Below are 57,671 nucleotides of genomic sequence, written 5' to 3' on the forward strand. Positions count from 1 at the left end.
CGTCCCGGTGGTGGGCGTCCTCCCTTCAATCGTGATGATCGTCCGGGTGGGGGCTACCGCGACAATCGCGGTGGTGACCGTCCGTCGTTCAACCGCGATGACCGCCCCAGCGGTGGCCGCCCTCCCCATGCCCGTGATGACCGAGGCGGACGTCCTTTCGGTGACCGTGACGGTGGGTTCCGCGGGGAAGGCGAGGGTTCCCGTACCCGTTACAGCCGGCACGATCGTGACGAGGCCCCGAGCCGTGAGCGCGAGGAGCTGCCTCCGCTCGCTCCCGACATCACCCCGGAGGAACTTGACAAGGAGATCCGGGAAGAGCTGCGCTCCCTTCCGCTGGACCTCGCGGACCTGATCTCCTGCCACCTTGTGGCGGCCACGCGGGCACTCGGGGAGGACGATGCCGAGCGGGCTTACGAGCACACCAAGGTCGCACGCCGTTTCGCGGCCAGGATCGGTGTGATCCGTGAGGCCGTCGGCATCGCGGCCTACCGGGCCGGGCACTTCGCCGAGGCGCTCAGTGACCTGCGTGCCGCCCGTCGTATGACGGGCTCCGACGCGTTCCTGCCGATCATGGCGGACTGTGAGCGTGGTCTTGGCCGCCCCGAGCGAGCCCTGGATCTGGTCCGTTCGAAGGAGGCCGAGCGTCTTGACCGGGCAGGCAAGATCGAGCTCGCCATCGTGGAGTCGGGTGCCCGCCGGGATCTCGACCAGAAGGACGCCGCGGTCATCACCCTCCAGCGTCTGCCCGAACTGCGTGACACGCGTCCGCACCCCTGGTCGGCCAGGCTCGCCTTCGCCTATGCCGACGCCCTGGCCGACGCCGGCCATGAGGACCCCGCCACCGAGTGGTTCGGCCGGGCGATGGCCTTCGACGAGGACGGCGAGACCGACGCGGCCGAGCGCTATGCGGAGTTGACCGGTTCGGTTATCGAGGACCTTGAGGAGGACCTCGACGACGAGGCCGGTGATGAGGCAGCCGAAGCGGAGAACGGCGAGGCCCTCGAAGGGGAGGTGGCGGAGTTCAACGGTTTCGACGCCGACAACGAGTCGGACGTCAGCATTGACGATGCCGCCGACCTGGACGCGCAGATTGAGGCCGAGGACGACCTCGAAGAGTACGAGTCCCTCATCGATCACGTTTCGGAGGAGGAGGCTCCCGTCTCGGAGAAGGCCGTTGGGGAGGCCGAGGAGAGTGCCCAGGGCAAGGTGGAGGAGAAGGTCGAAACCGGTGTCGGTCCGGCCTTCATCGAGCCCGACTTCGGTGATGTCCTGGACGACCCCATCGACGCGGATGAGGACGAGGACGAGGACATGACCAAGAGTAAGAAGTAGTTCCATGCCCGCCTCGGAAGAACGGAACCGCTCTTCCGAGGCGGGCCGTCCGTTCTACGGCTGGACCCGGTCCAGCCAGTGAAGGATGCCCGCGACGTTGGACGGGGCGCCGCTGAGGAGTTCGAACTGCTCGGCGGTCGCGTCGTCGGCCCTCAGTGCGGAGTACCGCTCCCGGGTGCGCTCCCTGACCATTGCCACCGCGTGATCCAGATCCATGCCCTCGGAGCGTGCCTGGCAGGTCAGGTCGACCCAGACGCGGAGCTCCTCCGCTGACCGTTCCAGGGTCTCCGCCACGTCCGTGACCGGCCCGTAGTGGCTGAACAGCAGCCGCTGCGGCCCCAGCGCCTCGAACAGGGCTATCGAATCCAACGCGGTCCGCAGGTCGAAGTCCGGCGGTGGTGTGGCGGGGCGCAGGTCACCTGTCTGCGGGAGGTAGACCCCGGCGGCGTCACCGACGTAGAGGTCACCGGTGCCCGAGTCGATCAGTCCCACGTGGTGCTTGGCGTGACCGGGGGAGTAGTGGCTGCTCAGCGTGCGCCCGTTGCCGAGGTCGATGGCTCCTGTGTCGCCGAGCGCGCGGATGCGCGAGGCGTCGGTGGGCGCCAGCTCGCCGAACAGGCTGTCCAGCCGATCACCCCAGACCATCCGGGCGCTGGCCATCAGCCGGGAGGGGTCGGCCAGATGCCGGGCACCCTTCTCATGAACCACGATCTCCGCCTCCGGGAAGAACCCGGCGATGTCGCCGACCCCGCCCGCGTGATCCAGATGGATGTGCGTGACGACGACGGTGGCGAGGTCACCCGGACCGACGCCGAGAGACGTCAGAGCGTCGCGCACCACCGGTGCGGAGGTGGAGGTGCCCGTCTCCACCAGGCACGGGCGGTCTCCGAGGATCAGATATCCCGCCGTGATGCCCGAATATCCCGCCATCCTTGTGTCGATCTCATAGACCTCTCCGCCGAGGGCGGTGATGTTGTCCACAGGCCACCTCAGAACTGGAAGCGATATCCCCAGAACGGCGTTCTGGCCATTCAGGTGTAGTCCACATCGTAAAGAGTGGTCCTCGATCGGCAGAGATCGGAGGAGGATTCGATGGATCGAAACGAGGTCGTCCTGGTGGGCCGTCTCCCCGAAGCGGTGCGCGTCAGGCCGCTGCAGGGCGGGAGCGCGCTCGGCACCTGGAGGTTGATCGTCCGGAGACGGCAAGGTGGTCGCAGGATCCGGGTGGACACCATCCTGTGCGCGTCGTTCCGACCCGAGGTCACCGTGGCCGTGGCCGAATGGCTTCCTGACGACATGGTCGAGGTGGTGGGCTCGCTCCGCCGCCGCTGGTGGGGAAGTGACGGGGCGAAGTCGTCCGGCTATGAGGTCGAGGTCCATTCGGCCAGACGTCTCGGACGGCGGATCGTCACGACTCTGAGCGGTGGTGACGAGGGGGTGCCGACTTCGATCGCGCCCAGACCTGTGCGTTCACTACTGTCCGTGGAGGGGGCCACGGTGGAGAAGGAGAGACTGCGGGCCTCCGGTTCCGAGCCGGTTCCCCGCTTCGGAAAGGGCGGGCTGGTGCCCGCTCCACGATGCGCGGAGACGCTCTCCCCGAGTTGACTTCCCCTTCCCGGCCAGAGCGGAGGACTCTCACCCCCACGGGTTGGGTTTCCCGCTTCACCGGGTGGCGTCTCCGCTGTTCTCGCGGGTCAGGGCTTACGGTCCCCCGCCGGCCGTCCAGGGGCGTTTCACCTCGCCCCCGGCCGTTTGGCCCCGGTCTGTTCAGCGGCTCCGCACTATTTATGTTTTCTGCACTATTTATGTCATTTATTCGGTTTGCGTGGCTTGCGTTGTTTATGTGGTCAGCCGAGGGCCAGCGTGCGCAGCACCAGCCCGGTGCGGGGCTTGGGGCCGAAGGAGGTGGACTTGCGCGGCACCCGCTCCTCCTGGGCCGCTACCGCGAGCACGTCGTCGACGCTCAGCGGGTTGAGCAGCACCGCCGTTCCCCCCGACTCCCGAGCGAGTCGTATCGCCGTCTCCGGATCATGGTGCACGATGCGCACCGACCGTTCGTCGTCCTGCGTTCCCCAGACCTTGGGCAGCAGAAACTCCGCCAGGACGGCGGTGTTCAGCGCGCACCACCGGGCGGACCGATCGGCGGGCATGGCGTGTGCGAGCTGATCCGGATCCGGTTCGGCGAGCAGATACGCCGCCTCTCCGTCGGAGAGCAGGTAGGCCGGTTCCGCGGCGTCCGCCAGCGCGGCCAGCCCCTCGGAGAGGTCGGCGTACTCCTGCACTTGCCAGGCCCCCTTGGCCTTGGCCAGGGCGTCTTCCAGTGGAAGCTCCGGAACGACCCGGTGGATGGCCTTCAGGTCCGGCGGGTAGGAGGTGGAGTCCACCAGGAGTGCCAGACCGAAGTCCCAGGGCCCCGGCTTCGCGGGCCCGCCTGGGACGCTCGTGCCGGAAGGGTTTGCGCCCGGCGAGGCGTGGTGCTCGCGCTGAAGCGCGAGATAGGTGGCGTACCGGTGGTGACCGTCGGCGATGAGGGCCTGGCGGGTGCGGAGATCGGTGTTGAGGGAGACGAGTTCGCCGGGATCGGTGATGGCCCACAGCCGATGCCGGAAACCGTCACGGGTCTCCAGGTCGACCAGGGGAACCCGGGAGGCGGCGATCCGGTCGACGAGACGGGTGGCGGCGCCTTCCCCGCCCTCGTAAAGCAGGAAGATGGGCTCCAGGTTGGCCTCGGTGGTGCGCATCAGGGCCAGGCGGTCGGCCACCGGGCCGGGCATCACGTCCTCGTGTGGCAGGATGACACGCCGCTCCGGAACCGTCAGGCCCACGTCGCCGATGAGCCCGCGCTGGAGGACCCCCGGCCCGGTCTGCTCGTAGACGTAGACGGCGGGTGTCTCGTCGGCAACCAGCACGCCGGAGGAGAGCCAGGTGTCCAGGGTCTCCCGAGCCTCGGCGTACCGGTGACGGTCGGCGCCGGGAAGGATCAGCCGCACCACGTTGTTGGGATGCGCGTCGAGCAGGTCCTGAACACCGGCCTCCTCGATGAGGTCGTACGGGGGGGAGGTCACCTCGGCCAGATCGTCGACCGCGAACCGTAGGCCGTGAAACGGGCGTAGCACCAGCCCGTCAGGTATCGGCAGTTCAGGATTCGCCATATAGGGCATGCTGCCATAAAGGCCTGAAACGTCCAGGGGTCGCCTCGACGGCGCGGCGGCACCCGGTCCGTCAGGGAATCGGTCAGATCTGTCGTCTGTCGATGAAGGAGGCCTCACGTATGGTCCAAGGACGTAGCGGTCCGTCTGATTCCCCCAACCCCGAGACGGGCGCTCCGGTCGGGGACGTCTACGAATGGTTTCAACGAGGGATGAAACTCCTGGGCGAGGGCAGCCCGGCGGCGGCGGCCGCCCTGCTGGAGCGCGCCGCCGGTGCCGAGCCGGAGTCGCGGAGCATCCGGGAGGCGCTCGCCCGAGCCCAGTTCAACTCCAGGCAGTACGCCGACGCCGCCGACAGCTTTCGGTGGATCATCGACGCCAACCCGACTGAGGACTACGCCTACTTCGGTCTCGGCCTCGCCCTGTGGCGGAGTGGAGACATGGAAGGAGCTCAGGAACCTCTGGCCATCGCCGCGGCCATGCGACCCGACCAGCGGCACTACGTATCGGCCCTGAAAAGTGTCCGGGCGACGTTACGCGCCCGCCGGACGTGAACTCGGATGATGAAATGGGCGAGTGAACACACAGCCGCTGATCGACCCTTATGACACCCTCTTGCTTGATCTGGATGGGGTGGTGTATCTCGGGCGTGACGCCGTACCGGGGGCTCCGGAGGCGTTGCGCCAGGCGGTGGAGCGCGGTGTGCGGCTCGCCTACGTCACCAACAACGCCTCGCGCACCCCCGGTGCGATCGCCCAGCACCTGAGCGCGCTCGGCGCGCCGGCGTCCGCCGCCGACGTGGTCACCTCGGCCCAGGCCGCCGCGCGACTGGTGGCCGAGAGGGTCGAGCCGGGGGCCGCCGTGCTTGTGGTTGGGGGGATGGGGTTGCGCAGCGCTCTGCGCGCCCACGGGCTGCGCCCGGTCAGCACCGCCATGGACACCCCGGCCGCGGTGGTGCAGGGCATCGCTTCTCACCTCTCCTACGGTCTGCTGGCGGAGGGGGCGCTGGCCGTACGGCAGGGGGCACTCTTCGTGGCCGCGAACGCGGACTCGACCATGCCGACCGGCCGAGGCGAGATGCCGGGCAACGGCGCGATGGTCCGGGTGATCGCCACGGCGACCGGGGTGGAGCCGATCGTCGCGGGCAAGCCCGAGCCACCGTTGCATCGCGAGGCGATGTTGCGGACCGGGGCCAGGAGGCCGCTGGTGGTCGGTGACCGGCTCGACACCGACATCGAGGGGGCGACCAACGCCGGAGTGGACAGCCTGCTCGTGCTGACCGGTGTGGCGAGCCCACTGGACCTGCTGACCGCCGCCCCCCGGCACCGGCCCACCTATGTCGCCGCCGACCTGTCGGCCCTGCACCGGCCCTACCCTCGCGTACAGCGAAACGGGGACCGCTGGGTCTGCCGGGGATGGATCGCCCGCTGGGACGGGGGATGCCTCCGTCTCGACGGCCAAGGGGAGGCGATCGACGGGCTCCGGGCGGCCTCCGCCGCGACCTGGGAGGCGGTGGGCGGCGGCCGGGCCGACGAGGACGCGGTGAAGGCCGTCCTCGGCTCCTCTCTCCCCGGACGTGTACCGTCCACGCGAAACGGTTGATGACCGTTTGACGAGCGCCCTTCACCCCCGCGCCCGGCACCGTCCGCCCGGCACCGTCGACGCCCCCTTCTCTGGCGCGGCGCCACCGCCCCGCCCCCTGACAGACGTCCTCCCCCACCGGGACAGGTCACCCCGCCTTCCACCCGGGTGACCCCGGAGGTGGGCATCCGGCGGGGGGCTGGTTCTCCTGGAACGTGTGAATCGGCGAACTACCGGGGGTGTCTCGCTCGTTGTCATGTCAGCAAGGCCGACAGCCGCCTCGCCTCGGGTGGGACGGTTCGGGCGGTCAGTGGGTTCCGTGACGGGGAGTTGCCGTCCGAGTCGCGCGTATGGAGCGGTTCACAGGAGTTTGCGCAGGCGCAGCAGGTCACTGAAGCTGGCATCGATCTTGACCCGGCCACCGAACACCGCGCGTCCCATGTCGAGCTCGCCGTTGACCAGGGAGATCAGATCGTCGCTGCCGATGGTCAGCTTCACGTCGGCGCGTCCGCCACCGGCTGGGGGCAGGTCCTCGAAGGGGCCGAGCCCACCGTGGTGGATCCGGCCGTAGAAGGTGACGTGGAGGTCGCTGATGTGACAGCTGATGCTGCGCTCGACCACGTGCCTGGCACGGCTCTCCTGGTCAAGCTCGTCGAACTGCTCGCCGAGTTTAAGCAGTGCCGCCCGGCACTCGTCGACGCTCGCCATTGTTTGGCGTTCCCTTCTGTTAGGACCGGTCCGAAACCCTCGCACCTACGGACGGTAGCGTTCCACACCAACCCGGTATGTGATCCGGTCCGGTGACGTTGGTGAGGGGGCTTCTGTCATGGTCTCCGGGGCATTGCGGGGATATGGATGCAGGCTGTCGGCCTTGCTGACATGACAACGAGCGAGACACCCCCGGTAGTTCGCCGATTCACACGTTCCAGGAGAACCAGCCCCCCGCCGGATGCCCATGCCCGGGGTCACCCGGGTGGAAAGGCGGGGTGACCTGTCCCGGGGGTGACCTGTCCCGGTGGAGGAAGAGCCTGTCCCGCCGGGGGGCGACGGGCTCTTCGCCGGGGCCGCGCCCGGGCGGACGCCGGTCGCCCGGAGGTTGGGCGCCGGCCCAGGGAGCGGGGAAGAGCCACAGGGGGCACAGCACGACGACTGGGGGCCGCGCCGGGTACCAGCCCGCAGACGGGCGTCGGCAGCCCGGGGCCGGACGGTGGTCAGGGGCGCTCTGGGGGGACGGGGACCGGACGGCGGCCGGAAGAGGTGCGGGGGGCCGGGCTGTGGTCCACAGGGTGGCGTGGGGGCCGGGCGGCGGTCCGGGGGGTGGCGGGGGGATGCCGGGGCGACGACCGCCACGGCTTCCGATACCGTCGACACGTCAACGGGGTCAACGGGAGGGACGGCTCGCGTGGCGTGCACCCGGATGATCATCGAATCGGCCCAGAGCACCTCCGGAGGGGGCGCATGACGGACCTGCCGGAAGACGTCGGCGAGGAGCGGGTGGACACCGCGCTGGGAGGGCTCACCCGTCTTGGCATGGTGCCCGTCTCGGCTCACGTGCACGTGTTCGAGGAGGTGTTCACCGGGCTGGAGCAGGCGCTCGCCTCGGTGGACGGCACCCCGGACCGGCACCGGTGAGCCGGCGGACGCGCCTCGACAGCGAGCTGGTGCGGCGCGGGCTGGCCCGCTCCCGGGAGCAGGCGGCCCAGCTCATCGAGGCCGGCCGGGTCACCGTCGGCGGCCAGACGGCGGCCAAGCCCGCGACCCAGGTGGAAACCGCCTCGGCGATCGTGGTCGCCGAGGTGGCCGAGGGGCCCGACTACGTCTCGCGTGGGGCGCACAAGCTGCTCGGCGCGCTGGAGGCCTTCGGGCCCCGGGGGCTGACCGTCGCCGGGCGCCGCTGCCTGGACGCCGGGGCCTCGACCGGGGGTTTCACCGACGTGCTGCTGCGCAACGGCGCGGCGCACGTGCTGGCCGTGGACGTCGGGTACGGCCAGCTCGCCTGGTCCCTGCGGACCGACGAGCGGGTCACCGTCATGGAGCGGGTCAACGTCAGGGATCTGACACCCGACGCGGTGGGGCAGGCCCCCACGCTGGTGGTCGGCGACCTGTCGTTCATCTCGCTCCGTCTGGTGCTGCCCGCCCTGGTCGCCTGCGCCGCCGAGCGGGCGGACTTCGCGATGCTGGTCAAGCCCCAGTTCGAGGTCGGCAGGGAGCGGGTCGGCGCGGGCGGGGTCGTCAGGGACCCCGAGCTGCGGGCTCGGGCCGTACAGGACGTCGCCGAGGCCGCGCTGAGGCTCGGCCTGACCGTGCGGGGCGTCACCGCGAGTCCGCTGCCGGGCCCGGCGGGCAACGTCGAGTACGTCATCTGGCTGGGCAAGGGCGAGGGTCCCCCGGCGGTCGAGGATCTCACCGCCGAGATCGGGCGCGCGGTGGCGGAAGGTCCCCGGTAGTGCCCACCCCGCGAAAGAGTGGAAATTGACCTCCTCCCCGCGGCTGAGGCCGGGGTATTCCACCCCTGACGGGGTGGGGTTCCCGCTTCACCGGGCCGCGCCCTCGCCGCTTTCGCGAGCCGGGTCCTACCGGCCCTCCACAGGCGTTTCTCCTCTCCGCCGGCCCGGCGGAGAGGAGACGACCACGCATCCGGTGGCCTGGTCGTCGCCACCGCCGGACGACCTGCCGGCCCGTGCGGTGCCGTGCCGCGTTTCCGCCCCCGGGCCAAAGCCCGGCGTCTCCACGCTCAAGGAGTTTCGATGACTGCCGAGCGCATCGTGCTGGTCACCGTGCACACCGGGCGGGGGGCGGCCATCGACAGCGCCCGGCTGGTGATCGGCCGTCTGGTGGACGCCGGCCTGACGGTGCGCGTCCTCAGCGCCGAGGCGGAGTCGATCGGGTGTACGGGCGCCGAGGTGATGCCCGCGGGCGCGGCGGCGGTGCAGGACGCCGAGATGATGATCGTGCTGGGCGGTGACGGCAGCCTGCTGCGGGCCGCCGAGCTGGCCCGGCCGGCCGGGGTGCCGCTGCTCGGTGTCAACCTCGGGCACGTCGGCTTTCTGGCCGAGGCCGAGGTGGAGAATCTGGCGGACGCGGTGGACTGCGTGGTGCGGGGCCGCTACGACGTGGAGGAGCGGATGACCGTCGAGGTCACCGCCCGTCTCAACGGCCAGTTGCTGGCCGACACCTGGGCGCTCAACGAGGCCACGGTGGAGAAGCGCGAGCGGATGCTTGAGGTGGTCGCCGAGATCGACGGGCGCCCGCTGTCACGCTGGGGGTGCGACGGGGTCATCTGCGCCACCCCGACGGGCTCCACCGCCTACGCGTTCTCGGCCGGCGGCCCCGTGGTCTGGCCGGAGGTGGAGGCGATGCTGCTGGTGCCGATCAGCGCCCACGCGCTGTTCGCCCGGCCGCTGGTGGTCTCCCCCCGCTCCACACTGGCGCTGGAGATTCAGCCGGCGACGGCCGGAGCCGTGCTGTGGTGCGACGGCCGCCGCAGGTTCGACCTGCCCGCCGGGACGCGGGTCGAGGTCCGCCGGGCCGAGATGCCGGTACGGCTGGCCCGGCTGCACGGTGTGGAGGACACCGGAGCGCCGTTCACCGACCGGCTGGTCGCCAAGTTCGATCTTCCTGTCCAGGGGTGGCGTGGCCGGGTGCGACCGTAGTTCGTCCGGGCGATCGTGGTCCCGAGCGCGTAGGATCGTGCCCGCGCACCGCACTGATGTTCGGTGAATTCGATGTGACGGGAGGGACCAGTGCGACCCAGGGTCGAGGAGGTCCGTATCCGAGGGCTCGGTGTGATCGACGAGGCCGTCCTGGCCCTCTCGCCGGGATTCACCGTGCTCACGGGCGAAACCGGTGCGGGTAAGACCATGGTGGTGACCGGTCTGGGCCTGCTCTTCGGCGGCCGGGCGGATCCGGCCCGCGTCCGCCCGGGGGCGGACAAGGCCACCGTGGAGGGCACGCTCGTGGTCGATCCGGCGGGCCGGGTGGCCCAGCAGGTGCGGGACGTGGGCGGTGAGGTCGAGGGTGCCGAGCTGATCATCTCGCGGACCGTCTCCGCCGAGGGCCGCAGCCGTGCCTGGCTGGGCGGGCGCACCGTCCCCGTGGGCACCCTCACCTACCTGGCCGAGGACCTGGTGGCCGTACACGGCCAGATGGATCAGCAGCGGCTGCTTCAGCCCGGGCGCCAGCGCGCCGCCCTCGACCGCTACGCGGGTGAGGACCTTCTCAAGCCGTTGCGCGCCTACGAACTGACCTACAAACGGCACAGGCAGGTCGCCGACCAGCTGGCCGAGCTCACGGCCCGGGCTCGGGAGCGCGCCCAGGAGGCCGACCTGCTGCGGTTCGGGCTGGATGAGGTGGAGCGGGCCGACCCCAGGCAGGGGGAGGAGGCCGTGCTGCGCGAGGAGGAGGAGAGGCTCTCCCACGCCGACTCCCTGCGGAACGCCGCGGAGGCCGCGCATCGGGCACTGCTGGGCGATCCGATGTCCGGTGAGCAGGAGATGCAGGACGCCATCGCGCTGGTCGGCCGGGCGCGCACCGTCGTCGAGGCGGTGCGTGACTTCGATCCGGTGCTGGCCGGGATCGCCGACCGGCTCGCCGAGGCCGGGTACCTCATCGCCGACGTGGCCACCGAGCTGGCCTCCTACGCCGAGTCGGTCGAGGCCGACCCGGTCCGGCTCGCGGTCGTGCAGGAGCGCCAGGCCGTGCTCACCCACCTCATCCGCAAGTACGGCCAGGACACCGGTGTGGTGCTCGCCTGGGCCGCGCAGGCCGCGCGCCGTGTCGCCGAGCTCGAAGGTGACGACGAGCGGATCGGCGGGCTCTCCCGCGAGCACGAGGAGCTCACCGTCCGCCTCACCGAGCTGGCCGCCGAGCTGACCCGGGTCCGCGCCGTCGCGGCCGAGCGGTTCGGGCAGGCCGTCACCGAGGAGCTCACCGTGCTGGCCATGCCGCACGCCAGGGTGGTGGTCACCCTGGCAGCCGCCGCCGACTTCGGCCCCCACGGAGTCGACGAGGTCGAGCTGCGCATGTCCCCGCACCCGGCCTCGCCCCCGCTGCCGCTGAACAAGGGTGCCTCCGGCGGCGAGCTGAGCCGGGTCATGCTGGCCATCGAGGTGGTGTTCGCCGGTGCCGACCCGGTTCCCACGTTCGTGTTCGACGAGGTCGACGCGGGGGTGGGCGGCAAGGCGGCGGTGGAGATCGGGCGGAGGCTGGCGCGGCTGGCCCGCACGGCCCAGGTGATAGTCGTCACCCACCTGCCGCAGGTGGCGGCCTTCGCCGACCAGCACCTGGTCGTGGAGAAGGCCGGTGACGGCAGCGTGGTGCGCAGCGGCGTCGTCGCGCTCGACAAGGACGGCCGGGCACGTGAGCTCTCCCGTATGCTCGCTGGATTGGAGGACTCCGAGCTGGGCCGGGCGCACGCGGAGGAGCTGCTGGTGATCGCCGCCGCCGACAAGGCGTGAGTCGCCGCCGGCAGGGCGGAAGAAGGAATACCAGGGGGCGTTTTGGATAGCTCGGGGGAGCGGGGCCGCGTGGGCATCTCCAGTGACGAATCTGACACACCGTCGGCCGCATGGCTCCGGTGGTCTTTCCCTCTGGCAGGATGGTCGTGATGAAGGTGCCGACTGACGGGCTTCAGCGCAAGCTCAACGGTTACCTCCGCCGCAGGAAGGTCACGGACCTTCCCGGGATAACGGCAGTGGCGAGAATCGATCGGCGGACCAAGAGGCTGACCAAGCGCCTCAGGGCCGGGGAAATCGCGATTATCGATCACGTCGACGTTGACCGGGTGAGCGCGGAGGCGCTTGTCGCGTGTGACGCGGCCGGCGTGGTCAACATCGCCTCTGGCATCAGCGGCCGCTACCCCAACCTGGGCCCGCAGATCCTCGTCGAGGCCGGGGTCGTGTTCGTCGACAACGCCACCACCGAGCTGTTCGATCGGATCAAGGACGGCGACCTGGTCAGGCTGCACGAGGGGGTCGTCTACCTTGAGGAGGAGGTGGTCGGCAAGGGCGACGTGCAGACGGTGGAGTCCGTCGATGCCGCGATGGTCGAGGCGCGGGCCGGGCTGACCGTCCAGATCGAGGCGTTCGCGGCGAACACCATGGAGTACGTCCGGCGCGAGCGTGACCTGCTCATCGACGGGGTCGGCGTGCCGGACATCCGGACCGTCATGGACGGGCGGCATGTCCTCATCGTGGTGCGCGGCTACCACTACAAGGAGGACATCGCGGCCCTGCGCCCCTACATCCGCGAGTACCGCCCCATCATGATCGGGGTGGACGGCGGCGCGGATGCCCTCATGGAGGCCGGTTACCTGCCCGACGTCATCGTGGGCGACTTCGACTCGGTGTCCGCCAAGGCTCTGACCTGCGGCGCCGAGCTGGTCGTGCACGCCTACCGGGACGGCAGGGCGCCGGGCCTGGAGCGGGTCCAGCAGCTCGGCCACGACGCCGTGCTCTTCTCCGCGATCGGCACCAGCGAGGACATCGCCATGCTGCTCGCCGACGACAAGGGCGCCGACCTGATCGTCGCCGTCGGCACCCACGCGACGCTGGTGGAGTTCCTCGACAAGGGGCGCTCGGGCATGGCCAGCACCTTCCTCACCCGCCTGCGGGTGGGCGGCAAGCTCATCGACGCCAAGGGCGTCAGCCGGCTCTACCGCAGCCGGATCTCAACCCCGTCCCTGCTCCTGCTCGTCGCCACCACGCTGATCACCATGAGCCTGGCCGTCATCGTCTCCCCGGTCGGCAAGATCTGGCTGGACAGCGTCCGCGACGTCTGGAACGGCTTCATCTTCTGGTTGGTCGGACTCTTCTCGTGATTGATTTCCGCTATCACCTCGTCTCCATCGTCGCGATCTTCCTCGCGCTGTCGGTGGGCATCGTGCTCGGCACCACCCTGCTGAAGGAGCCCGCCATCGACACGGCGGAGAGTCTCGCCAACCAGCTCCGGGTGGGCAACACCGAGCTCCGCGCCGAGCTGAAGGCGGTGCAGAGCCGGCAGGCGGCCAACGACCTCTTCGTCGCGGCCGACACCCCCAGGCTGGTGCGGGACGCGCTCGCGGGTGAGCGTGTCGTCATCGTGGAGGCCCCCGGCAGCGCGGCGGGCATGCGCGAGCTGGTGCAGAAGGTGATCACCGAGGCGGGGGCGACCGTGAGCGGCAGGGTCACCCTGACCGACAAGTACGCCGACGCCGCCCAGTCGGCCTTCGTCGACAAGCTGGCCACCGACGCCAAACCGGTCGACCTGGTCTTCGCCGCCGAGGACACGCCCTACGACAAGGCGGCCGCGGTGCTCTCCGGTGCGATCGTGACCTCCGATCCCGCGCAGGTGGGCAAGTCGAGCCAGGTGGCGGCCTCGACTCTGGAGACCTTCCAGCGGGCCGGCCTGGTGACCTTCACCGAGCAGCCCGCCAAGCGCGCCGACCTGGCCGTGCTGATCGCCCCGGCCGAGCCGTACACCGGGGACGGCGCCACCCAGCAGGCGGCCACGATCGTCTCGATGGCGGTGGGGCTGGACGAGGCGGGACGGGGAGCCGTGCTGACCGGCTCGCTGACGGGCGGCGGGGCCGGCGGGGTCATCGCCGCGCTCCGCGACGACACCGCCGCCGCGGAGAAGGTCTCCACCGTCGACAACGCTGATATGTCCATGGGCAGGGTCGTGGTGGTCTACGCTCTGCGGGAGCAACTGTCCGGGGCCGCCGGTCAGTACGGCATAGGTTCCGGTGTCTCGGGCGTCGAGCCCAGCGCGCCACCCACCCCCACGGCCACCTCCGGAGGATGATCCCCATGGCTCGTCGCGCTATTGCCGGCGCCCTCGCCGGCGTTCTCCTCGGCGCGGTGGCCGCCCGCGCCGCTTACGCGGCCTTCACCCGCAGGCCGCCGGTCGGCGACGTGGAGACCTGGAGCAGGACCAACCACCGGGGCGAGCCGATCACTCTCCTTGAGGGGCCGGCGTTCGTCGCGGGGGCCGCCGCGGCCGCGGCCGCGGTGCCCGGGCTGCCCGCCGGGGTCCGCGCGGCCGCGGTGCTGGCCGTGGCTGGCAGCGGCGGGCTCGGCGCCTACGACGACCTGTACGGCGCCACGGCCTCCAAGGGGTTCAGGGGGCACCTGAGCGCCCTGGCCAAGGGGGAGGTCACCAGCGGCGCGGTGAAGCTCCTCGGCATCGGTGTGACCGGGCTGGCCGCAGCGGCCCTGACCGCCCGCCGTCTCGCCGACATCGTGGTCAACGGCGCGTTGGTGGCCGGTGCGGCCAACCTGGCCAACCTCTTCGACCTGCGCCCCGGCCGGGCCGTCAAGGTCGGTCTGCTCGCCGCCGCACCCCTGCTCGCGGCCGGGCTCCTCCGGGGCGATCCGGTCCAGGCGACCCTGGCCGCGCTGCCCGTCGGCGCCGCGGTGGCGCTGCTGCCCGAAGACCTCGGCGAGCGGGCGATGCTGGGCGACGCGGGGGCGAACGCGCTCGGCGCCCTGGTCGGGCTGGCCGCGGCCGTCACCCTCGGCCGTCCAGGGCGTGTGGCCGTGCTCGGCACCGTGGTCGCGCTGACCGCGGCCTCGGAGAGGATCAGCTTCACCAAGGTCATCGCCGGTAACCCGGTGCTCGACCGCATCGACATGCTCGGCCGCCGTCCCGTGGAGCAGGCACCCGCGGGCCGATGATCAGAAAGATCGGGCAGGGGGTCGCGGGCGCGGCTCTGCTCATCGGGGTCGTGACGGTGTTCGCCCGGATCGTCGGATTCGGCCGTTATGTCGTTCAGTCGCAGACCGTCGGCAACTTCTGCCTGAGCACCGCCTACAACACCGCCAACTACGTGCCCAACATCATCTTCGAGCTGGTGGCGGGTGGTGCGCTGGCCGGGACCGTGGTGCCGGTGCTGGCCTCGGCGGCGTCCAGGTCCGGCACGGATCCCGAGGCCAGGGCGGAGGTCGGCCGGACCACGTCGGCGCTGCTGACCTGGGTCCTGCTGATCCTGGTGCCGTTCACCCTGCTCATCGCCGTATTCGCCGGGCCGATCGTCACGCTGCTGGTCGGCGATGTCGGCGCCGCCGACTGCGAGGTGACGGAGGTCGTCCGGGCCGGCACCGGCATGCTCGTCGTCTTCGCCCCCCGCATGATCTTCTTCGGGCTCGCCGTGATCCTGTACGGCGTGCTCCAGGCACACCGGCGTTTCCTGGGGCCCGCCCTGGCCCCGCTGGTCTCCAGCCTGTTCATCGTCGGCTCCTACCTGGTCTTCAAGCGGGTCGGCGGTGGAGCCGCACGTGACCTGGGAGATCTTGACACCACGGCACAGCTGACGCTCTCCCTCGGCGCGACGATCGCCGCCGCGGCGATGGTGCTCACGGTGGCGGGCCCCATGGCCGGACTCGGGCTCCGGCTCCGGCCCTCGCTGTCCTTCCCCCCCGGGGTCGCGGTCCGCGCCCGGCGGCTCGCCACCGCCGGCATCGCCGTGCTCGTCGCGCAGCAGATCACGCTGACCATGGTGGTCCGGCTGGCCAACGACCTGGGCGGGGCGGGCGCGACCGGTGTCTACACCTACGCCTGGGCGCTGTACCAGCTTCCGTTCGCGGTGCTGGTGGTGCCGATCGCCACCAGCTCGTTCCCGGTGCTGTCCACCCGGGCCGGCGACGGGGACCTGGCCGGGTTCGACGATCTCACCTCCGTCACCACCCGGGTGATCCTGCTGGTGACGGGGCTCGCGGCCGGGGTCATGGCGGCGGTCGCCGTGCCCGTCTCCCGGGTGTTCGTGGAGGGCACGCCCGGTGGGGACCCGGCGGAGATGGCGGGGGCCGTCGTGTTCTTCGCGCCCGGCCTGGTGGGGTACGCGCTGATGTTCCACCTCGCCCGCGTCCTGTACGCCTGCGGCCGGGGCAGGTCGGCCGCGATCGCCTCGGTCGCAGGCTGGGTGGTCGCGCTGCTGGCCCAGGTCGTGCTGGCCCGTGCCACCGGTGACCGGCCGGCCGTGGTGGGGCGGCTGGCGCTGGGCAGTACGGTCGGCATGACCCTGGGCGGGGTGCTGCTGGTGCTCGCGGTGCTGCGGGCCAGGGGCGCGGCGGCGCTGGCCGGGGCGTGGCGTGGCCTGCTCGCCGCGGTGGCCGGCGGCCTGGCGGCCTACGCGGCCGGCCTGGCCGTCGCCACGGCCTTTGACGACGTGTCCAAGTGGATGTGCGTGGCGGTCGGGCTGGGAGCGGCGCTGGCCGGTTCGGTGGCGTTCGCGGCAGTGGCCGCGCTGGTCGACGGACCGGACGTCCGGATGCTGCTGGTGCGGTTCGGGCGGGTGTCCGGTCCGGAGGGGAGTCGTACCGATGACTGACACGGGAGCGCGGGTGGCGCTGGTGCTGGGGACCAGCGCGGGCGGGGTCGGGCGGCATGTGGCCATGCTGGCCGCCGGCCTGGTGCGCCGGGGACACCCGGTGGTGGTGGCCGGTCCGCCGGCCACCGAGGAGACGTTCGCGTTCGGCCGGCTCGGGGCGAGGTTCGTGCCGGTGCCCGTCTCGGACCGGCCCCGCCCGCTGAGCGACCTGCGGGCGGTGCGGACGCTGCGGGCCCTGCGCGGGGCACACGTCGTGCACGCGCACGGACTACGGGCCGGAGCGCTGGCCGCGCTCGCCCTGACCGGCACCGGGACCGGCCTCGTGGTCACCCTGCACAACGCGGCCACCGCGGGCGGAGTCGTCGGCGCGATCCACGGTGTCCTCGAACGGATCGTCGCCCGCCGCGCCGACCGGATCCTGGTGGTCTCGCCGGATCTGGGGGAGCGGATGACCGGGCTGGGGGCCGGGCACGTCGAGGCCGCCGTGGTCCCGGCGCCGCCCCTGCCCGCCCCGGCGCGCAGCCCGGGGCGGGTCCGGGCGGACCTCGGCACGGGGGAGCGGCCCGTCCTGCTGACCGTCGCCAGGCTCGCCCAGCAGAAGGGGCTGGAGACCCTCCTCGACGTGGCGGCGGCTCTCGGCTCCGGCCGGGACTCCGGGGAGGGCGCCGGGCGGTCCGGGCGCCGGGCGGTGTTCCTGATCGCGGGGGACGGGCCCCTCCGCGGGGAGCTGCAGCGGCGAGTCGACCGGGAGAACCTGCCGGTGCGGCTGCTCGGGAACCGGGACGACGTGGCGGATCTGCTCGGTGTGGCCAGGGCCCTGCTGGTGCCCAGCCGATGGGAGGGGCAGCCGCTGAACGTGCAGGAGGCGCTGCGGGCGGGCACGCCGGTGATCGCCACCGCGGTGGGCGGCATCCCGCCGATGGTGGGCGAGGCGGGGCTGCTGGTGCCGTACGGGGACGTCGCCGCGATGCGTGCCGCGGTCGAAAGGGTGCTCGCCGACGACGGTCTCGCCGGGGCTCTGGGGGAGGCGTCCGCCCGCCGGGGCCGGGAGCTGCCCGGCGAGGAACAGGCGCTGGAGGCGGTGCTGGCGATTTACGCAGACCTGCCCAAAACGCGCTGACCATGTGGAACGTGGGGACGACCGGAACCGTCGGCGCGCACCTGACCCCTGAATTAGGTGTTACCAGGCCACAGATCTATACTTGCTTGGTTAGGGAGGGGAGTATCCCTTCGTGACAGTCCCGTCATCACGGTGTTGCCTCGCTCCACGAGGCCCCCGGGGCTGTCGGTCCGCGCAGGCTTCATGTGGGCGGGAGAGACCTCCGGCAGTCAGTCGCGCGCGCCGGAGGTTTTGCTGTGATTATTCCTGTTTGGGCTTGGGCCGCCGTGATCGGTGGCCTTCTCGTCGTCCTCGCCTTCGACCTGTGGATCGTTGACCGGGGCGAGCCCCGGGAGTTCTCCACACGGCAGGCCGGGGTCTGGGTCGGTTTCTACGTGACGCTCGCGGTGATCTTCGGCGTGGTGCTGTGGATCTTCGCGGGGCCGACCCCGGCGGGACAGTTCTTCGCCGGTTACCTCACCGAGTACAGCCTGAGCGTCGACAACCTTTTCGTCTTCTACATCATCATGAGCCGCTTCGCGGTGCCGAAGATCCACCAGCACAAGGTGCTGCTGGTCGGGGTTCTGATGGCCCTGATCATGCGGGGCATCTTCATCGCCGTCGGCGCCGCCGCGCTGTCGAGCTTCAGCTGGCTGTTCTACGTCTTCGGCCTCTTCCTCATCTACACCGCGGTGCAGCTGATCCGTCAGCACGGCCAGGACGAGGACGATTTCAACGAGAACGCCCTGCTGCGCTGGGCGCGCCGGGTGCTGCCGCACACCGACGACTACGTGGGCTCCAAGGTGGTCGTCAAGGTCGGTGGCAGGCGCATGGTCACCCCCCTGCTGATCGTGATGCTCGCCATCGGCACCACCGACCTCCTCTTCGCGCTCGACTCGATTCCGGCGATCTTCGGTCTCACCACCGACCCCTTCATCGTCTTCACCGCCAACGCGTTCGCCCTGATGGGTCTGCGTCAGCTCTACTTCCTGCTGGGCGATCTGCTGCAGCGGCTGGCCTACCTCAGCTACGGGCTCGCGTTCATCCTCGCCTTCATCGGGGTTAAGCTGATTCTTGAGGCGCTGCACTCCAGTGGCGTGTCCTGGGCGCCCGAGGTGCCCATCTGGCTGTCGCTGTCGGTTATCGGCGTCACCATGGTGATCACCACTGGGGCCAGCCTGATCAAGGCCCGGCGCGACGGACGCGTAAGCAAGCAAATCAGTACCTCCGCGAATGCCAAGCAGGGCTAGCGGATTGGTATAGGACGCGCTTTGCTTGTCTCGTTGCGCCGTATAAGGGCTAAGAGATGGGTAGCATCCTGCCCTAAGGCAGGTAGACATACCGGTCTAGTGCCGCAAGACATCACAAAGGTTCCCTGTGTCCCACGATTCAGCAAGCCATCAGTCCGGCCGTGTACGGCTGGCGCGTGGCGTCTCCCCGTGGTTGCTCCCGACCGCGACGGCCGCCGCCGTGACCTCGCTGCTCAGCCGCCGTGACCGGCGCTGGGCGCCGGCGGCGGTTCCGCTGGCCGCGCTCACCGGCGGCATGCTCTGGTTCTTCCGGGACCCCGAGCGCACACCGGGGCCCGGAAGGATCCTGTCGCCCGCGGACGGCGTGGTACAGAGCATCGACCCGTGGCCGGACGGCCGCACGCGTGTGGCCGTCTTCATGAGCCCGCTCGACGTGCACGTCAACCGCTCACCCATGGCCGGCACGATCACCTCGATCGAGCATGTGTCCGGAGGGTTCCTGCCCGCCTTCAACAAGGACAGCGACAGGAACGAGCGGGTCGTGTGGCACCTGGACACCGAGCTCGGCGACATCGAGCTGGTCCAGATCGCCGGCGCGGTCGCCCGGCGCATCCTGCCCTACCTGGCCGTGGGCGCGAAGGTGGCCAAGGCCGACAGGATCGGGCTCATCCGGTTCGGTTCGCGGGTGGACGTCTACCTGCCCGCCGGGATCGAGCCCGCCGTGTCGGTCGGACAGCGGACCGTCGCGGGGGTGACCGGACTTGACCACGGCTGACGCCAGCTGGCCTCTGGACGAGACGGACGACGAGCCCCGGGGGCCGGTGGGCCAGGCGTTCCGGCTCTCGGCGGCCGACTCCCTCTCGCTCGGCAACGCGCTCTGCGGCTTCCTGGCCGTCTGCGTGCTCGCGTGGTCCGCCATCCGCGCGCTCCAGGAGGACAAACCCTTCGCCGCCGACCCCCGGTTCTTCGGCACCGCCGTGGTGCTGCTGCTGATCGGCGCCACCTGCGACCTGTTCGACGGCCTGGTGGCGCGTAAGTTCCGCGCCTCGGCCATGGGCGCCGAGCTGGACAACCTGGCCGACGTGATCAGTTTCGGCTTCGCCCCCGCCTTCATGGTCGTCATCTGGGCCGGCTTCAACCCGCAGATCCCGTTCCCGCTGGTGATGGTCGCCGCGGCGTCGGTGCTGCTGGCGGGCGTCATCCGGCTCGCCCGCTTCGCGTGCGTGAAGACCAAGAGCGGCGACTTCATGGGCCTGCCCATCCCGATGGGCGCCATGACCGTGGTCTCGATCGTGCTGCTGTTCGCGCCGTCCACCTGGACCGTGCTGCCCCTCTTCGGCGTCGCCTACCTCATGGTCAGCCGGATCGAGTATCCCAAGCCCAAGGGCAATCTGGCCGCCGTGGTCCTCGCCTGGATGATGATCAACGTCGCCTGCCTGACCATCTGGGCCGCCGGCCTGGCCGGCGGCGACACACTGATCAAGGTGGGCGCCATCATGCAGGTGGCCATGGTGTCCGCCATCCCGCTGCGCGTCCTGATGTTCAGGCGGGAGAAGCGCAGGGAGCGCAAGGAGGCGGAGGCCGGCGTCTCCTGACCCGCCGCGGCACCCCGGCACGGTTCCGGGGTCCGCCGCGGCGCGGGGCGTCCGCCTGTCACCAGCCCCGCTCGCGCCACTCCGGCAGGGAGGGCCGCTCGGCGCCCAGCGTGGTGTCGCCGCCGTGGCCGGGGTAGACCCAGGTCTCGTCGGGCAGCCGGCCGAAGATCCGCTCCGAGACGTCCGCGAACAGCTGGGCGAACCGTTCCGGATCCTTGTTGGTGTTGCCGACGCCGCCGGGGAAGAGCGAGTCGCCGGTGAACAGGTGGCCGGGGTGGTACAGGGCGATCGAGCCCGGCGTGTGCCCGCGCAGGTGGATCACCTCCAGGGCGACCACGCCCACGGTGACCTCGTCGCCGTGCTCGACCCGCAGACCCACCGGTACGGGCAGCGCCGCCGCGTCGAGCGGGTGCGCGACCACCGTCGCGCCCGTCGCCCCGGCGACCCGCTCCAGGGCCTGCCAGTGGTCGCCGTGCCGGTGGGTGGTGGCGATCCCGCTGATCGGCCGGTCGCCGATGAGCGCCAGCAGCCGGTCGGCCTCGGCCGCGGCGTCGATGAGCACGCCGTCGCCTGTCTCGTTGCATCGCAGCAGGTAGGCGTTGTTGTCGAACGGGCCGACGGCCAGCTTGGAGATCGTCAGGGCGGCCAGCTCGCGCACGTCGGCGGGTCCGCCGACCCGCACGTCACCGGTGTACGTCATGGATACTCCTCGGGCGGGGACACGGGAAGGTGCGGGGGCGCGGACAGGGCCGGCCACGGCGGCGGTGCGGGCAGCGGCCCGGCGCCGGCGGGCTGGTTGCCCGTGGTCCCCTCCGGCATCACCCTAAGCCCGGCCCCCGGTGAGCGGCCGATCAGCCAGCCCAGCAGGCTCCACGCGTCGCCCTGCACCACGGGGCCCGATCCGAGCCCCGGCCAGACCTGGCGGTGTTTGTCGCCGTCCTTGACCTCCTCCACCACGATCTCGCTGACCTGGCCGAGCCCGCGCGGCCAGGACACCATCGCGTCGTACAGCTCCCTGCGGACGAACGCCTCCGGCCAGTCGGCGCACCCGTGGCCCGCGTCCAGGTCGACATGGTGCACCTCGACCTCGCGCAGGCGGCGGGCCAGCACGTACCAGGCCGGATAGCCGGGTGGTTGCGGACCGTGGACCATCGCCGACCAGCTTTCGGCGGGCAGCGCGCGGATCACCTCCCACAGCCGGGCCGTGCTGTCCTCCAGGTCGGCCAGCTGCTCCTTGGCCGGCCGCGGGGCCCCGGCCTCGATCTCGGCGTCGCGTGTCTCCAGGTCGGGGTACTGAGGGGTCTCCACGCCGGTCCTGGCCCAGGTCAGCAGGTTGACCTGACTGTCGGCGTTGCGGGCGAGATGGGCCAGGACGTGGCCCCTGGTCCAGCCGGGCAGCCGGGAGGGAGCCGCCACGTCGGCGTCGGACAGTCTGGCCACGGTGGCGATGAGACGGTCGTTGGCGGCGGTCAGCTCGGACCGGAGCGCGTCTGTGACATCCATCCTCACACTTCATCACCGCACCGGCCGATTGTGCCAGGGCATAAATGGGAGTGTCCGCACGGTTGACATCTCAAGCGGCCGGTAGGGGTGCGGGGGAGGCCGTACCCTGGTGAGGGCGGGGAAACCCCGAGCCCCCAGATGTTGCTCCGGATTTTTGTCGGACCCCACGGCTAGTCTTCCCGCGACCGCTTCTCAACCCCTTTACATCGACGTCGGGATCGCAGTGGCTGACCGCCTCATCGTGCGTGGCGCACGTGAACACAACCTCAAGGACGTCTCGCTGGACCTGCCGCGAGACTCTCTGATCGTCTTCACCGGGCTGTCCGGCTCGGGCAAGTCGAGTCTGGCCTTCGACACCATCTTCGCCGAGGGGCAGCGCCGCTATGTCGAGTCGCTGTCGGCGTACGCCAGGCAGTTCCTCGGGCAGATGGACAAGCCGGACGTCGACTTCATCGAGGGGCTCTCGCCCGCGGTGTCGATCGACCAGAAGTCGACGAGCCGTAACCCGCGTTCGACGGTCGGCACGATCACCGAGGTCTACGACTACCTCCGGCTGCTCTGGGCGCGCGTCGGCAAGCCCCACTGTCCGCAGTGCGGTCGCGCGATCGCCAGGCAGAGCCCCGAGCAGATCGTCGACCGGGTGATGGAGCTCGCCGAGGGCACCCGCTTCCAGGTCCTGGCCCCGGTCGTCCGCGGCCGTAAGGGGGAGTACGCCGAGCTCTTCGGCCAGCTCCAGGCCAAGGGCTTCGCCCGGGCCCGGGTCGACGGCACGGTGGTCCGGCTGGACGAGCCGCCGACGCTGAAGAAGCAGGAGAAGCACGACATCGAGGTGATCGTCGACCGGCTCACGGTGAAGGAGGGCGCGCGCAGCCGCCTGACCGGTTCGGTGGAGACCGCGCTGCAGATGTCCGGCGGCACGATCACCCTGGAGTTCGTCGACCTCCCGGAGAACGACCCGAATCGCGAGCGCTTCTACTCCGAGCATCTCTACTGCCCCTACGACGACCTGTCGTTCGAGGAGCTGGAGCCCCGATCGTTCTCCTTCAACTCGCCTTTCGGCGCCTGTCCCGAGTGCACCGGCCTGGGGGTGCGCATGGAGGTCGACCCCGACCTCGTCGTGCCCGACCCGGAGAGGCCTCTGGGGGACGGTGCGATATCCCCCTGGGCGGGCGGCCACACCAGCGACTACTTCGTCCGTCTCGTCGAGGCGCTCGGGCTCGCGATGGGCTTCGCGCTGGACACCCCCTGGGAGAGGCTCCCCAAGAAGGCGCAGAAGGCGCTGCTGTACGGTCACGACGAGCAGGTCCACGTCCGATACAGCAACCGCTACGGCCGTCAGCGCTCCTACTACACCCCCTTCGAGGGGGCCATCCCCTGGGTGCAGCGCCGCCACGCCGAGTCCGAGAGCGACGGCATGCGGGAGAAGTACGAGGGCTACATGCGGGAGATCCCGTGCCCGGCCTGCGCGGGGGCCAGGCTCAAGCCGGTCTCGCTGGCCGTCACGGTGAACGGCCGTTCGATCGCCGAGGTCTCCTCGATGTCGATCGGCGACTGCGCCGGATTCCTGGCCGGGCTCACCCTGTCGGACCGCGACATGCAGATCGCCGAGCGGGTGGTCAAGGAGATCAACGCCCGGATGGGCTTCCTGCTCGACGTCGGCCTCGACTACCTGACCATGGACCGCGCGGCGGGCACCCTCGCCGGGGGCGAGGCCCAGCGCATCCGGCTGGCCACCCAGATCGGCTCCGGCCTGGTCGGCGTGCTCTACGTGCTCGACGAGCCCTCCATCGGCCTGCACCAGCGCGACAACCAGCGGCTGCTGGAGACCCTGATCAGGCTCCGCGACATGGGCAACACGCTCATCGTGGTCGAGCACGACGAGGACACCATCGCCGCGGCCGACTGGGTGGTGGACATCGGCCCCGGCGCGGGTGAGCACGGCGGCCAGGTCGTCGTCTCCGGCACCGTGGCGGACCTGCTGGCCTGCGAGGAGTCGACCACCGGCGCCTACCTGTCCGGCCGCAGGACCATCCCCGTCCCCGCCCACCGCCGCAGGCGCGACAGGAAGCGGCAGATCACCGTGAAGGGCGCCCGCGAGCACAACCTCAAGGGCGTGGACGTGGAGTTCCCGCTGGGGTTGTTCACCGCGGTCACCGGCGTCTCGGGGTCGGGCAAGTCCACGCTCGTCAACGACATCCTCTACAGCGCCCTGGCCAGGGACCTGAACGGCGCGCGCACCGTTCCCGGACGCCACGCGCGAATCAACGGGACGGACCTCGTCGACAAGGTCGTGCACGTGGACCAGTCGCCGATCGGCCGCACCCCCCGCTCCAACCCGGCCACCTACACCGGCGTCTTCGACAAGGTGCGAGACCTGTTCGCGCAGACCACCGAGGCCAAGGTCCGCGGTTACGCCAAGGGCCGCTTCAGTTTCAACGTCAAGGGCGGCCGCTGCGAGGCGTGCTCGGGCGACGGCACGATCAAGATCGAGATGAACTTCCTGCCGGACGTCTACGTGCCGTGCGAGGTCTGTCACGGGGCTCGATACAACCGGGAGACCCTGGAGGTCCACTACAAGGGCAAGACCATCTCCGAGGTGCTCGACATGCCGATCGAGGAGGCACTGGCCTTCTTCGACGCCATCCCGTCCATCAAGCGTTACCTCAAGACGCTGAACGACGTCGGCCTGGGCTACGTCCGGCTCGGCCAGCCCGCCACCACCCTGTCCGGTGGCGAGGCCCAGCGGGTCAAGCTCGCCTCCGAGCTGCAGCGCCGCTCCACCGGCCGGACGATCTACGTGCTGGACGAGCCGACCACCGGCCTGCACTTCGAGGACATCCGGCGGCTGCTGGGCGTCCTCGGCAAGCTCGTGGACGGCGGGAACACCGTCATCGTCATCGAGCACAACCTGGACGTGATCAAGACCGCCGACTGGCTGATCGACATGGGCCCCGAGGGCGGCTCCCGGGGCGGCACCGTGCTCGCCACCGGCACGCCCGAGGAGGTCGCCCTGGTCGACGCGAGCCACACCGGCCGCTTCCTGCGCAAGATTCTCGGCGGCTGAGGCCGGATTCGGGAGTGGGCACCCGCGTCAATACCCTGGATGCGGGAGCCCGGTTCCAATGGGCGACGTTGTAGAAGGGCCGTAATGAGTAGCAGTGACGGTTTCGCCATGCCCACCCGCAGATATGTGATCGGTGCCGCGGCGGCGGTGGCGTGCGGGGCGACCCTCACCGGATGCGCCGGAGGGGAACCCGGCCCGGCCGTCGTGCCGCCGGGCGTCAAGGGGAAGGTCATCGCCCAGACCGCCGACATCCCGGTCGGCGGCGGCAAGGTCATCGCCAAGTGGAAGATCGTGATCACCCAGCCCTCCGCCGGGGTGTTCAAGGCGTTCACCGCGAGTTGCCCGCACAAGGGCTGCGCGGTCGGCCAGGTCGCGGAGGGGATCATCCACTGCCCCTGTCACGGCAGCGAGTTCGCCGCCGACTCCGGCAAGTGCCTCAAGGGCCCGGCGGAGGCCCCGCTGGCCGAGTACGCCCTGAAGGTCGAGGGCGAGGGCATCGTGATGGTCTGAGGCTCCCCGTGGATCCCCGCGATCCCGGCGCGGCCGAGCTCCCCGAATGAGATCCCGAGCCCCTCACCTCCCCCGAGCCCCCTTCGCCGTGACCCCCGCTCCGTGCCGTGACGAAAAAACCCGAGGGGACGGTAATTCTTCACAGTCTCCTGATCCTCGATACGGCATGCTGAACCGTCACCGGGTGCCGGCCGTACCGGTGGGCAAGGACCTTCGGAGGAAAACCATGACTGAGACCACACGTCGTGCGGTGATGCTGGGCACGGGAGGTGCGGGGATGGCGGCGCTGCTGACCGCCTGCGGCGGCTCGGCGGAGCCGGGCGCCCAGGACACGTCCTCGGCGGCTCCGCGGACCTCGCAGACGGCCCCGGCGCCGGGCTCCGGTTCCGCCTCGGCGGATTCGGAGGCGAAGCCGCTGGCCGCGACCGCCGACATCCCGGTGGGCGGTGGCAAGGTCTTCAAGGACGACAAGGTCGTGGTGACCCAGCCGAAGGCCGGTGAGTTCAAGGCGTTCACCTCCGTCTGCACCCACCGGGGATGCGACGTGGCGGGCGTCTCGGGCGGCACGATCAACTGCCCCTGTCACGGCAGCAAGTTCAACATCGCCGACGGCTCCGTCGCCCAAGGTCCCGCGGCCCGGTCGCTCGCCGAGAAGCCGATCAAGGTGGAGGGCGGCTCCATCACCCTCGGCTGACCGTCACCCTCGGCCGGCCGGCGCACGCGTCACCGGTGCCCGGTGCCGCATGCCGGGCGGACGGGGGGGAAGCCGGGCGGGGCCCGCGCCTCGGGGGGTTTCGGGGGCCTCGCGACCGGAATCCTGTCGGTGAGGGCCGATAGGCTTTCGGTGTGGCGAGATCTGTGGGCGGGCCGGCGAGTCTCCGGCCGAAGCCGGGGTCCATCCCCGAGTCTCCCGGCGTCTACCGCTTCAGGGACGCCGGGGGCCGTGTCATCTACGTGGGCAAGGCCAAGAGCCTGCGCCAGCGGCTGAACTCCTACTTCGCCGACTTCGCCGGGCTGCACCCGCGCACCCAGACCATGCTCACGACCGCCTCGGACGTCGACTGGACGGTCGTGGGCACCGAGGTCGAGGCGCTCCAGCTCGAATACTCCTGGATCAAGGAGTACGACCCCCGGTTCAACGTCAAGTACCGCGACGACAAGTCCTACCCCTACCTCGCGGTCACCATGGGGGAGGAGTTCCCCCGGGTCCAGGTGCTGCGCGGGGCCAAGCGCAAGGGCACCCGTTACTTCGGCCCCTACTCCCACGCCTGGGCGATCAGGGAGACGGTGGACCTGCTGCTCCGGGTGTTCCCGATCAGGAGCTGCTCGGCCGGGGTGTTCAAGCGAGCCGCCCAGATCGGCCGGCCCTGCCTGCTGGGCTACATCGACAAGTGCTCCGCGCCCTGCGTCGGGCGGATCGACGCCGAGGGGCACCGGGCGCTGGCGGACGACTTCTGCGACTTCATGGCGGGCAACACCGGCCGTTTCGTCAGACGGCTGGAGCGTGAGATGCGCCAGGCCGCGGCCGAGCAGGAGTACGAGCGGGCCGCCCGGCTGCGCGACGACGTCCAGACGTTGCAGCGGGCCATGGAGAAGCAGGCGGTGGTCCTGGCCGACAACACCGACTGCGACGTGGTCGCGCTGGTGGAGGATCCGCTGGAGGCGGCGGTTCAGGTCTTCTACGTCCGTGGCGGGCGCATCAAGGGCCAGCGCGGCTGGGTGGTCGACAAGGTCGAGGACGCCGGCCCCGGCGAGCTGGTCGAGCAGTTCCTGCTGCAGATGTACGGCGAGGTGCCCCCCGAGGCGCTGCCCAGAGAGGTGCTGGTGCCCGTGCTGCCCCCCGAGGTCGAGGCGGTCGCCGAGCTGCTCGGCGAGCACCGGGGCGCCAGGGTGGAGATCCGCGTCCCGCGGCGTGGCGACAAGAAGGCGCTGATGGAGACCGTCGAGCGCAACGCCGGGGAGGCGCTGAACCAGCACAAGCTCAAGCGGGCCAGTGACCTGACCGCGCGGAGCAGGGCGCTGCAGGAGGTCGCCGACGCGCTCGGCCTGGACCAGGTGCCGCTCCGGGTGGAGTGTTACGACGTCTCCCACACCCAGGGCACCAACGTGGTGGCCTCCATGGTGGTGTTCGAGGACGGCCTGGCCCGCAAGAGCGAGTACCGCCGCTTCTCCGTCCATTCCACCGAGGGCGACGTCGCCTCGATACACGAGGTGATCTCGCGCCGCTTCAAGCGTTACCTGGAGGAGCGCTCGGCCACCGGTGAGCTCGACACCGAGCCGGGCAGCGGGGCCGGCGCCGGGATGGACGCCGGGCCGGAGACCGAGGCGGGTGGTGAGCCGGGTGCCGGGGTGGGCATCGACCCGGAGACCGGCAGACCGCGCAGGTTCGCCTACCCGCCCAACCTGGTCGTGGTGGACGGCGGCCCGGCCCAGGCCGCCGCAGCCCGGCGGGCGCTGGACGAGCTGGGCGTGGACGACGTGGCGGTCTGCGGCCTGGCCAAGCGGCTGGAGGAGGTCTGGCTGCCGGGGGACGACCTGCCGGTGATCCTGCCCCGATCGAGCGAGGCCCTTTACCTCCTCCAACGTGTGCGCGACGAGGCCCACCGCTTCGCCATCGCCTACCATCGGTCCAAGCGGTCGAAAAGCGTTAAGGAGAGCGCCCTGGACGAGATTCCCGGGCTCGGTCCGGCTCGCAGGCAGGCCCTGATCAAGCACTTCGGATCCGTGAGGCGGCTGCGCGAGGCGACCGCCGCACAGATCCGCGAGGTTCCCGGGATCGGCCCCGCCACGGCTGAGACGATCGTGTCGGCGTTGAGAGGGGAGAACCCTTGACCTCCTCCCCACGGCTGAGGCCGGGGGATTCCACCCCTCACGGAGTGGGATTCCTGTTTCACCGGGCCGCGCCCTCGCCGCTTTCGCGAGCCGGGTCCTACCGGCCCTCCACAGGCGTTTCACCTCTCCGCCGGCCCGGCGGCGAGGAGACGACCACACATTCGGTGGCCTGGTCATCGCCACCGCCGGACAACCTGCCAGCCCGTGCGTCGCCGTGCCGCGTTTCCCACCCAGGGCTAAAGCCCGGGGTCTCCACGCTCAAGGAGTTTCGATGAACGTAAGAGAGTCCGCGTTCGTCATCGTCACCGGCATGTCGGGGGCGGGACGGAGCACCGCGGCCAAGGCCCTGGAGGATCTGGGCTGGTTCGTCATCGACAACCTGCCCCCCGGGCTGCTGTTCGCCATGGCGGAGGAGGCCGGGCGGGTCAAGCTGGCCGCCGACAAGGTGGCCGCGGTGGTCGACGTGCGCAGCCTGGCGTTCACCACCGACCTCAACGCCGCGATCGAGGAGCTGGACGGGCGCGGCATCGCGGTGCGGGTGGTGTTCCTGGAGGCCAGCGACGAGGAACTGGTCCGCAGGTTCGAGAACGTCCGCCGCCCGCACCCGCTGCAGGGTGACGGCCGGCTGGTCGACGGGATCGCCCGTGAGCGCGGCATCCTGCGCGAGGTGCGGGCCAACGCAGACCTGGTCATCGACACCTCCAGCCTCAACGTGCACGAGCTCCGAGGCAAGATCGTCGCCTTCTTCGGCGGCGAGGACCGGCCGGGCCTGCGGGTCAACGTGGTCTCCTTCGGCTACAAGTACGGCCTGCCGGTCGACGCCGACCTGGTGGTCGACTGCCGCTTCCTGCCCAATCCGCACTGGGTTCCCGAGCTCCGCCCGATGAACGGCCTCGACGTCCCCGTCCGGGACTTCGTGCTCAACCAGGCGGGCGCCAAGGAACTGCTCGACGCCTACGACGAGGTGGTCGGCATCATCGCGGCCGGTTACACCCGCGAGGGCAAGGGTTACGCCACCCTCGCCGTGGGCTGTACCGGGGGCAAACACCGCAGCGTCGCCATGGCCGAGCAGATCGGCGGCCGATTGCGAGATCGGGGAGGCATGGAGGTGCAGGTGAGCCACCGAGATGTGGGCCGGGAGTGAGTGAGGGGCTCAAGGTCGTCGCGCTGGGCGGAGGGCACGGGCTGTACGCGTCGCTGACGGCGCTGCGCAGGGTCACCTCCGAGCTGACGGCGGTGGTCACCGTGGCCGACGACGGAGGGTCGAGCGGACGGCTCCGCCGCGAGCTTGGCGTGCTGCCCCCGGGTGATCTGCGGATGGCCCTGGCCGCGCTCTGCGGTGACGACGAGTGGGGGCGGACCTGGAGCGAGGTGGTCCAGCACCGTTTCCGCAGTGAGGGCGACCTGCACGGGCACGCGGTCGGCAACCTGCTGATCGTGGCGCTCTGGGAGCGGCTCGGGGACACCGTCGCCGGGCTCGACTGGGTGGGGCGGCTGCTCGGCGCGCACGGGCGGGTGCTCCCGATGTCCTCGGTGCCGCTCGACATCGCCGCCGAGGTGGAGCTGGACGGCCGGGTGAGCACCGTGTACGGCCAGGTGGCCTGCGCGCTCACCCCCAGCCGGGTACGGGCCATCTCGCTGCTGCCGGAGAATCCGCCCGCCTGTCCCGAGGCGGTCCGGGCGGTGCTGGACGCCGACTGGGTGGTCTTCGGGCCCGGGTCGTGGTTCACCAGCGTGCTGCCCCACCTCATGGTGCCCGAGCTGGCCGACGCCCTGCACCGCACCGGGGCGCGCCGCCTGGTCGCGCTCAACCTGGCCCCGCAGCCCGGGGAGACCGACGGCTTCTCGCCTCAGGAGCACCTGGAGGTGCTCCGGCGGCACGCGCCCTCCCTGGAGATCGACGTGGTGCTCGCCGACACCGGGGTGGCCGAGGACCGGGAGGAGCTGGAGAAGGCCGCCGCCGAGTTGGGAGCCCGGCTGACCCTGGCCTCGGTGGCTGACGAGGACGGCTCGCCGCGGCACGATGCGCAACGTCTTGCCTCCGTCCTGGACGAGATTTTCCGTGAGAAGCGTTGATCCTGGTCAGCGCCGCTCAGGAGTGCGAGAAACTTCTGTGAGCCTGGTTTCTCGGGCCGCACGAGGTCTGTATGGGGGAGGACGAACGCGCATGGCGATGACAGGTGTGGTGAAGGACGAACTGAGCCGACTGCCGGTCTTGAAGCCTTGCTGCCGTAAGGCCGAGGTGTCGACGCTCCTGCGGTTCGCGAGCGGGCTGCACCTGGTGGGCGGGCGGATCGTGATCGAGGCCGAGCTGGACACCAACGTCACGGCCAGGCGGCTGATCAAGGACATCGGCGAGGTGTTCGGGCACAAGGCCGAGGTCTTGGTCCTGGCCCCCGCCGGGCTGCGCAAGGGGTCGCGCTACGTGGTGCGGGTCTACCGCGACGGCGAGGCGCTGGCCCGCCAGACGGGGTTGATCGACAATCACGGCCGCCCGGTCCGCGGACTGCCGCGTCAGGTGGTGGCGGGGGCGACCTGCGACGCGGAGGCTGCGTGGCGGGGCGCCTTCCTGGCGCACGGCTCGCTCACCGAGCCGGGCCGTTCCATGTCGCTGGAGGTCACCTGCCCGGGTCCGGAGGCGGCGCTCGCCCTGGTCGGCTCCGCCCGGCGGCTGAAGATCCACGCCAAGGCGCGCGAGGTGCGCGGCGTCGACCGTGTCGTGGTCCGTGACGGCGACGCGATCAGCGCGCTGCTGACCCGGCTGGGCGCCCACGACAGCGTGCTGGCCTGGGAGGAGCGGCGGATGCGCCGCGAGGTGCGGGCCACGGCCAACCGGCTGGCCAACTTCGACGACGCCAACCTGCGCCGCTCGGCACGTGCCGCGGTCGCCGCGGGGGCCCGGGTGCAGCGCGCCTTGGAGATCCTCGGCGAGGAGGCGCCCGAGCACCTGGTGGTCGCCGGCCGGCTGCGGGTGGAGCACAAGCAGGCGTCCCTTGAGGAGCTTGGCCAGCTCGCCGACCCGCCGCTGACCAAGGACGCCATCGCCGGGCGGATCCGCCGCCTGCTCGCGATGGCCGACAAGCGCGCCCAGGACATCGGCATTCCCAACACCGAGGCGAATCTCACCGTGGACATGCTGGCGCCGTAGGCGGCCCCGCGTGGAACGGGACCCGGAACCCGGGCCCCGGGACGCGGCGCCCGGTTCCGCACGGCCGGCGGTTCCAGGCTGCCGCCGGTCCCCGCGCAGGCGGTGGTCTTCGCGTGGCCGACGGTCCCCGCGCGGGTGTCGCCGGGGCGACACGCCGGTCTCGGCCGCCGAAGGACACGGGTTTAGCGCCGTCCTGACAGGTCATTGTGGAGTTGCATGGATTTACAGTGACAAGTCGGGCACTTCACTTGAAGGGTCCGATACCCGCTTGTGGGGCCAGGGAGAACGGAGCCGACCCCGCAAGTGGTCTAAACCAATTTAGGTCCGATAGGGTGCGATTGAAGTTTCAGCCAGCTCAAGTCACCGGTCCGGTGGACCGGTGCACGACGTACGAGGAGACCTGCACCGTGAGCATCCGCGTAGGCGTCAACGGATTCGGCCGCATCGGCCGCAACTTCTGGCGTGCGGTCGCTGCCAGCGGCAAGGACATCGAGATCGTTGCGGTCAACGACCTGACCGACAACGCCACGCTCGCCCATCTGCTCAAGTACGACAGCATCCTCGGCCGCCTGCCGTACGAGGTGAAGAGCACCGCCGACGAGATCGTCGTGGACGGTAAGGCAATCAAGGCTTTCGCCGAGCGCGACCCCGCCAAGCTGCCCTGGGGCGACCTGGGGGTGGACGTCGTGGTGGAGTCCACGGGCTTCTTCACCGACGCCAACAAGGCCCGGGTGCACGCCGAGAACGGCGCCAAGAAGGTCATCATCTCGGCTCCGGCCAAGAACGAGGACGTCACCATCGTGATGGGCGTCAACCACGACAAGTACGACCCGGCTCGCCACACGATCATCTCCAACGCGTCCTGCACCACCAACTGCCTGGCCCCCATGGCCAAGGTCATCAACGACACCTTCGGCATCGAGAAGGGGCTGATGACCACGATTCACGCCTATACCCAGGACCAGAACCTGCAGGACGGCCCGCACAGCGACCTGCGCCGCGCCCGCGCCGCCGCGCTGAACATCGTCCCGACCTCCACCGGTGCGGCCAAGGCCATCGGCCTGGTGCTGCCCGAGCTCAAGGGCAGGCTCGACGGGTTCGCGCTGCGCGTGCCGATCCCCACCGGCTCGGCCACCGACCTGACCGTGGAGGTCGGCCGCGACACCACGGCCGACGAGGTCAACGCCGCGCTCAAGGCCGCGGCGGACGGCCCGCTCAAGGGCTTCCTGACCTACACCGAGGACCCGATCGTCTCCTCCGACATCGTCACCGACCCGTCGTCGTGCATCCTCGACGCCGGCCTGACCAAGGTGATCGGCAACCAGGTCAAGGTCGTCGGCTGGTACGACAACGAGTGGGGTTACTCCAACCGCCTCGGCGACCTCATCGAGCTGGTCGGCGCCGACCTGCGATGAGGGATCTGTCTGATTTTGAGGTGAAAGGTCGGCGCGTCCTGGTCCGCGTCGACCTCAACGTCCCCCTCGATGGGGACGTCATCACCGACGACGGCCGTATCCGGGCCTCGGTGCCGACCATCCGGGAACTGGCGGCCAGGGGGGCGCGCGTGATCGCCTGTGCCCACCTCGGGCGCCCGAAGGGCGAGCCCGACCCGAGATACTCGCTGGCCCCGGTGGCCAGGCGGCTGGGTGAGCTTCTGGGGGCCGAGGTCGCCTTCGCCACCGATGTGGTCGGGAAGTCGGCGCAGTCCGTCGTGGAGGCGCTCCAGGACGGCCAAGTGGCCCTGCTGGAGAACCTGCGGTTCGAGCCGGGGGAGGAGTCCAAGGACGACGCCCGGCGCGCCGCGTTCGCCGAGAGGCTGGCCGCCCTCGGTGAGATCTACGTCGGCGACGGCTTCGGCGCCGTGCACCGCAGGCACGCCAGCGTCTACGACGTGCCGCTGCTGCTGCCGCACGCGGCGGGCGGACTGGTCCTGGCCGAGGTCGACGTGCTCAAGAGGCTGACCGAGAAGCCCGCCAGGCCGTACGCGGTGGTGCTCGGCGGAGCCAAGGTCTCCGACAAGCTCGGCGTCATCGGCAACCTGCTCGCCAAGGTCGACCGGCTGCTCATCGGCGGAGGCATGGCCTACACCTTCCTGGCGGCCCAGGGACACGAGGTGGGCCGGTCGCTGTTGCAGGAGGACCAGCTCGACCAGGTGCGCGAGTTCCTCAACGAGGCGGCCAGACGCGGGGTGCAGCTCGTTCTCCCGGTCGACGTGCTGGCGGCCACCCACTTCGCCGAGGACGCCGAGTACGAGGTCGTCGACGCCACCGCGATCCCGGCCGACCGCCAGGGACTCGACATCGGCCCGCGCAGCGCCGAGCTGTTCGCCGCGGAGCTCGCCGACGCCGGGACCGTGTTCTGGAACGGCCCAATGGGCGTCTTCGAGTTCGACTCCTTCTCCGGCGGAACCCGGGCCGTCGCCGAGGCGTTGATCAGGTCGGAGGCGTTCACGGTCGTCGGAGGCGGTGACTCGGCCGCGGCCGTACGCCGGCTCGGCCTTCCCGAGGACGGCTTCTCGCACATCTCCACCGGCGGCGGCGCCAGTCTCGAATACCTGGAGGGCAAGACCCTGCCCGGACTCGTCGCCCTGGAGGCATAGGAGTGGATCGACGCAGTGAGCACCGTAACGGCCGGACGTGCCCGTGGCACGACGGCCCGAGGGCGACGGGTGACCCGCGCGGCGGGCGGGGGAAGGTGAGTGACGGATGAGCACGGCACGCAAGCCGCTGATGGCCGGCAACTGGAAGATGAACCTCAACCACCTTGAGGCCATCGCCACCACCCAGAAGCTGGCGTTCGCGCTCAACGCCAAGGACTTCGACAGGGTCGACGTGGCGGTGCTGCCGCCCTTCACCGACCTGCGCAGCGTGCAGACCCTGATCGACGGCGACAAGCTGCGGATCCTGTACGGCGGACAGGATCTCTCGCAGCACGACGGCGGCGCCTACACCGGGGACATCTCCGGGGTGATGCTCGCCAAGCTCGGGTGCACCTTCGTGGTGATCGGGCACTCCGAGCGCCGGCAGTACCATCACGAGGACGACGGGCTGGTCAACGCCAAGGTGAAGGCGGCCTATCGCCACTCGCTCACGCCTATCCTGTGTGTGGGGGAGGGGCTGCCGGTCCGTCAGGCCGGCGGGCAGGTGGCCCACAGTGTCTCCCAGCTCGACGGGGCGCTCCGCCAGGTCCCGGCCGAGCAGGTGGCGTCCATCGTGCTGGCCTACGAACCGGTCTGGGCGATCGGCACCGGCGAGGTGGCCACTCCGGCCGACGCGCAGGAGGTCTGTTCGGCGCTGCGTTCCCGACTCGCCGAGCTGTATAACGGAGAGGTGGCCGCGGCTGTCCGTATCCTTTACGGGGGCTCGGTCAAGTCCGACAACATCGCAGGGATCATGGCTCAGCCGGACGTGGACGGAGCCCTGGTCGGCGGTGCGAGCCTCGACCCCGGGGAGTTTGCCAAGATCTGTCGCTTTAGCGAAATGTCTGGCTGACTGGACCGTTCAGAGGGTACGACTTGACAGCAGGTCGTACCCTCTTAGAGCAAGTTTGAATCGTCACGCCACCGGCGTACATACAAGGGGCGCATCCGGACGCGGATAGCGCGCACATAGGGACAGGTCAACGGTGACAATCGGAATCTCCATCGCCCTCATCCTGGCGAGCATGCTGATGGTGCTGCTGGTGCTGCTCCACAAGGGCAAGGGCGGCGGTCTGTCGGATCTGTTCGGCGGCGGCTTCACGTCGTCGTTCGGCGGCTCTTCCGTGGTGGAACGCAACCTCGACCGGCTGACCATCATCACCGGTGTGGTCTGGTTCGTGTGCATCATCGCGCTGGGCCTGCTCCTTAAGCCCTGACCCGGACTGCGACAGGCGTGACAGTGGTTCAGCCCCCCGTCTCCACCCGAGCGGCGGGGCCATCGAGCGAGGAGTACATCCGTGGGTAGTGGCAACGCGATCCGTGGCAGCCGTGTCGGTGCCGGCCCGATGGGGGAGGCGGAGCGTGGCGAGGCGGCTCCCCGTGTAAGGGTCCCGTTCTGGTGCGCGAACATGCATGAGACGCGCCCCAGCTTCGCCAGCGACGCCGCGGTGCCGGAGTTCTGGGACTGCCCACGGTGCGGTCTCCCCGCCGGTCAGGACGAGGCCAACCCGCCCGCGCCGCCGCGTAACGAGCCTTACAAGACGCACCTCGCCTACGTGAAGGAGCGTCGCAGCGACAAGGACGGCGCCCAGATCCTGGCCGAGGCCCTGGAGCGGCTCCGCTCCTCCTCGCGACCGATGTACTAGGTACGGCCCGCCGGAAGGCCCCTGTGGAATCGTTCACGGGGGCCTTCCGCATGCCCTCGGACCGCTCGGCACCCTCTCCGCCCCACCGTGATCACGGCCTCCGGAAAAATTGCGTACGGTGTACGGTGTATGAGATATTCGCGCACGACATACGCGATTCACTGGGAGTCGCCCGGAGGTGCGACCTTGAACGAGACCACGATTCCGATCCTGCCCTGCCCGGCCATCGACCCGGTTCTGGACTTCTACCAGGCCCTGGGGTTCGAGGTCACCTACCGGCAGAAGAGGCCCAACACGTACGCGGTCGTGCGGCGCGACGGGATCGAGCTGCAGTTCTTCGTCCTCAAGGGGCTTGATCCCGCCCAGTCCTACAGCACCTGCTACGTTCTCGCCCCCGACGTCGACACCCTCTACGGGGCGTTCACCGACGGACTGCGCCGCTCCCTGGGCAGGCTGCCCACCCGGGGCGTTCCACGGATCGGCGCGCTGAAGGACATGTCATACGGCGTGCGCCAGTTCGTCATGGTCGACCCGGCGGGCAACACGATCCGCGTCGGCCGGCCGCTGGCGGCGAACGCCCCGGCGGAGCCTCCCGGGACCCGGCTGGAGAAGGCGGTCGAGACGGCCGTCCTGCTCGGCGACTCCAAGGGCGACCACCGGGCGGCGGCCAGGGTGCTGGACCACGCGTTCGCCGCCCAGGAGGCCGAGCCGGCCGTGCCGCGGGTGCGTGCCCTGATCCTCCGCGCCGACCTGGCCGTCAGGCTGGGCGAGCGGGACCAGGCACAGCGGCTCCTCGCCGACGCGCGGCGGATACGGCTCGGCGCGGCCGACCTCGCGGCCCTCGCCGACGACCTGCGGCGGGCGGACGACCTGGACGACGACCTCCGCGAGTAGGCGCGAACGGCGGCGGGGACACGGTGGCCGTCCCCACGGCCAATTGGATCTTCATCGGGACTCCGGGTAGCGTGCGCGAGGCCGCCGAGCACTTCGGCGTGGCCGAGGAAACGGACGATCGCAGCGCTGGAAGGACACCCACACATGAACGCCGGAAACCGTCGCCCCCTGCGGATGCTCGTCACCGGAGGCGGGACCGGCGGCCACACCTACCCCGCGCTGACCACCGTCGCGGCCGTCCGCGAGCAGGCCGCCGCCCGCGGGCTCGACCTCGACGTGCTCTGGGTGGGCACGGTGAACGGGCTGGAGGCCCGCATCGCGGCCGAGCACGGCATCCCGTTCCGGGCCATCAAGGCGGGCAAGCTCCGGCGCTCACCCAACCCCCGTGAGCTGCTCACCAACCTCGCCGACCTGTTCCGGATCCCCGTCGGTGTCCTCCAGGCGTTCGCCGTCGCGGCCCGTTACCGCCCCGATGTGGTGCTGTCCACCGGAGGGTATGTGTGCGTGCCGCTCGGCCTCGCCTCCCGGCTGCTGCGCCGCCCGCTGGTGATGCACGAGCAGATCACCGCGCTCGGCCTGGCCAACCGGATTTTGGCGCGGTTCGCCACCCGGATCGCGCTCACCCATCCGTCCTCGATGGACCACCTGCCCGCCTCAGCGCGGGACCGGTCCGTGGTCACCGGCAACCCGGTCCGGCCCCACCTGCTGAACGGCAGCGCCCCGTCGGGCCGGTGGCACTATCGCCTCTCGCCGGGGCTGCCCCTCGTCTACGTGACCGGCGGAGCGCAGGGGAGCCGCCAGATCAACACCATGGTCGAGTCGATCCTGCCCTCGCTGCTCACCCGGGCGCAGGTGCTCCACCAGTGCGGCCCCGACTGGATCGCCCAGCTCACCAGGACCGCCGCCGGTCTGCCCGAGGAACTGGTCGCGCGCTACCGGCCGGTGCCCTACGTCGGAGACGAGCTGGCCCACGTCTACGCCGCCGCCGACATCGTCGTCTCCCGTAGCGGCGCGGGCACCGTCGCCGAACTGACCGCCGTGGGCAAGCCGTCCGTCCTCATCCCCCTGGTCCCGTCCGCCGGTGACGAACAGCGCCAGAACGCCCGCTACCTGGTCGAGGCGGGAGCGGCCCGGGCGCTCCTCGAAGCGGGGCCGCACGCCGACCGGCTCCTGGCCGAACTCGACGTCCTGCTCGCCGACCCCCAGGCCCGCGCGTCCATGGCCAAGGCCGCCCGGTCGCTCGGCCGCCTCGACGCGGCCGACGCCCTCGCCCGGGTGATCCTCGAAGAGGCGGGCCTCGACGGCCCGGGGTGACCGGCCCACCCCGGATCCGGGCCTGTCACGCCCGTTTCCCCGCCGGACCCCGGTCCGTCGTTCCCGCCTCCCCACCGGGGTCCGGACTCGCGGGGAGGTGGAGCGTTCTAACGCACCAGCCCGCACAGCAGGGCGTTCCACATCGCGTCCGCCTCCCGGGCCGGCCATCGGTCGCTCTCAGCGATCGACACCCCGCCCTGCCCGCGCGTCGTCCGGCGGATGAACCTCAGACCGCCGGCCTGGTGCAGCTCGAACAGGACCGGGCCACAGTCACACGTCCACGTGATGAGCCGGGTCCGCTCCCCCTCCCGGGGTGGAGCGTTCCACGACAGGGCCTCGCAGTGCGACTGCGCGGGGGAGACGTGCGGGCTCAGGCAGCGGGGTGGATAGTCCCACCGGATCATCGGATCACCCTTCCGCCAGTCGGAGCCGGGTTTTCCGCCCCGGGGTCGAGGATAGTTCCCGGAGCGGTCGGAGCCGGTGTGTCCGCTCGCCGTCGGCGGCTGTGCCCGCGAGGTGCCCGACGGGGGGCCGAGAGCCGTGCGGGGCGACCGCCGGCTTCGCACCGCCGTGATCCGGTCTCCCCCCACGCGGTGCCGGCAAGGGGTGAGGGGCGGCTCTGCCGTTCCCCGGACGGAATCGGCCGGACCGGGGGTGTCAGCCGGATGTGCCGGCCTCAAGGATCGAGACGATGGAGAAGAGGGTGAAGCACACCGCGCCCAGCCCCACCAGCACGCGTGCGGGGATGAAGAACTGTTGATCGGTGACGGCGGCCTCGAACAGGAAGGCCGAGAAGAACAGGCAGATCAGCGCGGTGGCCACCGGCATGATGGGGATGCGGTTCGCCAGCGGGAAGGAACGGCGCCACACCAGGGCCAGCAGGAGCGCCTTGGACAGGATGCTGAAGCAGATCAGCGCGAGGCCGATCAGGATGCAGCCGGGAGCGATGCGGTAGGGCCGGTCGGAGCCCAGCAGGACGTACAGGCCCAGCAGGAGGTTGACCGTTCCCATGGCGACGACCAGCCAGCTCCACCGGTACCGCTCGGATTCGCCGAAGGTGTTGCGGACCTGGCGGACGATGCTCGCCACCAGCGCGACCAGGCTGGCGCAGATCGCCGCCAGCCCGAAGACGATGTGCCCGGCCACGTAGGTGGAGCTCTCCCCCCGGGAGAGCAGGCCGAAGGCGAGGGCGAACCCCACGACGGCGCAGACCATCGGGATCGCCATCAGCACCATGCCCACCTCCCGCAGGTAGGCACCCTCCGGAGGCCCGGCCTCCGGGCCGCCCGCGGCGTTGACCGGGATGAGGGCGAAGGCCGTGGAGGCCGTGGCCACCGTGCTCACGCAGACGGCGACCAGGCCGACGCCGATGATCACGTGGCCGCCGACGAGGAACCGGGCGCCCCCGCCCTGGGACAGGATGGCGATTCCCCAGCCGATGGCGGCGAGGGCGACGACATAGCCCGACAACGGCAGCGCGATGCGCCAGAACAGGCTGTAGCGGTGGATCAACTGGCGGATGATCGTCGCGGCGGTGGTGAAGAGCGCGTAGCAGATCGCGGTCAGCGCGATGTTCACGTGGCCCGCGACGAAGTGGTCGGCGTCCTGGCCGCCGCTGTTGATGTAGAGCCCGAAGGCAAGGCAGATCGCCCCGAACACCAGTGGTATGGCGCGGAACAGCACGCTTACCGCGAAGTTCATGGTTTCCCCCGGTAACACATCGCGCGGCACGCCCCCGCCACCGATGCCTCACATTGTTGTGTTTCACCACAACGTAACCCGCTGACCTGCGCTTTCGCGGGGAGGCTCGCAGGCGCCGCAGCCCTTCCCCCGCCAAGCGCCCCGTCGTACCCGGCGTCCTGAAGGTCAGCGGCGGTAGACCTGGTCGCCGCCGACGAAGGTCATCGCGACCCTGGTCCGCCAGATGTCGGAGGCGGGCTCGGTGAACGGGTCGCGGTCGAGCACCACCAGGTCGGCACGGTTGCCGGGGATGATGGTTCCGGCCTCGTCGTCGTGGTTGATCCAGGCGGAGCCGGCGGTGTAGGCGGTCAGTGCGACGGCCAGGTCCAGGCTCTGGCCGGGCAGGAACGGGGTCTGCGCCGTGGGGTAGCCCGCGTGGACCGAGCCGCCCGGTTCGGTGCGGTTGACCGCCACGTGCATGCCCTGGATCGGGTCGGCGTCGGAGACCGGCCAGTCGCTGCCCGCGCAGAACCGGGTACCGGCGTTCAGCAGGTCGGCGAACGGATACTGCCAGCGCGAGCGCTCCTCGCCCAGGAACGGGATCGCCAGCTCGTCCATCTGGGCATTGTGGGTGGCCCAGAGCGGCTGCAGGTTGGCGGTCACGCCGAGGGCGGCGAAGCGCGGCACGTCGGACGGCTCGACGATCTGCAGGTGCGCGATGTGGTGCCGGTTGGCCGGATCGGTCCCCTCGAAGCTGTCCAGCGCCTCCCGGACCGCGCGCTCGCCGATCGCGTGGAAGTGCACCTGGAAGCCGTGCCGGTCCAGCTCGGCGACACACTCCCTCAGCAGCGCGGGTTCCACATACGACAGCCCGGTGCCGCCGCAGCGGCAGTAGGGCTCGATCACCGCGGCGGTGAAGTTCTCGGGGATGCCGTCCTGCATGATCTTCACCGAGGTGGCGCGGAACCGGTCAAGCCCCTCGGCCGACCGGCGGCGCTCCACGAGCTCGGGGATCTGCTCGGCGCCGCGCGTGCGGTCCCACCAGAGCGCGCCCACGACCCGCGCCTTCAGCGTTCCTCCGGCCGCCGCCGCGAGGTAGGTGGGCAGCTGGTCCGCGGAGCCCGCGTAGGAGCCGACGATGGCGTCCTGCCAGCCGGTGACGCCCAGCGAGAACAGGTGGCTCTGGGCCTCGGCCAGCGCGTCGGCCAGGTCCCGCGCCGTGGGGCGCGGGGGGAGCAGGCCCACCAGGTCCATCGCGCCCTCGTGCAGCACGCCGCTCGGCGTGCCGTCGGCGTCGCGCTCGATCCGGCCGTCGGCGGGGTCGGGGGTGTCGCGAGTGATCCCGGCCAGCTCCAGCGCCCGGCTGTTCACCCAGGCGGCGTGGTGGTCGCGCTGGATGAGGTAGGCGGGCCGGTCGAGGAAGTCGAGCTGCGCGCGGTGGGGGAGACCGCCGGGGAAGGCCGCCATGTCCCAGCCGCCGCCGTCGATCCATCCGCGACCGGGGTGGGAGTCCGCGTAGGCGGCGATCCGCCCCAGATACTCCGGCAGGCCGTAGACCTCCGACAGGTCGCATCTGGCCCGCTCCAGCCCGGCCTGCACCGGATGGAGGTGGGCGTCGGTGACGCCCGGGATCAGCAGGCCGCCGTCGAGGTCCACGGTCTCGTGGCCGGGGGCCGCCCGCCGTACGACGTCGGACTCCACGCCCACGGCGGCGATCCGGCCGCCGCGGACCAGCACCGCCTCGGCGAAGACGCCGGCGGACAGGAACGCCCGCCCGCCCCGGAACAGGATGTCGCTCACCCGGCCACCGCCGGGATGTGGGCGCGGGTGTCGGCGGGCTGGGTCATGGCTCTCCTCTGGGGTCGGTGATGCGAGGCGGGTGGCTCAACGCCCGGTGATGGAGTCGGCGACGCGCGCCAGGACGGAGGTCCGGCCCAGGCCGGCCTTCTCCCTGGCGTCGGCGCGGCGGTAGAGGTCGTACATGGCGTGCACGCCGATCCACCGCAGCGGCTCCACCTCCCAGCCTCGCACCTTGCGGCCCACCCACGGCAGCGAGGTCAGCTCGGTCTCCTCGCGCAGGATCAGGTCGCTCAGGGTCCGGCCGGCCAGGTTGGTGGTCGTCACCCCGTGGCCGGTGTAGCCGCCGGCCCAGCCGATGCCGGTGGCGTGGTCGACGTGCACGGTGGCGCACCAGTCGCGGGGCACGCCGAGCACCCCGGACCAGGCGTGCGCCACCCTGGACCCCCCGACCGCGGGGAACATGCCGGTCAGCAGCTCCCACAGCGCCTCGATCGTCCACGCGTGGGTGTGGCCCCGGTCGTCCACCCGGGAGCCGTACAGGTAGGGCTTGCCGCGCCCGCCGAACGCGATCCGGCCGTCGGCGGTGCGCTGGGCGTACATGTAGTAGTGCGCCATGTCGCCGAGCAGCTCGCAGCCCTCCCAGCCGATCGCGTCCCACAGGTCGCCCAGCGGCTCGGTGACGATCATTGAGCTGTTCATCGGCAGCCAGGCCCGGTGATACTGCCTCAGCCCCGCGGTGAAGCCCTCGGTGGCCCGGATGACGTAGTCGGCGCGGACCGTGCCGCAGGGCGTGCGGGCCTCGCGCGGGGCGATCTCGGTGACCGGGGTGCGCTCGAAGATCTCCACACCGAGATCCCGTACGGCCCGGGCCAGACCGCGGACCAGTTTGGCCGGTTGGATCCGGGCGCAGTGCGGGCTCCAGATCGCGCTGACTGCGCCGTCCACCCGCAGGCGCTCCTCCCGCTCGGCGGGGTCGAGCAGCCGGACGTCCTCCTCGGTCCAGCCCCAGTGGCGCTCGTGGGCGAGCAGCCGGTGCAACCGCCGGTCCTGGGCGGTGTTGACGGCGACCGTGGTGACGCCGCCCTTGACGACGTCGGCGTCGATTCCCTCGGCCTCGGCGACGGTCACCACCTCGTCGATCGTCTCGAACATCACCCGCTGCAGCCGCTTGGCCGCGTCCACGCCGTGCGTTCCCGCGTAGCGCTCCGGGGTGCCCGCGAGCTCACCCACCAGCCAGCCGCCGTTGCGCCCGGAGGCGCCGTAGCCGGCGAACTCCTTCTCCAGCACCACCACCCGCAGACCGGGGTCGGCCTTCTTCAGATAGTAGGCGGTCCACAGGCCGGTGTATCCGGCGCCGACGATCGCCACGTCGGCGTCACGGTCGCCACTGAGGGGTTCGCCCGCCGCCGGGAGGCCGAGGGAGCGGTACCAGAAGGAGACGTCTCCGTTGACGAAATCCCCAGCTAGGGGGACACGCGTGTTCATGACCCCTCATCCTGCTATATCCGTTAATTAGAGCGCACCTTGCAACGGAAATCGTTGTGCAATCGCATTGCCGGTGATCTTCTTCAACGTAACGCCGACCTCATCCGCGCGTAGCGGCCCCGTAACAGGGGTGCGCCAGGCTGTGCCCGACGGAGGGAGCGTTCTGATGGGGTTCATGAGGATTCGTACTACGGTTGACGAGCGGCCGGGACGGCTCGCCTCACTGGCCGCCGCGCTCGCGGAGAAGGGCGGCAACATCCTGGGCCTGAGCGTCCAGCCCGACACGGACGGCACCGTGGACGAGTTCGTGGCCGACATCCCCGCGGGCCCCGAGGCGGTGCGCGAGGCGCTGGAGGCGGCCGGCGGACGCCGGGTCCAGGTCGTCGCCGCCACCGCCCACGAGCTGACCGACGAGCCCACCCGCGCCCTCCTGCTCGCCTCCCGGCTCCGCGCGACACCCTGGCGGCTGCCCGGACTGCTGGGAGAGCTGTTGCGGGCCGACGACTCCCGCTGGGTCTACGGTTGCGACATGAGCGACCTTCCGGATCCGACACTGCTGATCGTGCCGGTGGCCCCGCGCCGGGCCGTCCGGCTCCGCCGGACCGGCCTGCCCTTCACCCTGACCGAGGCCGCCCGTGCCGCCTCCTTCGTACGGCTGGCCCAGCCCGTCGTCCGGCAACCGGCCGGCGGCGAGCGGCTCGTCAGGCTGTCCGACGGCGCCGAGACCCGGATCGGCCCGCTCACCCGGCTCTACCGCGAGGCGGTCCGCGACCTGCACGACCGCTGCTCGCCCGAGACCCACAGGTTCCGCTACTTCACCGCGATGCCCGTGCTGCCGCCCCGCGCCTTCGACCGGCTCTGCGACCGTACCCGCGGCCACTCGCTGGTCGCCGGGCGCGACGGGCAGGTGATCGCCCTGGCCAGCCTGATGTTCACTCCCGACCCCGGCATCGCCGAGATGGCCTTTCTCGTCGAGGATCGCTGGCAGGGCAGAGGGCTGGGCGCGGCACTGGCCAGGATGGTCGTCGCCGAGGCGCGCGATCTGGGCTTCGCCGAGGTCCGGGCCACCCTGCTCTCCGACAACGTGCGCATGCGCCGGCTCCTGGTCTCGCTGGGCGCGAACCTGGCCCGCAGTGAGGACCCCGGCGTGGTGGAGGCCAGGCTGGCGGTGGGCGTGCCGGCGGCGGCCACTCCGATCTGACCCCCGCCCACGGCCCCGCCGGTACGGCTCGGATCCGCTCAGCCGCCCGGGGCCGCGGCGGGGCCCCGGGAGTCCGGATCCGCCGTACCCGGATTCACCGTGTCCGAGCCCGCTGTGTCCGGATGCGCCGGGTCCGCGGCCGCGTCCGGTGGCGCGCCCAGGGCGTCCAGCCGGCGCTCGATCCGGTCCAGGCTCTCCTGGATGCGGTCCAGCCTCACCAAGGACGTCGCCCCCGTCGGGTAGGACTCGTCCATGGCCGGGAAGCGGTCGGAGCCGCGCCGCCCGAGCAGCGTGACCACCTGCGCGCGTACGGCCTCCGGTCGCGCGCCTCGTTTGACGAGCACCTGGGCCGCGACCCCCTGGCCCTCCCGGATCAGGCCGAGCAGGATGTGCTCGGTGCCGATGTAGGTGTGGTGCAGGTTGAGCGCCTCCCGCAGGGACAGCTCCAGCACCTTCTTGGCCCGGGGGGTGAACGGGATGTGGCCTATCGGCGCCTTGTCTCCCCGGCCGATGATCTCCTCGACGTCGGTGCGCGCCTGCTCGCCGCCGACGCCGAAGGTCCGCAGGACACGGCCCGCGATGCCGTCCTCCTCGCCGGTCAGGCCGAGCAGAAGATGTTCGGTGCCGATGTAGGTGTGGTTGAGCCGCCGCGCCTCCTCCTGGGCCAGGACCACGACGCGGCGGGCAGGGTCGGTGAAGCGCTCGAACACAGGGGCCTCCATGAGGGGTGTCGAGGTGCTTGAACCCACTATGCGGCAGGTTGCTGGGTAAGGGGGAGTGATATTCGGTATGGAATCCCGTTAAGCCCGCAACACCCTCAACGTCCTACTCGAAAAAGCCCGGCGAACGGGGCCGCTGTTCACCGGGCTTTTCGGAAAACGGGGGATCAGGGTGAGGAGATGCGGCTCAGCGCAGGGGGGATCTTGGAGGCGGCGGCCTTGTCCAGCAGGAACAGCGTCCGCTGGCGGCCTCGGGCGCCCGCCGCCGGGACCTGCATCGGCCCCGAGCCCGACAGGGCCAGCCGTACGGCCCCGGCCTTCTCCTCCCCGGCGGCGATCACCCACACCTCGCGCGCGTTCTGGATGATCGGCAGCGTCAGGGTGATCCGGGTGGGCGGCGGCTTGGGGGCGCCGTGTACCGCGGCCACCGGGCGCGTGTCGTAGAGCGCCGGCATGCCGGGGAAGAGCGACGCCACGTGGCCGTCCGGGCCCATGCCGAGCATCAGGACGTCGAACGAGGGGGCCGGGCTGTGGTCCTCGGGGCGTGAGGCCCGGCGGAGCTCCTCGGCGTAGGCGTCGGCCGACTCCTCGGCGGTCATGCCCGAGTCGGGGCCGCGCATCGCGTGGACGCGGGCGGGGTCCACCTCGACGTGGTCGAGCAGGGCCCCGCGGGCACCGGTCTCGTTGCGTTCGGGGTGGCCGGAGGGCAGGAAGCGCTCATCCCCCCACCAGATGTCCAGGTTCCGCCAGTCGACCGCGTCGCGGGCGGGGCTGGCGGCGACCTCGGCCAGGGTGGCGATGCCGACGCCGCCGCCGGTCAGCACCAGCGAGGCCGAGCCCTTGCCCGACTGGGCGTCGACGGCTCGGGTGATCACCCTGGCGGCGGCGGCCTTGGCGAGCACGTCGGCGTCGCGGTGGACGATCACAGTGGGAACGCTCACGGGGCCTCTCTCTCAACGATCGTGCGATGAGTTCTCGGACGAGTCCTGCGACGGGCAGAGCGCCCCGCGGCGGACCGCGGGGCGTCTGCTCGGGTCAGGCCCTGTGGGTCCCGGAGATCCGCCGGATCGCCGCCTCGTAGATCTCGTCGGGGTCCAGGCGGCGCAGTTCCTCGGCGAGGAGCTCCGACATCGGGCGCCGGGTCAGTGCCACCCGGCGGTCCGGCTGGCCGGGGCGCGACAGCGTGGCCAGATGGGCGTCGCCGCGGGTGATGGAGATGTCGCCGTCGGCGGTGGACAGTCTGACCGCGGTCAGGCCGGGACCGGCGGACTCGACGACCTTTATCGGGGCGTCGAGGCGCTCGCCCAGCCAGGCCGCCAGCAGCAGGGCACTGGCGTGACCCGGCACGGCCTCCACCACGCCCCTTCTGACCTTGCCCGCCGGTTGGTCGAACGCGGCGGCCAGCAGGCTCCGCCACGACGTCAGCCGGGTCCAGGCCAGGTCGGTGTCGCCGGGCACGTAGCCGCGGATCCGGCTGGTGATCGCCTTCACCGAGTCGGCCGCCGAGCGCGCGTCGACGATGCGGCGCTGGGCGAGCATGCCGACGGAGTCCGCGGCGGGTCTGTCCGGGCAGTCGCCCGGCCACCAGACCACCACCGGGGTGTCGGTGAGCAGCAGCGGACTGATCACCGAGTCGGCGTGCTCGGTGAGCTCGCCGTACAGGCGGAGCAGGATCACCTCGCCCGGGGTGGACTCGCCGAACCGGATCTCGGCGTCGAGGCGGTTCGGCTCCTGCGCGTCGCGCGGGATGACGACGAGGATCCGGGAGGGGTGCTCCCTGGCCGCCTCGGTCGCCGCCCGGACCGCGTCGTACTGGTTGCTCTCGTCGGAGACGATCACCAGGGTCAGCACCATGCCGACCGCCGGGGTACCCATCTGGTGCCGGAGCTGGGTGAGCTGGGAGGAGATCTTCGACGCGTTCGTGCCGGTGAGCATGAAGCTCGTCATCTAAAGCCTCCTCCAGGCGCGTCCGTCGCGGTCCATCATCTCGTCGGCCGAGACCGGGCCCCAGGTGCCCGCCGGATACTCCTCCGGTGGGCCCTGGGTGGCCCAGAACTCCTCGATCGGGTCGAGGATCTTCCACGACAGCTCGACCTCGCGCTGGTGCGGGAAGAGCGGCGGGTCACCGATCAGCACGTCCAGCAGCAGCCGCTCGTAGGCCTCCGGGGAGGACTCCATGAACGACTCGCCGTAGGCGAAGTCCATCGAGACGTTCCTGACCTCCATCGCGGTGCCGGGCACCTTGGAGCCGAAGAGCACGGTGATCCCCTCGTCCGGCTGGACCCGGATGACCAGGGCGTTCTGTCCCAGTATTTCGGTGTCGTCCTTGCTGAACGGCAGGTGTGGCGCGCGCTGGAACATCACGGCGACCTCGGTCACCCGGCGGCTCAGCCGTTTGCCGGTGCGGAGGTAGAACGGGACCCCCGCCCAGCGCCGGTTGGCGATCTCCAGCTTGACGGCGGCGTAGGTCTCGGTGGTGGAGTCCGCCGAGATGCCGTCCTCCTGGGTGTAGCCGATGACCGGCTCGCCGCCCTGCCAGCCCGGTCCGTAGCGGCCGCGGGCGGTGGAGAGCTTCAGGTCGGCCGGCAGCCGCACCGCCTTGAGGACCTTCTCCTTCTCCCGGCGCAGCGAGTTGGCCTCGAAGGAGGTGGGGTCCTCCATCGCCACCAGAGCCAGCAGCTGGAGCAGGTGGTTCTGGATCACGTCGCGGGCCGCGCCGATGCCGTCGTAGTATCCGGCCCGCCCGCCGATGCCGATGTCCTCGGCCATCGTGATCTGGACGTGGTCGACGTAGCTCCGGTTCCAGATCGGTTCGAACAGGTTGTTGGCGAACCGCAGCGCCAGGATGTTCTGGACGGTCTCCTTGCCCAGATAGTGGTCGATGCGGAAGACCGAGCTCTCCGGGAAGACCGCGCTGGTGATCGCGTTGAGCTCCTGGGCGCTCTTCAGGTCGCGCCCGAAGGGCTTCTCGATCACCACCCGGCGCCAGGAGCCCTCGGGGCCGCCCGACAGGTTGGTCCGCTTGAGCTGCTCGACCACGACCGGGAAGAACTTCGGCGGCACCGACAGGTAGAAGCAGTAGTTGCCGCCGGTGCCCCGGTTCTGGTCGATCTCCTTGAGCATGGCGGCCAGTGCGTCGAACGCGCCGTCGTCGGTGAACTCGCCCGGGCAGAAGAAGATGCCCTCCGACAGCTGCTTCCAGACCTCCTCGCGGAACGGCGTCCGCGCGTACTCCTTGACGGCGTCATGGGTGACCTGCGCGAAATCCTGGTCCTGCCAGTCGCGGCGGGCGAAGCCGACCAGGGAGAACCCCGGGGGCAGCAGCCCCCGGTTGGCCAGGTCGTAGATCGCCGGCAACAGCTTCTTGCGGGCCAGGTCGCCCGTCACGCCGAACAGCACCAGCACGCACGGCCCCGCCACACGCGGCAGCCGCTTGTCCCGCGGATCGCGCAGCGGGTTGGCGGCCACCACCTCCTCGGTGGTGGCCGCGGTCGCGACGGCCGAGGCCGCCGCCGCCGACTCGTCGGCGCGCGTCCCGTCGCCGCTCCGGTGCCCGTCACGCCCGCCTTCGGGGTGAGGGGCCACGGTGTGCGCCTCGGATCGCTGATCGCTCATTCAGACCTCCCGCGCGGCCTCAAGCAGACGTGTGACCCCGGCGACCCGATCGGTCAGGTGCAGCCGTACGGTGGGACGTCCCCGCCCGGCCAGCGCGTCCTGGTCTCCCAGGGCCTGCGCGAGCTGGAGCCGGCCCAGGGTGTACGGCTTGCCTGGCACCTCGACGTCGTCCTCGACCGCTCCCGTGATCAGCAGGAACACGCCGTTCTGTGGACCGCCCTTGTGATATTGACCGGTGGAGTGCAGGAACCGGGGGCCCCATCCGAAGGTGACCGGCCGGTCGGTCCGCGCCGCGAGCTCCGCGCGCAGCGTGGCCGGGTCGGCCGCCCTCCAGGCCTCGGTCATCTGCTCGAACGACGCCCCCTCAAGCTCAAGGCCGGGGGCGTCGAACGCCGCGTCCCTGTCGAGATAGGCCATGACCGCGAGGTAGCCGCGCGAGGGGACGGACTCCAGCAGCCGGGTGAGGACCTCCGGCAGGTCCTTGGGGGCCCGGCCGCCACCCGGCTCGCCGTACACCTCGACCGGGCCGTCGACCAGGATCGGCGTGCCGACGGGCAGCTCCTCCACGGCCAGCAGCCTGGCGGTGTTCTCCTTGGACTCGGCCACGTTCGGCTGGTTGAAGGGGTCGATGCCGAGCACCCGCCCCGCGATCGCGGTGGCGTACTCCCACACGAGGAACTGCCCGCCCAGCGGGCCGCCGACGGTCAGCGCGCCATCGGAGTCGATCCCGGCGACCAGTTCGTCGCCGGCGTCGCCGGGGTCGGCGCCGACGACCGGCAGGATGCCCTTGCCGTCCTTGCCGGTGGACTCGGCGATCAGCTGCTCGATCCAGTCGGGCAGGCCGTTGATCTCCGAGAGGCTGTCCTCCAGGATGAGCTTGTCGCGCCCGGAGAGCGCGGCGGCGCCCAGGGCGGCGCCCAGCTCCAGGCCCGGGTTGCCCTCGGCCCGCGCCAGCAGGGGCCGTACGGCGGCGGCGTCGTCGAGCAGCCTCTCCACGTCGGCCCCGGCCAGCGCGCTGGGCACCAGGCCGAACGCCGACAGGGCGCTGTAGCGGCCGCCCACGCCGGGGTCGGCCAGGATCACCGGGTAGCCGGCCTCGACCGCCAGCCGCTCCAGCGGGGAGCCGGGGTCGGTGACCACGACGATCCGGCCGGCCGGATCGATCCCCGCGTCGCGGAACGCCTTCTCGTAGATCCGCCGGTGACTGTCGGTCTCCACCGTGCCGCCGCTCTTGCTGGCGACCACCAGGATCGTGCGGTCCAGCCGGTCGTTCAGCGCCCGGCGCACCTGGGCGGGGTCGGTGGTGTCGAGCACGGTCAGCGGGACGTCGGCGGTGGCGGTGATGACCTCGGGGGCGAGCGAGGAGCCTCCCATGCCCGCCAGGACCACGTGGTCCAGCCCCTCGGCCCGTGCCCGCTCCACCAGCCTCCCGATCTCCGGCAGCAGCTCCCTGCTGGTCAGCGGGAGGGTGAGCCAGCCGAGGCGGATCGCGGCCTCGGGCTCGGCCTCCGGGCCCCACAGGGTGGGATCGCCGCCCGCCAGGGCCTCGGGAACCCCCTCGGAGGCGAGCCGCGCGGCCGTCTCCGCGGCCTGCTCGGCAGGTCTCTCCTCGCTGAACGTCACGGACACCGACATGCGGTTCACGCCTTCCGTAGCTCGGAGGAGACGGTGGCCAGCAGCTCGTTCCAGGAGGCCTCGAACTTCTGCACGCCCTCCTCCTCCAGGACCCGCACCACGTCGTCGTAGTCGATGCCGGCCTCCTTGAGGGCGGCCATGGTGTTCCAGGCCTCCTCGTAGCGGGGCCGGACGGTGTCGCCGGTGAGGCGGCCGTGGTTGGCGGTGGCGTCGAGGGTCTTCTCCGGCATCGTGTTGACCGTGCCGGCCGTGACCAGTTCGTCCACGTAGAGGGTGTCGGGGTAGCTCGGGTCCTTGGTGCCGGTGGAGGCCCACAGCGGGCGCTGCGGGCGGGCTCCGGCCGCGCTCAGCGCCTGCCAGCGCGGGGAGTCGACCATGTCCTCGTAGGCGGCGAAGGCGAGACGGGCGTTGGCGATCGCGGCCTTGCCCTTGAGCGCCCCGGCCTCGGGGGTGCCGATCTTGTCCAGCCGCCTGTCGATCTCGGTGTCCACCCGGCTGACGAAGAAGGAGGCCACCGACTCGATGCCGGCCAGGTTCAGCCCGCCGGACCTCGCCCGCTCCAGGCCCGTCAGCCAGGCGTCCATCACGGCGCGGTAGCGCTCCAGGGAGAAGATCAGCGTGACGTTGACGCTGATGCCCTCGGAGATCGCCTGGGTGATCGCGGGCAGGCCCTCGACCGTGGCGGGGATCTTGATGAACAGGTTGGGCCGGTCGACCATCCACCACAGCGCGCGCGCCTCGGCGACGGTCTTGTCGGTGCTCCCGGCCAGACGCGGGTCCACCTCGATCGAGACCCGGCCGTCCACGCCGCCGGTGGCCTCGTAGACCGGTCTGAGCACGTCGGCGGCCCAGCGGATGTCGTAGGTGGTGATGGCGCGCACCGCCTCCTCGACCCCCACCTGGCGCACGGCCAGGTCGTGGAGCTGCGCGTGGTAGGCGTCGCCCCTGCTCAGCGCCGAGGCGAAGATGGTCGGGTTGGAGGTCACGCCGACCACGTGCCTGCCGCGGATCAGCGTCTCCAGGTTTCCACTGCGCAGGCGCTCCCGGCTGATGTCGTCCAGCCATATGGAGACGCCCTGATTGGAAAGACTTCTCAGGATCTCACTCATGATCAGTTTCCCGTCGTCTCGCCCTTGTCGGCCCCGATCCGGGCAAGGCTCGCCCTGGCGGCGGTGGCCACCCGCTCGGCGGTGAGGCCGAACTGGTCAAAAAGGGTCTGGTAAGGGGCTGAGGCACCGAAGTGTTCCAGGCTTACGACCTCCCCGTCATCTCCTACGAACTCTCGCCAGCCCAGTGCGATTCCCGCCTCCACGGCGACCCGCGCGCGGACCGCGGAGGGCAGCACCGTCTGCCGGTAGGCGGCGTCCTGGGCGTGGAACCACTCCACGCACGGCATCGACACGACCCGGGTCGGGATGCCCTCCTCCTCCAGCAGGCGGCGGGCCTCGACGGCCAGCTGAACCTCGGAGCCGGTGCCGATCAGGATCACCTCGGGCTGCCCGGTGGAGGCGTCCCGCAGGACGTAGGCGCCGCGGGCGACCTTCGCCGCGTCCCCGGTGCCCTCGTAGACCGGGACGTTCTGCCGGGTCAGCGCCAGCGCGGCCGGGCGGTCGGCGTGCTCAAGCACGGTCCGCCACGCGGCGGCCGTCTCGTTGGCGTCGGCCGGGCGCACCACGTCGAGGCCCGGGATGGCGCGCAGCGCCCACAGGTGCTCGACCGGCTGGTGGGTCGGGCCGTCCTCGCCCAGGCCGATGGAGTCGTGGGTCCACACGTAGGTGACCGGCAGCCTCATCAGCGCCGCGAGCCGTACGGCGGGGCGCATGTAGTCGCTGAAGACCAGGAACGTGCCGCCGTAGGGGCGGGTGCCGTTGTGCAGTGCGATGCCGTTGAGTATGGCGCCCATGCCGTGCTCGCGGATGCCGAAGTGCAGAGTCCGGCCGTAGCGGTTCCCGGGGAACTCCTTGGTCTGGTACTCCTCGGGGATGAAGGACGGCTCGCCCTTCATCGTGGTGTTGTTGGAGTCGGCCAGGTCGGCCGAGCCGCCCCACAGCTCGGGCAGCACGGGCGCCAGGCTGTTGAGCACCTCGCCGGAGGCCTTGCGGGTGGCCATGGAGGAGCCAGGCTCGAAGGTCGGCAGCGCCTCGGTCCAGCCGGGCGGCAGGAGCCGGACGGAGATGCGGTCGAACTCCGCGGCGCGCTCGGGGTTGGCGGCACGCCAGCTCGCGAAGGCCTTGTCCCACTCGGCGCGGGCGGCGCGCGAGCGCTCCACGACGCCGCGGGCGTGCTCCAGCACCTCGGCGGGGACGTCGAAGGTCTTGGCCGGGTCCTGGCCCATGGCCACCTTGGTGGCGGCCACCTCGTCGGCGCCCAGGGCCGAGCCGTGGATCTTGCCGGTGTTCTGCTTGTTCGGCGCCGGCCAGCCGATGACGGTGCGCAGGCGGATGAACGAGGGCCTGCCGGTCTCGGCACGGGCGGCCTCCATGGCCTGGTGCAGCGCCTCGACGTCCTCGGCGTACTCACCGCCGCGGGTCCAGTCGACGGTCTGGACGTGCCAGCCGTACGCCTCGTAGCGCTTGGTGATGTCCTCGCTCAGCGCGATCTGGGTGTCGTCCTCGATCGAGATGTGGTTGCTGTCGAAGACGACGACCAGGTTGCCCAGCCTCTGGTGGCCGGCGAGGGCGCTGACCTCGTGGCTGATGCCCTCCTCGATGTCGCCCTCGGAGGCGATGCACCAGATCGTGTGGTCGAAGGGGCTGGCGCCCTGGGCGGCCTCGGGGTCGAACAGCCCGCGCTCGCGGCGGGCGGCCATGGCCATGCCGACCGCGTTGCCGAGGCCCTGCCCGAGCGGGCCGGTGGTGGTCTCGACACCGGCGGTGTGGCCGTGCTCGGGGTGCCCGGGGGTCAGGCTGTCCCACTGGCGCAGGCTCTTCAGGTCGTCCAGAGACAGGCCGTACCCCGACAGGAAGAGCTGGATGTAGAGGGTCAGGCTGGTGTGCCCGGCCGAAAGGACGAACCTATCCCGGCCCACCCACGAGGGGTCGGACGGGTCGTGGCGCAACATTCGCTGAAAAAGCAGATAGGCGGCCGGCGCCAGGCTCATCGCGGTGCCGGGGTGACCCGACCCCGCCTTCTCTACCGCGTCCATTGCCAGTGCCCGCACGGCATCGACCGCCCGACGGTCGAGGTCGCTCCATTCGAGGGCTGGCACGAGTTCGCTGCTCAAGTGCTCGATCTCCGGATCTAGTCGTGTGATGGTGGCGCCGGTTTGGCTTTTCCCGCCCACACCGGACCCTAACGGTTCGGCCTCGCTACCGTTGCGTAGGCTGGCAGGGGGCGGGTCCGCAGGAGTCATGAACAGCCCGGACGTAACCCCTGAAAGGGTCATGCCACATCGCTTCCTCACCCCATGCGGGAACCGGCCACCCCAGCAACTAGAGTTGGATCCTCAAGGCTGGGCCGGTGCCCGCATCACGGATCCGCTCTAATCAGAGGTTACGCGTTGACCCCGCACGTGCTGGAAGCGCCTTAATGGTGCTGACCGACAAGCAATCGACGGCCCTGTCCGAGACGGGTACGGCGGACATCGCCGCTCCGCGCTCGTTCGGCGACGTCGTGAAGGCATACGTCGCCCTCACCAAGCCGCGGATCATCGAACTGCTGCTGATCACCACGCTGCCGGTGATGTTCCTGGCCGCCCGTGGCCTGCCCCCGCTGGGGATCGCCGTCTGCACCCTGGTGTTCGGCACCCTCTCGGCGGGCAGCGCGAACGCGCTGAACTGCTACATCGACCGCGACATCGACGCCGCGATGCGCCGTACCCGGCGCCGCCCGCTGGCCCGCGACCAGGTCCCGCCGGCCAACGCGCTGATCTTCGGCGTGCTCCTCGGCGTGCTGTCGACCCTTGGCCTCGGGCTGACCGTGAACTGGCTCGCCGCCTGGCTGTCACTGGCCGCGAACCTCTTCTACGTGCTCGTCTACTCGATGATCCTGAAGCGGCGGACCTCGCAGAACGTGGTCTGGGGTGGCATCGCGGGCTGCATGCCGGTGCTGATCGGCTGGGCCGGCGTCACCGGGAGTCTCGCCTGGGCGCCGGTGGTGCTCTTCGGGGTGGTGTTCTTCTGGACGCCGCCGCACACCTGGACTCTCGCCATGCGCTACCGGGACGACTACGCGGCGGCGAAGATCCCCATGCTCCCGGTGGTGGCCACCGAGCGCCGCGTGGTGCTGGAGAGCATCGTCTACACCTGGGCCACCGTGCTCTGCTCGCTGCTGCTCTGGCCGGTCGCCGGGACCACGCTGCTCTATCCGGCCGTGGCCCTCGTCCTCGGCGCCGCCTGCCTGTGGGAGGTCTACCGCCTCCTCGGCCGCGTCAACGCCGGCAAGACCGGGGTCGACCTGCGCCCGATGCGCTTCTTCCACTGGTCCAACGCCTATCTGGCGCTGCTCTTCCTCGCCGTCGCCGTCGACTCCATGCTCGTCTGAGCCCCCTCCCTCCGCCGTGCGCGCCCTCATGAACGACCCCGAGGCGTCCTCACCGTTTTTATGCCGTTATGTCGGTGAATATGGTCTGGTGGCCGGGTGCGGCCTGACACAGAATGGGACGGGACACGTCGTGGTTGATCGGTTACGGTTACCACATGGCGAGCCGTGATCCCCGCTGGGTCTTGAGGGACCGCCCGTCCGTCGCGCTGATCGCCGGACTTGTCCTGGCCGGCCTCTGCGCGCTGGCGTCGTTCTCCTTCGACCTGTTCAACGGCGACCCGGTGTACTTCTTCATCGCGCTGGCCCTCGCCCTGGCGCCGGTCCCCGTGCTGCTGGCGGCGGTGCTGGCGCTGGACCGGATGGAGCCCGAGCCGCGGAGCAATCTGATCTTCGCGTTCGCCTGGGGCGCCGGAGTGGCTGTGCTGGTCGCGGGCCTCGTCAACTCCTTCAACCTGGTCTACATCGAGAACACCGCCCGGCTGGGCTACGACACCGCGCGCAACATCGCCGCCACCTTCGGCGCCCCGGTGGTCGAGGAGACGATGAAGGGGCTGGTCCTGCTGGGCCTGCTCAGGTTCAGGCGGACCGAGCTCGACGGGCCCACCGACGGCATCATCTACGCCGGCATGGTCGGCCTCGGCTTCGCGATGAGTGAGAACGTCAGCTACTACGTGGCGGCCCTGCACGACACGGGGGCCCAAGGCCTGGCGGTGACCGTCGTGCTCCGCGGGATCCTGTCGCCGTTCGCGCACCCGCTGTTCACCTCGATGATCGGTGTCGCGGTGGCCTACGCCGCGCAGCGCCAGGGGCCGGTGCGGGTCTTCGTGATCGCGGCGGGCTGGATCGGCGCGATGCTGCTGCACGGGATCTGGAACGGGTTCGCGTCCTACGTCGGCCTCGGCGGCCTGGTCGTCGCCTACCTGCTGCTGATGGCCGTGCTGATCGTGCTGATCTGGATCGTCTTCCGGGACCGCACCCGGATCGTCGGCCTGATCCACACCTACCTGCCGGCCTACCGGGCGACCGGGCTGGTCACCCCCTACGACGTCTACATGCTCTCCTCGCTGCCCGGCCGCCGTCAGGCCAGGCAGTGGGCCAGGACGAACGGCGGCAAGCCCGGCCTGCGGGCGATGAGCGACTACCAGCTCGCGGCCACCGAGCTCGGCCTGCTCCACGAGCGGGCCAGGCGCGGTGTGATCGACGAACGCACGTTCAACGAGGAGCAGGGGGCACTGCTGCGGTGCATGGCCGCCGCGCGCGCGGCGTTCCCGGCGTCGCGGCAGGCACCCGGCGGGAACGTTCCGCCCGGTCACCTCCCCCCGCCCCCGTTCCCGCCGGAGTCCGGCCCGCATCCCCCGTCACCGCCGGGCCCCTACCCGCTGCCCGGATGAGGCGTCCGCTCCGGATGGCGGGGGGCGGAGTCGGCGGCCGGACGGGCCGAGGGGCGGAGCGCCGCGTCCAGGCTGGTCTCGCGCGGTCCGGGGAAGACGGGGGAGGAGTCGAGAACCACCGAGTCCAGGACGCCCTTCGCCGAGGCGAGGAACTCCCGGGCCGCGTAGCCGTAGGTGGTGGACGGCCACCGCGCGGCCGAGTCGTCGCCGACGCCGAACGCCTCCAGGCCCGCCGTACGGCACAGCGCGACCGCCCTGGGCAGGTGGAAGACCTGGGTGACCACGGTGATCCGGGTGGCCCCGAACACGTCGCGGGCCCGCACGCACGAGTCCCACGTGTCGAAGCCCGCGTAGTCCAGCACGAGTGCGGTGCCGGGGACGCCGCGGGCGAGCAGGTAGTCGCGCATGGCGGTGGGCTCGTCGTAGCCGGGCCGGCCGTTGTCGCCCGAGAGCAGCAGAGCCCTCACCCTGCCCGTCCGGTAAAGCTCGGCGGAGATGTCCAGCCGCCTGGCCAGCATGGGGGAGGGGTGCCCGCCGAAGGCCGCCGCGCCCAGGACCAGCGCCGCCGGGGCCTCCGGGACCCCGGCGACCCAGTCCGGGGAGGAGTCCGCGACGGTCCGGTGCCCGGCACTGGCCAGCCATGCCCAGGTCAGCGGGGCGATCGCCAGCACGCTCAGCAGGACGGCGCCCTGGTAGGAGCGGCGGAGGGCCGCACGTGACAGTGGCATACCGTCATTGTCCCGCGTGCTTCTCCGCGGCGCTCCGGTAATCTCAGGGAATCTCATGGAGTGCCGCCCGCGGCGGGCCGGTCACGGCGCCGGGCGCCGGATCCCGCGCGGCGGGGACGGCGGGTACGGCGGAAATCAGGTCGGCACGGCGACGGAGCCGAGTCTGCCGTGATCGTCCACCGGGGTCTCCAGCGGGCCCCGTGACCGCATCGCGTAGACCACCCGCAGTGTGTAGATCCACACGAGCGTCGAGCCGAGCACGTGCAGGCCGACCAGGAACGCGGGGACGGCCAGGAAGTACTGGACGTATCCGATGATCCCCTGGGCCAGCTCCACGGCGAGCAGTGTCAGCGCCGCCCGCCTGACATGGCGCGGCGCGCCGGTGACGCGCAGGGCGAAGAGCAGCGCGAACGTGAGCCCGACCACGAGATAGACCACGTCGGCGTGGATCCTGGCCACCGTCTCGATGTCGAACCGGAACCGGGAGGCCATCGCGTCCCCGGAGTGCGGTCCGGTGCCCGCCACCACCACGCCCACGACGAGCAGGGCGGCCACCGCCGCGGTCAGCGCGAGACCGAGGGCGCGGATGTCGCGGTGGACCAGCCGCTCCGGCGCGGCGTCGCCCTCCTTGGACCGGGCGTAGAGCGCGAAGGCGGCGGCGATCAGGCCAATGGAGATCAGGAAGTGCATGCTCACGGTTACCGGGTTGAGCACGCTGCGCACCACCAGGCCGCCCCAGAGGGCCTGCGCGGCCACGCCGATCGGCTGGAGCCAGGCCAGCCGCACCAGGTCCCGGCGGCGCGACGGCATCCTGAGCGCGGCGACCAGGCAGGCCACGCCGACGACCAGGACCACGAAGGTCAGCAGCCGGTTGCCGAACTCGACGGCCATGTTGACCGCGGAGATCTCGCCGTGGGCGACCGGGACGAAGCTGTCAGGGGTGCACCTCGGCCAGGTCGGGCAGCCCAGCCCCGATCCGGTGACCCGGACGGCCGCGCCCGTCACGGTGATACCCGCGTTGACGATCACGCTCGCCAGCGCCCACCGGCGCAGGCCGTCGGCGGTGGGGGACCAGAC

Annotated in this window: 51 protein-coding genes (1 of these 51 running past the window's edge); 33 read left to right on the forward strand and 18 right to left on the reverse strand. The window is 71.0% G+C overall.

Features of this window, described 5'->3' with window-relative positions:
* The coding region (locus ACWEF2_RS16215; protein ID WP_453815904.1) for a hypothetical protein at window positions 1-1,332 on the forward strand (1,332 nt) is incomplete at its 5' end.
* 54 nt (window positions 1,333-1,386) lie between these two features.
* On the opposite strand, the gene ACWEF2_RS16220 is transcribed toward ACWEF2_RS16215, so the two are convergent.
* Complete coding sequence (locus tag ACWEF2_RS16220) at window positions 1,387-2,313, reverse strand: MBL fold metallo-hydrolase (RefSeq protein ID WP_453815906.1); 927 nt, start codon at window positions 2,311-2,313, stop codon at window positions 1,387-1,389.
* Window positions 2,314-2,424: 111 nt separating this feature from the next.
* On the opposite strand from ACWEF2_RS16220, the gene ACWEF2_RS16225 reads away from it, so the two are divergent.
* Entirely contained in the window at window positions 2,425-2,937 is a 513-nt protein-coding gene (locus ACWEF2_RS16225; protein ID WP_453815908.1) for a single-stranded DNA-binding protein, read from the forward strand.
* Between the two features lie 242 nt (window positions 2,938-3,179).
* On the opposite strand, the gene ACWEF2_RS16230 is transcribed toward ACWEF2_RS16225, so the two are convergent.
* Window positions 3,180-4,484 (reverse strand): DUF1015 family protein, encoded by a 1,305-nt coding sequence (locus ACWEF2_RS16230; protein ID WP_453815910.1) that lies wholly within the window; start codon window positions 4,482-4,484, stop codon window positions 3,180-3,182.
* Window positions 4,485-4,603: 119 nt separating this feature from the next.
* On the opposite strand from ACWEF2_RS16230, the gene ACWEF2_RS16235 reads away from it, so the two are divergent.
* The gene (locus ACWEF2_RS16235; protein ID WP_453815912.1) at window positions 4,604-5,035 is read left to right on the forward strand and encodes a tetratricopeptide repeat protein; all 432 of its coding nucleotides are present in this window, start codon (window positions 4,604-4,606) and stop codon (window positions 5,033-5,035) included.
* A gap of 61 nt (window positions 5,036-5,096) precedes the next feature.
* Window positions 5,097-6,083, forward strand: coding sequence for an HAD-IIA family hydrolase (locus ACWEF2_RS16240; protein WP_453815913.1), 987 nt, complete (start codon window positions 5,097-5,099; stop codon window positions 6,081-6,083).
* Between the two features lie 339 nt (window positions 6,084-6,422).
* Here the strand turns inward: ACWEF2_RS16240 and ACWEF2_RS16245 are convergent, their stop codons facing one another.
* The gene (locus ACWEF2_RS16245) at window positions 6,423-6,770 is read right to left on the reverse strand and encodes an SCP2 sterol-binding domain-containing protein (protein WP_453815915.1); all 348 of its coding nucleotides are present in this window, start codon (window positions 6,768-6,770) and stop codon (window positions 6,423-6,425) included.
* Window positions 6,771-7,520: 750 nt separating this feature from the next.
* Between ACWEF2_RS16245 and ACWEF2_RS16250 the strand changes: the two genes are divergently transcribed.
* From ACWEF2_RS16250 to pssA, 12 genes are all read left to right on the forward strand, one after another.
* Complete coding sequence (locus ACWEF2_RS16250; protein WP_453815917.1) at window positions 7,521-7,694, forward strand: hypothetical protein; 174 nt, start codon at window positions 7,521-7,523, stop codon at window positions 7,692-7,694.
* Window positions 7,691-8,509, forward strand: a complete 819-nt coding sequence (locus ACWEF2_RS16255) for a TlyA family RNA methyltransferase (protein ID WP_453815919.1) — start codon at window positions 7,691-7,693, stop codon at window positions 8,507-8,509. The genes ACWEF2_RS16250 and ACWEF2_RS16255 overlap by 4 nt, the downstream gene beginning before the upstream one ends.
* A gap of 300 nt (window positions 8,510-8,809) precedes the next feature.
* A complete protein-coding gene (locus ACWEF2_RS16260; RefSeq protein ID WP_453815921.1) occupies window positions 8,810-9,715 on the forward strand; it encodes an NAD kinase in 906 nt (301 codons plus the stop codon).
* A gap of 90 nt (window positions 9,716-9,805) precedes the next feature.
* On the forward strand, window positions 9,806-11,518 hold the full coding sequence (gene recN, locus ACWEF2_RS16265) for a DNA repair protein RecN (protein WP_453815923.1): 1,713 nt from the start codon (window positions 9,806-9,808) through the stop codon (window positions 11,516-11,518).
* A 149-nt stretch (window positions 11,519-11,667) separates the two neighbouring features.
* On the forward strand, window positions 11,668-12,879 hold the full coding sequence (gene steA, locus ACWEF2_RS16270; RefSeq protein ID WP_453815925.1) for a putative cytokinetic ring protein SteA: 1,212 nt from the start codon (window positions 11,668-11,670) through the stop codon (window positions 12,877-12,879).
* On the forward strand, window positions 12,876-13,841 hold the full coding sequence (locus ACWEF2_RS16275; RefSeq protein ID WP_453815927.1) for a copper transporter: 966 nt from the start codon (window positions 12,876-12,878) through the stop codon (window positions 13,839-13,841). The genes steA and ACWEF2_RS16275 overlap by 4 nt, the downstream gene beginning before the upstream one ends.
* Before the next feature lie 5 nt (window positions 13,842-13,846).
* Window positions 13,847-14,713: a hypothetical protein gene (locus ACWEF2_RS16280; RefSeq protein ID WP_453815929.1), complete on the forward strand. Its 867-nt coding sequence runs from the start codon at window positions 13,847-13,849 to the stop codon at window positions 14,711-14,713.
* The gene (murJ, locus tag ACWEF2_RS16285; protein WP_453815931.1) at window positions 14,710-16,365 is read left to right on the forward strand and encodes a murein biosynthesis integral membrane protein MurJ; all 1,656 of its coding nucleotides are present in this window, start codon (window positions 14,710-14,712) and stop codon (window positions 16,363-16,365) included. The genes ACWEF2_RS16280 and murJ overlap by 4 nt, the downstream gene beginning before the upstream one ends.
* Window positions 16,358-17,485: a glycosyltransferase family 4 protein gene (locus tag ACWEF2_RS16290; protein ID WP_453815933.1), complete on the forward strand. Its 1,128-nt coding sequence runs from the start codon at window positions 16,358-16,360 to the stop codon at window positions 17,483-17,485. Before murJ ends, ACWEF2_RS16290 begins: the two co-directional genes overlap by 8 nt.
* A gap of 236 nt (window positions 17,486-17,721) precedes the next feature.
* The gene (locus ACWEF2_RS16295; protein ID WP_453815935.1) at window positions 17,722-18,714 is read left to right on the forward strand and encodes a TerC family protein; all 993 of its coding nucleotides are present in this window, start codon (window positions 17,722-17,724) and stop codon (window positions 18,712-18,714) included.
* A gap of 127 nt (window positions 18,715-18,841) precedes the next feature.
* A complete protein-coding gene (locus ACWEF2_RS16300; RefSeq protein WP_453815937.1) occupies window positions 18,842-19,489 on the forward strand; it encodes a phosphatidylserine decarboxylase in 648 nt (215 codons plus the stop codon).
* Window positions 19,476-20,309, forward strand: a complete 834-nt coding sequence (gene pssA, locus ACWEF2_RS16305) for a CDP-diacylglycerol--serine O-phosphatidyltransferase (protein ID WP_355596342.1) — start codon at window positions 19,476-19,478, stop codon at window positions 20,307-20,309. The genes ACWEF2_RS16300 and pssA overlap by 14 nt, the downstream gene beginning before the upstream one ends.
* A gap of 58 nt (window positions 20,310-20,367) precedes the next feature.
* On the opposite strand, the gene ACWEF2_RS16310 is transcribed toward pssA, so the two are convergent.
* Complete coding sequence (locus ACWEF2_RS16310) at window positions 20,368-21,009, reverse strand: MBL fold metallo-hydrolase (RefSeq protein ID WP_453815940.1); 642 nt, start codon at window positions 21,007-21,009, stop codon at window positions 20,368-20,370.
* A complete protein-coding gene (locus ACWEF2_RS16315; protein WP_453815942.1) occupies window positions 21,006-21,812 on the reverse strand; it encodes a maleylpyruvate isomerase family mycothiol-dependent enzyme in 807 nt (268 codons plus the stop codon). The genes ACWEF2_RS16310 and ACWEF2_RS16315 overlap by 4 nt, the downstream gene beginning before the upstream one ends.
* Window positions 21,813-22,035: 223 nt before the next feature.
* On the opposite strand from ACWEF2_RS16315, the gene uvrA reads away from it, so the two are divergent.
* The 14 genes from uvrA (at window position 22,036) to ACWEF2_RS16385 (ending at window position 37,858) form a co-directional block, all read left to right on the forward strand.
* Complete coding sequence (gene uvrA, locus ACWEF2_RS16320; RefSeq protein ID WP_453815944.1) at window positions 22,036-24,876, forward strand: excinuclease ABC subunit UvrA; 2,841 nt, start codon at window positions 22,036-22,038, stop codon at window positions 24,874-24,876.
* 84 nt (window positions 24,877-24,960) lie between these two features.
* A complete protein-coding gene (locus ACWEF2_RS16325; RefSeq protein ID WP_453815946.1) occupies window positions 24,961-25,386 on the forward strand; it encodes a Rieske (2Fe-2S) protein in 426 nt (141 codons plus the stop codon).
* 226 nt (window positions 25,387-25,612) lie between these two features.
* Window positions 25,613-26,080, forward strand: a complete 468-nt coding sequence (locus ACWEF2_RS16330) for a Rieske (2Fe-2S) protein (protein ID WP_453815948.1) — start codon at window positions 25,613-25,615, stop codon at window positions 26,078-26,080.
* Window positions 26,081-26,244: 164 nt separating this feature from the next.
* On the forward strand, window positions 26,245-28,218 hold the full coding sequence (gene uvrC / locus ACWEF2_RS16335) for an excinuclease ABC subunit UvrC (protein ID WP_453816150.1): 1,974 nt from the start codon (window positions 26,245-26,247) through the stop codon (window positions 28,216-28,218).
* Window positions 28,219-28,489: 271 nt separating this feature from the next.
* On the forward strand, window positions 28,490-29,362 hold the full coding sequence (rapZ, locus tag ACWEF2_RS16340; protein WP_355596354.1) for an RNase adapter RapZ: 873 nt from the start codon (window positions 28,490-28,492) through the stop codon (window positions 29,360-29,362).
* Window positions 29,359-30,294, forward strand: coding sequence for a gluconeogenesis factor YvcK family protein (locus ACWEF2_RS16345; protein ID WP_453815951.1), 936 nt, complete (start codon window positions 29,359-29,361; stop codon window positions 30,292-30,294). Before rapZ ends, ACWEF2_RS16345 begins: the two co-directional genes overlap by 4 nt.
* 91 nt (window positions 30,295-30,385) lie before the next feature.
* Window positions 30,386-31,366 carry a DNA-binding protein WhiA gene (whiA, locus tag ACWEF2_RS16350; protein WP_031167171.1) on the forward strand — a complete coding sequence of 327 codons (981 nt, stop codon included), beginning with the start codon at window positions 30,386-30,388 and terminating at the stop codon, window positions 31,364-31,366.
* 407 nt (window positions 31,367-31,773) lie between these two features.
* Entirely contained in the window at window positions 31,774-32,781 is a 1,008-nt protein-coding gene (gene gap / locus ACWEF2_RS16355) for a type I glyceraldehyde-3-phosphate dehydrogenase (protein ID WP_453815954.1), read from the forward strand.
* Entirely contained in the window at window positions 32,778-33,965 is a 1,188-nt protein-coding gene (locus tag ACWEF2_RS16360) for a phosphoglycerate kinase (protein ID WP_453815956.1), read from the forward strand. The genes gap and ACWEF2_RS16360 overlap by 4 nt, the downstream gene beginning before the upstream one ends.
* Before the next feature lie 106 nt (window positions 33,966-34,071).
* A complete protein-coding gene (tpiA, locus tag ACWEF2_RS16365) occupies window positions 34,072-34,857 on the forward strand; it encodes a triose-phosphate isomerase (protein WP_453815958.1) in 786 nt (261 codons plus the stop codon).
* A 133-nt stretch (window positions 34,858-34,990) separates the two neighbouring features.
* Complete coding sequence (gene secG, locus ACWEF2_RS16370; protein WP_355596365.1) at window positions 34,991-35,221, forward strand: preprotein translocase subunit SecG; 231 nt, start codon at window positions 34,991-34,993, stop codon at window positions 35,219-35,221.
* Between the two features lie 81 nt (window positions 35,222-35,302).
* Window positions 35,303-35,650 (forward strand): RNA polymerase-binding protein RbpA, encoded by a 348-nt coding sequence (locus ACWEF2_RS16375; RefSeq protein WP_355596367.1) that lies wholly within the window; start codon window positions 35,303-35,305, stop codon window positions 35,648-35,650.
* Window positions 35,651-35,836: 186 nt separating this feature from the next.
* Complete coding sequence (locus ACWEF2_RS16380) at window positions 35,837-36,544, forward strand: bleomycin resistance protein (RefSeq protein WP_453815959.1); 708 nt, start codon at window positions 35,837-35,839, stop codon at window positions 36,542-36,544.
* 144 nt (window positions 36,545-36,688) lie between these two features.
* Window positions 36,689-37,858 (forward strand): UDP-N-acetylglucosamine--N-acetylmuramyl-(pentapeptide) pyrophosphoryl-undecaprenol N-acetylglucosamine transferase, encoded by a 1,170-nt coding sequence (locus ACWEF2_RS16385; RefSeq protein WP_453815961.1) that lies wholly within the window; start codon window positions 36,689-36,691, stop codon window positions 37,856-37,858.
* A 107-nt stretch (window positions 37,859-37,965) separates the two neighbouring features.
* Here ACWEF2_RS16385 and ACWEF2_RS16390 read toward each other — a convergent pair whose 3' ends face one another.
* From ACWEF2_RS16390 to ACWEF2_RS16405, 4 genes are all read right to left on the reverse strand, one after another.
* On the reverse strand, window positions 37,966-38,262 hold the full coding sequence (locus ACWEF2_RS16390) for a hypothetical protein (RefSeq protein ID WP_453815963.1): 297 nt from the start codon (window positions 38,260-38,262) through the stop codon (window positions 37,966-37,968).
* Window positions 38,263-38,515: 253 nt separating this feature from the next.
* Window positions 38,516-39,559, reverse strand: coding sequence for a DUF2776 family protein (locus tag ACWEF2_RS16395; protein WP_453815965.1), 1,044 nt, complete (start codon window positions 39,557-39,559; stop codon window positions 38,516-38,518).
* 165 nt (window positions 39,560-39,724) lie between these two features.
* Window positions 39,725-41,338, reverse strand: a complete 1,614-nt coding sequence (locus ACWEF2_RS16400) for an amidohydrolase (protein ID WP_453815967.1) — start codon at window positions 41,336-41,338, stop codon at window positions 39,725-39,727.
* An 84-nt stretch (window positions 41,339-41,422) separates the two neighbouring features.
* The gene (locus ACWEF2_RS16405; RefSeq protein ID WP_453815968.1) at window positions 41,423-42,823 is read right to left on the reverse strand and encodes an NAD(P)/FAD-dependent oxidoreductase; all 1,401 of its coding nucleotides are present in this window, start codon (window positions 42,821-42,823) and stop codon (window positions 41,423-41,425) included.
* A 175-nt stretch (window positions 42,824-42,998) separates the two neighbouring features.
* On the opposite strand from ACWEF2_RS16405, the gene ACWEF2_RS16410 reads away from it, so the two are divergent.
* Window positions 42,999-44,024 (forward strand): N-acetyltransferase family protein, encoded by a 1,026-nt coding sequence (locus ACWEF2_RS16410; protein ID WP_453815970.1) that lies wholly within the window; start codon window positions 42,999-43,001, stop codon window positions 44,022-44,024.
* Between the two features lie 38 nt (window positions 44,025-44,062).
* On the opposite strand, the gene ACWEF2_RS16415 is transcribed toward ACWEF2_RS16410, so the two are convergent.
* From ACWEF2_RS16415 to tkt, 7 genes are all read right to left on the reverse strand, one after another.
* Window positions 44,063-44,734, reverse strand: coding sequence for a Clp protease N-terminal domain-containing protein (locus ACWEF2_RS16415; protein ID WP_453815972.1), 672 nt, complete (start codon window positions 44,732-44,734; stop codon window positions 44,063-44,065).
* Window positions 44,735-44,910: 176 nt separating this feature from the next.
* Window positions 44,911-45,684 (reverse strand): 6-phosphogluconolactonase, encoded by a 774-nt coding sequence (gene pgl, locus ACWEF2_RS16420; protein ID WP_453815974.1) that lies wholly within the window; start codon window positions 45,682-45,684, stop codon window positions 44,911-44,913.
* Between the two features lie 94 nt (window positions 45,685-45,778).
* Window positions 45,779-46,690 (reverse strand): glucose-6-phosphate dehydrogenase assembly protein OpcA, encoded by a 912-nt coding sequence (locus tag ACWEF2_RS16425; protein WP_453815976.1) that lies wholly within the window; start codon window positions 46,688-46,690, stop codon window positions 45,779-45,781.
* Window positions 46,691-48,358, reverse strand: a complete 1,668-nt coding sequence (zwf, locus tag ACWEF2_RS16430) for a glucose-6-phosphate dehydrogenase (RefSeq protein WP_453815978.1) — start codon at window positions 48,356-48,358, stop codon at window positions 46,691-46,693.
* Entirely contained in the window at window positions 48,359-49,993 is a 1,635-nt protein-coding gene (locus ACWEF2_RS16435; protein WP_453815980.1) for a glucose-6-phosphate isomerase, read from the reverse strand.
* A 5-nt stretch (window positions 49,994-49,998) separates the two neighbouring features.
* Entirely contained in the window at window positions 49,999-51,102 is a 1,104-nt protein-coding gene (gene tal / locus ACWEF2_RS16440; RefSeq protein WP_453815982.1) for a transaldolase, read from the reverse strand.
* 2 nt (window positions 51,103-51,104) lie between these two features.
* Window positions 51,105-53,138: a transketolase gene (gene tkt / locus ACWEF2_RS16445; protein WP_453816152.1), complete on the reverse strand. Its 2,034-nt coding sequence runs from the start codon at window positions 53,136-53,138 to the stop codon at window positions 51,105-51,107.
* 383 nt (window positions 53,139-53,521) lie between these two features.
* Here tkt and ACWEF2_RS16450 point away from each other — a divergent pair, with 383 nt between their 5' ends.
* Window positions 53,522-54,475, forward strand: a complete 954-nt coding sequence (locus ACWEF2_RS16450; RefSeq protein ID WP_453815984.1) for a heme o synthase — start codon at window positions 53,522-53,524, stop codon at window positions 54,473-54,475.
* A 155-nt stretch (window positions 54,476-54,630) separates the two neighbouring features.
* Window positions 54,631-55,866: a PrsW family intramembrane metalloprotease gene (locus ACWEF2_RS16455; RefSeq protein WP_453815986.1), complete on the forward strand. Its 1,236-nt coding sequence runs from the start codon at window positions 54,631-54,633 to the stop codon at window positions 55,864-55,866.
* Here ACWEF2_RS16455 and ACWEF2_RS16460 read toward each other — a convergent pair.
* Both ACWEF2_RS16460 and ACWEF2_RS16465 read right to left on the reverse strand, forming a co-directional pair.
* On the reverse strand, window positions 55,848-56,594 hold the full coding sequence (locus ACWEF2_RS16460; RefSeq protein WP_453815988.1) for a SanA/YdcF family protein: 747 nt from the start codon (window positions 56,592-56,594) through the stop codon (window positions 55,848-55,850). The genes ACWEF2_RS16455 and ACWEF2_RS16460 overlap by 19 nt on opposite strands.
* Window positions 56,595-56,729: 135 nt before the next feature.
* Window positions 56,730-57,671, reverse strand: the 3' portion of a protein-coding gene (locus ACWEF2_RS16465) for a COX15/CtaA family protein (RefSeq protein WP_453815990.1). 18 nt of this gene lie beyond the right edge of the window; 942 of the gene's 960 nt are visible here — the last part of the coding sequence; the start codon falls outside the window, past its right edge; it ends in the stop codon at window positions 56,730-56,732.

Source organism: Streptosporangium sp. NPDC004631 (assembly GCF_053601935.1).

Coding starts and splice junctions, on each gene's coding strand:
- ACWEF2_RS16225 (WP_453815908.1), top strand. CDS start 2,425: ATGGATCGAAACGAGGTCGTCCTGGTGGGCCGTCTCCCCGAAGCGGTG.
- ACWEF2_RS16230 (WP_453815910.1), bottom strand. CDS start 4,484: ATGGCGAATCCTGAACTGCCGATACCTGACGGGCTGGTGCTACGCCCG.
- ACWEF2_RS16235 (WP_453815912.1), top strand. CDS start 4,604: ATGGTCCAAGGACGTAGCGGTCCGTCTGATTCCCCCAACCCCGAGACG.
- ACWEF2_RS16245 (WP_453815915.1), bottom strand. CDS start 6,770: ATGGCGAGCGTCGACGAGTGCCGGGCGGCACTGCTTAAACTCGGCGAG.
- ACWEF2_RS16250 (WP_453815917.1), top strand. CDS start 7,521: ATGACGGACCTGCCGGAAGACGTCGGCGAGGAGCGGGTGGACACCGCG.
- ACWEF2_RS16260 (WP_453815921.1), top strand. CDS start 8,810: ATGACTGCCGAGCGCATCGTGCTGGTCACCGTGCACACCGGGCGGGGG.
- steA (WP_453815925.1), top strand. CDS start 11,668: ATGAAGGTGCCGACTGACGGGCTTCAGCGCAAGCTCAACGGTTACCTC.
- ACWEF2_RS16280 (WP_453815929.1), top strand. CDS start 13,847: ATGGCTCGTCGCGCTATTGCCGGCGCCCTCGCCGGCGTTCTCCTCGGC.
- murJ (WP_453815931.1), top strand. CDS start 14,710: ATGATCAGAAAGATCGGGCAGGGGGTCGCGGGCGCGGCTCTGCTCATC.
- ACWEF2_RS16290 (WP_453815933.1), top strand. CDS start 16,358: ATGACTGACACGGGAGCGCGGGTGGCGCTGGTGCTGGGGACCAGCGCG.
- ACWEF2_RS16310 (WP_453815940.1), bottom strand. CDS start 21,009: ATGACGTACACCGGTGACGTGCGGGTCGGCGGACCCGCCGACGTGCGC.
- ACWEF2_RS16315 (WP_453815942.1), bottom strand. CDS start 21,812: ATGGATGTCACAGACGCGCTCCGGTCCGAGCTGACCGCCGCCAACGAC.
- ACWEF2_RS16325 (WP_453815946.1), top strand. CDS start 24,961: ATGAGTAGCAGTGACGGTTTCGCCATGCCCACCCGCAGATATGTGATC.
- ACWEF2_RS16330 (WP_453815948.1), top strand. CDS start 25,613: ATGACTGAGACCACACGTCGTGCGGTGATGCTGGGCACGGGAGGTGCG.
- rapZ (WP_355596354.1), top strand. CDS start 28,490: ATGAACGTAAGAGAGTCCGCGTTCGTCATCGTCACCGGCATGTCGGGG.
- whiA (WP_031167171.1), top strand. CDS start 30,386: ATGGCGATGACAGGTGTGGTGAAGGACGAACTGAGCCGACTGCCGGTC.
- ACWEF2_RS16360 (WP_453815956.1), top strand. CDS start 32,778: ATGAGGGATCTGTCTGATTTTGAGGTGAAAGGTCGGCGCGTCCTGGTC.
- tpiA (WP_453815958.1), top strand. CDS start 34,072: ATGAGCACGGCACGCAAGCCGCTGATGGCCGGCAACTGGAAGATGAAC.
- ACWEF2_RS16385 (WP_453815961.1), top strand. CDS start 36,689: ATGAACGCCGGAAACCGTCGCCCCCTGCGGATGCTCGTCACCGGAGGC.
- ACWEF2_RS16390 (WP_453815963.1), bottom strand. CDS start 38,262: ATGATCCGGTGGGACTATCCACCCCGCTGCCTGAGCCCGCACGTCTCC.
- ACWEF2_RS16395 (WP_453815965.1), bottom strand. CDS start 39,559: ATGAACTTCGCGGTAAGCGTGCTGTTCCGCGCCATACCACTGGTGTTC.
- ACWEF2_RS16405 (WP_453815968.1), bottom strand. CDS start 42,823: ATGAACACGCGTGTCCCCCTAGCTGGGGATTTCGTCAACGGAGACGTC.
- ACWEF2_RS16410 (WP_453815970.1), top strand. CDS start 42,999: ATGAGGATTCGTACTACGGTTGACGAGCGGCCGGGACGGCTCGCCTCA.
- ACWEF2_RS16425 (WP_453815976.1), bottom strand. CDS start 46,690: ATGACGAGCTTCATGCTCACCGGCACGAACGCGTCGAAGATCTCCTCC.
- zwf (WP_453815978.1), bottom strand. CDS start 48,358: ATGAGCGATCAGCGATCCGAGGCGCACACCGTGGCCCCTCACCCCGAA.
- ACWEF2_RS16435 (WP_453815980.1), bottom strand. CDS start 49,993: ATGTCGGTGTCCGTGACGTTCAGCGAGGAGAGACCTGCCGAGCAGGCC.
- tal (WP_453815982.1), bottom strand. CDS start 51,102: ATGAGTGAGATCCTGAGAAGTCTTTCCAATCAGGGCGTCTCCATATGG.
- tkt (WP_453816152.1), bottom strand. CDS start 53,138: ATGGACGCGGTAGAGAAGGCGGGGTCGGGTCACCCCGGCACCGCGATG.
- ACWEF2_RS16450 (WP_453815984.1), top strand. CDS start 53,522: ATGGTGCTGACCGACAAGCAATCGACGGCCCTGTCCGAGACGGGTACG.
- ACWEF2_RS16455 (WP_453815986.1), top strand. CDS start 54,631: ATGGCGAGCCGTGATCCCCGCTGGGTCTTGAGGGACCGCCCGTCCGTC.
- ACWEF2_RS16460 (WP_453815988.1), bottom strand. CDS start 56,594: ATGCCACTGTCACGTGCGGCCCTCCGCCGCTCCTACCAGGGCGCCGTC.